Here is a 55,335-nt window from a genome sequence, read left to right as displayed (position 1 = left end):
TCGGTCAGTTTGAACAGCAGCGTGTCCGGCTCGGCGACGTCGGCCGTGTGCTCGAGATGGTCGCGGGCGCTGTTCGACAGCTTGCGGTGATCGATGAACACGGTGGGGCGGCCGGTTTTCGGCACCAGTGCATAGGACAGGGGCAGCGGCGTATGCGAGACGTCGCCGCCGCGGATGTTGAAGGTCCATGCCACCGCGTGCGAATCCGACAGCACCAGCGCATCGACGCCGAGCTTGTCGATCTCCAGCCCGATCCGCTTCAGCTTTTCGGTTTCGACCTCGCCGGAAAATTGCGGGCCGTGAACCGTGACGGGCGCCAGCGGCGGGGCAGGACGCTCGGTCCACACGGCGTCCAGCGGATTGCCGTCGACCGCGATCAGCTCCGCGCCGGCCTTGGCGCAGGCCGCGGCCAGCCGCTCCGCCGCCGCCGTGGTATGCAGCCAGGGATCGAATCCGAGGCGGTCGCCGGCGACCAGATGCTTCGCCAGCCAGGTCTCGGGCGGCGGATCCACCAACGGTTCGACGCTCCAGGCCTTGGCATCGACCTGCTTTGCCGCCTGCAGCGTATAGCGGCCGTCGACGAACAAGGCGGCCTCCCGGCTCAATATCACGGCGAGGCCGGCGGATCCGGTAAAGCCGGTCAGCCAGGCCAGCCGCTCTTCCGACGGCGCGACATACTCGTTTTGCTGCTGGTCGGCGCGGGGAACCACGAATCCGGTCAAATGGCGCTGCGCCAGCTCCTCGCGAAAGGCGGACAGCCGGGCGGTCAGCGCTATGCCGGTTTCGGGCTCCTCGAATGTCTGGAAAAGGGCTTCGTACATTGTTTATCTGCCTTGACGCGTTTTCTTCACGCGAACCGGTACCACCCCGGATCAAGTCCGAGGGCATGCTTCGCTCGAAAACGCTCTGGCTCGGCTACTTTAGGATCAGGTGGAGAACTCCGCAATCGACGCAAATTGCTTCCGATTTGGCTTTTATTGTGCTTCAATTGCTGCACCTGCGTTAGACGGGTTTGAACGGTTCGCTGGCTAAGGCTGTCGTCAAACAAGATCCGGGGGAAGTCCAGGGGTGTTTCAACTCAGCGACGAGGGGAATCACAATGCCTGCCTTTACGTTTGAGAAGATCTCGCCGCCTAAGCGCCGCGGGCCGATTCCGCCTATCGTCAAGAAGCAGCGCGGCGTCATTGTTCAGATTCTGGATCGCTTCGTCGAGGCGCGCGTCAGGCGCGCGGTGCGCGAGGAAGACGGCGTCGTCGCCCGCCGCAAGCAGAAGCCCTAATTGCCGTCATTCCGGGGCGATGCGAAGCATCGAACCCGGAATCTCGAGATTCTCCGATGTGCAATTGCACATCGTAGTTCGCTCGTTTCACTCGCGCCCCGGAATGACGAGCCAAACTTTCATCCGATGTAGTGAAGCAACAGGCTGCTCCAGCCTTCGATCCGGATGTGCCGTTTCAAAACCAGCCCGCGGGCGCGATAGGCTGATATGACCGCGCTGGCCTGAGGCGGCAACAGCCCCGACAGAATGACCAGCGCGCCAGGCGCCAGATGCCGGGACATCGGCGTTGCCATCTGGCGCAGCGGATTAGCCAGGATATTCGCCAGCACCAGATCGAAAGGCCCGCGGCGCTGGAATTGCGGCGCTGAAAATCCGATGGCCCGGATCGTCTCGACGAGGTCGCCGGTGCCGTTGAGCCGCGCATTCTCGGCCGCGACCCGCACCGAGAGCGGATCGATATCGCTCGCCAGTACCTTGCCGTGCAGCGCCTTCGCCGCCGCGATCGCCAGCACGCCGGTGCCGGTGCCGAGGTCGAGCACCCGCCGAGGGCAGTAGGCCTTCAGCACCTCGTCGAGCAGGATCAGGCAGCCGCGGGTGGTGCCGTGGTGGCCGGTGCCGAACGCCAGCGCCGCCTCGATCTCGATGCCGAGCTTGTTGGGTGGCACTTTTTCGCGGTCGTGGCGGCCATGGACGATGAAGCGCCCGGCGCAGACCGGGACCAGCTGCTCCAGCGTCGCCTTGACCCAGTCCTTGGCTTCCACCTTGTCGAAACTGACGGCCAACGCGATCTCGTCGCCCGCCGCGATGCCGACCAACTCGCGGATCGAGGTCTGGTCGGGCGGGTCGGCAAAATGCACGGTGATGTCCCAGCGCCCGCCCGGACCCTCGGACGCGGCGATCGCGGCCTGGCCCTCGAAAAAGCTCTCGGTCAACAGATCGACCACGCGTTTTGCGGTCTGTTCATTGCCGATGGCAAAACTGGCGCGGTGGGTGCTTGGCGTGAGGGTGGTAGTCATCGGGATTTTGGGGAGACCAGCGGCAGGGGTTGTTCGCTACCGTGTCAGTTCTACCGGTCGTCCACCGCCTGTCCACATCGAACGCACCGCTTGTTCACAGGCTTATCCACCGAAACATACCGGGTCGATTCAAGGGTTTGCCGGCCGATTTCCACGGGCCGCGCGGGCAATCGCGTTGCTCGACGCGCGTCGCCGCCCGCTGTATGGTCTGCTCCGAAGGGGAGGCGTCCATGCGGAACGGGCTTTATTCCCTCCACATGCACATGCTTGATGGCGTCAAGGGCCGCGACAGCGGGGTGCTGATCCTTCGCGACGGCCGGTTTCTCGGCGGCGGCCCGTATTTCTGGTCGGTCGGCACCTACACCGCGGGCGACGGGACCTGGAAGGGCGAGTTCACCACCAATCAGCACACGCCGCTCGCCGATCCCTTCCAGCGCCCGCTGTCCGGTGGGCAGGAAGCCACCAGCGGGTTTTCGGGAACGTTCGCGGGCGACGAGGCCGAGGCATTCGGCACCACGCTGGTGGGAACACGAAGCCTGAGCTTTCGCGCCACGCTGAAGCGGATTGCGGACGATTGAGCGCGGGGGCTGGGGCCGGCTTACGAAGCCGCAAAGCCGGTCCGGACCACTATGAAGGCGGCTGGACAGGGAGCTCTACATCCGGAGCCCGCGGGCTCTTGTCCGGCGGGTTCGCCTGATCGAGCTGAGATTGGAGGTCGGCGGCTTTCTCGACCAAGGCGCCTGCAACCTGCGGGTCGCTGATCGATTTAGCCATTTTGAGAAGAGTTGCGGCCCGCCACGTGAAAGAGTTTCTGCCCAGCACGATGCGCTTCCCCTTGATGCTGCCCGGTGCATGACGCGCAGACCCGGGGGATCGTTCCGGGGAACTAAATAAAAACCTGTGTCAGGGGCCTGGTTCCGATCAATTCAGATGTGATCGCCGGAGCTACCGTGTTCGCTGGATTCTGTTGGAGCCACGTCAGGAGACGCTGACGCTCATTTGAATTTTCTTAACTTCCCTCTTGTAGGTTCAGCGGACCATACGACCACGTCCGATCTTGTGGACACGGCGAAAGTTTTGAGAAAGAAAATACGATGCAAGGGTTTGGCACCGGATCTCAATCTTCTTGCTGAGGCTGTTCGCCCGTCGTATGAAGTTCTTATTGCCACCTCGCATCGTGATGCCGCTGTTTCTCGGCAAATGAAGTGTTGATTGCAGTTATCTCCAGAACGCTTTGAATTATCTGTTCAATCGTCCGATACATCGCGCGGGCTGCAGCGATCGGGCGTGATCCGTCGGCAATATTTTATTTTGGGTCTTCAGCAGCGTACATCCTTCACTGCGGCCGCCACCCAGTTATCCCAAGACTTTCCCTAGGGCTTCCCCAGATCGTCAACCGGTTTTCCACAGTCTGTCCACCGGGTTATGAACCGGTCCTACCTGTCATTGCCTGCGACAAACGTGAAGCGTTTGCGCAAGGGGCCAACGGGGTCGCCCGATGCGCCCGAAGACGGCTCCGCGACGACGCAATGCACGCTCTTAGGAGACCGGCCTATGGATTGCTTCGCAAGGACGATGGGGCGGGCCTCGGGGGGTCACCCGAACAGCGCCCGATGATCGCTGAGAATCGCGCGCGCGGCGTTGTGGCCGGGGGCGCCGGTGACGCCGCCGCCGGGGTGGGCGCCGCTGCCGCAGTGATAAAGGCCTTTCAGCGGCCCGCGATAATCGGCATGGCCCAGCATCGGCCGCGCCGAGAACAATTGATTGAGGCTCAAGGCGCCGTGGAAGATGTCGCCGCCCAGCAGGCCGAACTGCCGCTCGAGGTCGAGCGGCGACAGGCTCTGCCGCCCGATCACGCTTGCCGCAAAACCCGGTGCGTATTTGTCCACGGTCGCGATCATGAGATCGGCGACTTCCTCGCGATGGTCGTCCCACGACCGTCCATCGGATAATTCCGGCGCGACGTGCTGGCAGAACAGGCTCGCGACATGCTGGCCCGGCGGCGCCAGCGTGTCGTCCAGTGTCGAGGGGATCAGCACCTCGACCACCGGCGCGCGGCTCCAGCCATGGTCGCGCGCGTCCTGCCAGGCGCGGTCCAAATAGTTGAGATTGGGCGCGATGATGATGCCGGCGGTGAGATGATCGCCCGGCCCCGGCAGCGCCGTGAACGAGGGCAGGGCGCTGAGCGCGACGTTCATGCGGAAGGTGCCGGAGCCGTTGCGCCAATGCTTGATGCGTGTGAGGAAATCCGCCGGCAGCGCGTCGGATGGCAACAGCCGCGTGTACAGCAATTTCGGATTGACGCTTGAGGCGACGTAGCGGGCGCGAACGGTCGCGCCGGTGTCGAGCACCACGCCCACGGCGCGGCCGCGTTCGACGATCACCTCGCGGACGCCGGCATCGAGCGTGATCTCCACGCCATGACCAGCTGCGGCGCGCGCCATCGCCTGTGCGATCGCGCCCATGCCGCCGATGGCGTGGCCCCAGACGCCCTTCTTGCCGTTCACCTCGCCGAACGCATGATGCAGCATCACGTAGGCCGAACCCGCCGCATAAGGGCTCGCATAATTGCCGACGATCGCGTCGAACCCGAACAGCGCCTTCACCAGGTCGCTCTCGAACACCTCGTCCAGCATCTCGCCGGCCGACCGCGTGAACAGATCGAGCAGGCTGCGCTGCTGCTCCAGCGTCAGCCGGCGTAGGATGCCGGCGCTGCCGAGCGCATTGAGGGCCTCGCCGATTGCGCGCGTGCCAAAACCTTCCACGATGTTCGGCGGCGCGCGCAGCACGAAGGCGCGCAGCACGTCGGCGATCCTTTCGAGGTTAAGATTGAACGCATCGATCCCTTCGACGTCGCGTTCGCTGAGCCTTGCCACCGACGCGCGGGTTCGGCCTTCACCGGTCAGCAAATAGGTGCCATCGGGGGAAGGCAAAAAGTTCTGCGCGCGGCGCTCGACGATGCGCAATCCGTGCTCGGCCAGTTTGAGATCCGCCATGATTTGCGGGTTGAGCAGGCTGACGGTGTAGGCAGCGACCGAATTGCGGAAACCCGGGTGGAATTCCTCGGTGACCGCGGCGCCGCCCGCCACCTCGCGGCGCTCGACGACTCTGACGCGCAGGCCGGCCATCGCAAGGTAGGCCGCGCAGGTGAGGCCGTTATGCCCGGCGCCGATGATGACAACGTCTGTTTCGTTCATGCCTGCTTCAGTTTTCGTCTGTCATTCCGGGATGGTCCGCAAGGACCAGACCCGGAATCTCGAGATTCCGGATCGCCGCTTCGTGGCCTCCGGAATGACGTTGCGCTATTTCTCATACTCCTTAGCGAAGATGTGAACATTGGCACAGCATGAAGTGACCGCTTTGGCTCCTCGTCCCGCATTGCCCGCTGCATCGCCCTATGCTCCATTGCCGCTCCCGGCGCCCGCCGGCAGCTTTTTGTTTGAGGCGTTTTCGCCTGAAAGGGCCTTGCCGGAGTTTTCATGACGTCACCTGATCCGTCCGTGGTCGCGGACCGGCCTTCCGCAAGCCGAAACCGGCTGGTGCTGGTGGTCTATACGGCGGCCATCTTCGTCAGCGCGCTGCTGTTGTTCTCGGTGCAGCCGCTGTTCACGAAAATGGTGTTGCCGCGGCTCGGCGGTTCGCCGGCGGTGTGGTCGGTGGCAATGGTGTTCTTCCAGTCGCTGCTGCTCGCCGGCTACGCCTATGCGCATTATCTGATGCGGCTGCGCAACCGCATGATCCCGGTTGCCGTGCATCTGGTGCTGCTGGCAGTCGCGCTTGCGACACTGCCGCTATCGATCGCGGGCGGCTGGGGCGAACCGCCTGCATCAGGTTACGCCATCTGGCTGCTCGGCCTGTTCGCGGTTTCGATCGGGCTGCCGTTCTTTGCGCTGGCGGCGAACAACCCGCTGCTGCAGGCCTGGTTCGTTCGATCAGGTCATCCCAATGGCCCGGACCCGTATTTCCTCTATGCCTCCTCCAACATCGGCAGCTTCCTGGCGCTGTTGTCCTACCCGGTGCTGCTGGAGCCGATGTTTACGCTGCGCACGCAGAATCTGATCTGGACCGGCGGTTATGGCCTGCTGATCGTTCTGATCGCCGCGTGTGGCGTGCTGCTGTTGCGCTCGCCGATGTCGGCCGCGGTGGATACGTTGGCCACGGACACCGACGCGCCGGCGCCGGCCTGGAGCTTGCGCGCGCGCTGGATCTTTCTCGCAGCGGTGCCGTCGGGCCTGTTGATCGCGGTGACCGCGCATATTTCCACCGACGTCGCCGCCGCACCCTTGCTGTGGGTGCTGCCGCTGTCGCTTTATCTCTTGACCTGGGTACTGGTGTTCCAGTTGCGGCCGCTGTTGCCGCACCGATGGATGCTGATGATTCAGCCGGTGGCGATCGCGGGCATCATCGTGCTGCTGGCGGTCGGCGGCGAGCAGAACCTGCTGCTGACGCTGGGCGGCCATCAGCTCTGCTTCTTTGTCATCGCGATGGCTTGTCACGGCGAACTGGCGCGCACCCGGCCCGCCGCGAAATATCTCACCGGATTTTATGTCGCGCTGTCGTTCGGCGGCATGGTCGGCGGCCTGTTTGCCGGGCTGATCGCGCCATATGCGTTTTCGTGGATCGCGGAATACCCGATCCTGCTGGCGCTGGCGGCGTTGTGCCGCCCGCCCGGCGAGGAGCGATTTCCTCGGCTAAGCCGCTGGTACTGGCCGGCCCTCGCTATCCTCGCGGCGGGGCTGATCGCGCCATCGTTTGGCACCGGCAAGCTGTTCGACTGGCTCGAGGACCAGCGGGTGTATGTGGTCGGCGCGGTCGCGGTCGCCGGGATGCTGCTGGCGCTCGGGCTGAAGGCGGATCGCTGGAAGCTTGCCGCGATCGCCACGCTGGCGCTGGTGCTGATCCGGGTCTATCCGGCCGACGAGGGGCGGGTGGAAACCGTGCGCAGCTTTTTCGGCGTCCACAAGATCGTGGTGACACCGCACGGCCAGTATCACGTGCTGATGCACGGCACCACGATCCACGGCGCCGAGAAATTCCAGAACGACGACGGCACGCCCGTCGCCGGGCGGCCCGAGCCGATCACCTATTACCACAAGGACGGCGGCATCGGTCAGGCCATCACGGCGATCCGCGAGCGCAAGGGCGCTACCCTCCGCGTGGCGGTGATCGGCCTTGGCGCCGGCACGCTGACTTGCGCCTCCGAGCCAGGTGAGACCTGGAAGTTCTTCGAGATCGATCAATCGATGGTCGATACGGCGCGCGATCCCAGATATTTCACCTACATCAAGAACTGCGCGCCGGATCTGAAGCCGGTGATGGGCGACGCGCGGCTGACTTTCGCCCGCGAGCCCGACGGCCTCTACGATCTGATCATCGTCGACGCCTATTCCTCGGACGCGATTCCGATCCATCTCGCCACCCGGGAGGCGATGAAGATCTACAAGGACAAGCTCGCGCCGCAGGGCGCGGTGCTGATGCATGTCTCGAACCGGCACCTTGAATTGTCCAGCGTCGTGGTCGGCATCGCCGAGGCCAACGATCTCGAGAGCTGGGTCTACAGCGAGGATTCCGGGCGCGATGGCGAGTACATCTTCTCGACCTCGGTCGTCGTTTCCGCGCGCGAGGAGGCCGATATCGGCAAACTGGCCTCGTCGGAGCAGTGGACCGAGACCGAAGCCGACGAAAAGCAGCGGGTCTGGACCGACGATTACTCCAACGTGCTGGGCGCGGTGTACCGGCGGCTGCGCGACGGCGAGCAGTAGCCCCCCAAGCGCTAACACGGTGGGCCGAGTATAAATTCGCGTTAATGCCGGAACCTGGAGTTCCTCCGCAGCATTGTTCCGGCGGGGTTGTCCCGATTGCGCCGCTTCCTAAGGTCAAGGCCTGGAAGCAAGGCTTGGGCGCTGGAGGAGGATGCCGTGTCGAAGCTCAAATTCCTTTCCGTGATTGCTCTTTCGCTCGCGCTTTCCGGCGCGGTGTATGCGGCCGGCCGCGGCGGCGGCGGACATGGCGGGGGCGGCGGCCATTTCGGCGGCGGCGGTCATTTTGGTGGTGGTGGCCACTTCGGTGGTGGCGGCCATTTCGGTGGTGGACATTTCGGCGGCGCACGCATGGGCGGCTTCCGAGGCGGTGGCGCGCATGTTGGCGGCTTCCGCGGCGGCGGGGCGCGTTTTGCCGGAGGCGGGCGGCAGTTCGGCGGCCGGGCCGCGATCGCACGATCGGCCGGACGCTCCAGCTTCAGCGCCAATCGCTCGGCTTTCCGCAATTCCGCCGGCAATCTGGCCGGCCGGGTCGCAAGCGTCAGGTCGCGGGCGATTCACAATGCGCTCAGCTCGCATGGCGTCGCCGGCGCCTTGCATAACCGAACCGCCTTGCATAACCCCGGCACCCGCGCGCAAATCGCGGCGACCGCGGCAAGAGCCGGTTGGCATGGCCGGGGCCGGAACGGTGGATGGTGGCGGCACGGCAATGGCGGGTACGGCTGGGTCGGGCCGCTGTTCTGGCCGTTCGCCTATTACGACATGTATGACTACGCGCTGTGGGGGTATGATCCCTCGTTCTGGGGCTATGGCTATGGCGACATCTATGCCGGCCTGTTCGCGCCCTACGGCTATGACGACCTCACTGGCTACCTTCCGCTCGGCGGCGGGGCTTCCGGCGGCGCCACGCCGGCGTCGCCCGCGACGGCAGCGGCCAATCCGCCACCGGACGAGCTGTCGCAGATGTGCGGCGACGACAGCCGGGACATCGCGGGGCTGCCGATCGATCAAATCCAGCAGGCCATACGGCCCAATGACGCCCAGCGCACCGCGCTCGACGATCTCGCCAATGCTTCGGTAAAAGCGGCGCAGGGTATCAAAGCCGCCTGTCCAACACAGATCGTGTTGACCGCACCTGGCCGGCTCGCCGCCATGCAATCGCGGCTCGAGGCGATGATCGCTGGCGTCAATCTGGTGCAGCCGCCGCTGGATCATTTTTACGGCCTCCTCAATGACGAGCAGAAGGCGCGGCTGAATGCGCTCGGCCAGGATCAGCGTGAGGGTCGGGGCGAGGGCCAGCTCGCCCGGGTTTGCGGCAGCGCCCAGCCCGGCGTGCCGGATTGGCCGGCCGCAGCAATCGAGCAGCGCGTGCATCCGACCGAGGCGCAGCGCGCGAGCCTTGCCAACCTAAAGGATGCCAGCGCCAGGGCGGCGGACATGCTCAAGGCCTCCTGCGCGCCAGACGACGCCCTGTCACCGCCGGCGCGGCTCGCCGCCGTCGGAACGAAGCTCGATACGATGCTGCAAGCGGTCGGGATCGTGAAGTCAGCGCTTGACGATCTCTATGGAGAACTGACGGACGAACAGAAGGCACAGTTTGAAGCCATCGGGCCAGGCCGGGCCGCGTCGTCGGCGGACGAAACCACGTCAACGTCGAGGCATTACCGCCGGCACCACCATGCCAGCATTGGCGGAATCGTCCGCCGGCTGATCTCGTTCGGGTGGTAGGTCGGGAATGGGATTTTGCCGGATGCGTGGGTCCGGCTATTCTAGAGTTGACGCGTTTTCTTGACGCGAACCGGTCTCCACTTCGCTTGAAAACGCTTTAGCGCGCCCGCATGCGCGGCAGGTCGGCGGCGGTGCCGCTGATTACGTCCCTCCTGTCGACGACGGCGTGATGGAACTGCTCGAGCACGAGGCTGTAGGCGGACAGATCCCCTTCCTCGATCGCGCCGTCGTCAAAGTATTGCAGCGTTTCGCGAAGGATGTCGTCGGCCTCGCGCTGCAAGGCATCCAGTTGCTCCATCGATTCGATGTTGCGCACCTGCGCAATCGCGTCGAGCAGCTTGTCGCGGTGCAGGGTATTCAGCCTTCGTTCGTCCCGCTTGAGATAATGGCGCAACCACGCGCTGCCTGAGCCGAGCACGGAAAGCAGCAGGATGCCGCCCCAGATGTAGTCGCTGTATTTGTCGAGGAATGTCCGTTCGGTGCCGTCGATGTAGGCAGCCGCGCCGGGGTGGGCCAGGATCGCGGCGTCCTTGTCGGTATCCGGCTTCTCGATTTTCAACGCCCCTGGAACCTCCCTGGCAAGCGAGGGCCGAACCGAAAACAGCGCCCGGGTAAAGGCGCCAACCGCGCTGTCGGACAAGGATCTCGGCGCGACGATCAGGTGATTGACGCCGACCGTCTCGACCGTGTCATCCGGTCTGGCGGGAGAGGAGGTGAACGAACTGCCGGGAATTTCCTCCGCCTCATAAAGCGGATGCTTGTGGGCGAGGGCTTCCGATACGTCGATTGCGAGAAATGTCGGCTCGCCCCTGACACGCGCGGTCGAGGTGATGGCCTCGGTGGTGATCCTGCTGTCGAGCGGTCCGACCGTCATGAATGCATCGATCAGGGGATCGCGCAGCATCTCGGCGATCTGGGAGATGGAGAATTGGGAGACCGCGACCTTGTCGGGATTGACGCCGGATTCCGTCAGGATCACGCGGAGCAGGGTGACGTTGACCGGGGTTCGGCCGACGACACCGACGCGGTGGCCTGCGAGATCACCGATCTCCTTGATTTTCGATTTGGAGGCTTTCTTCCCGTCCTTGCGCGCAGCGCCGGAAGGCGCCCAGAGAACCACGACGTTCTTGCGCAGGATCGCGACAGCCCCGGTTCCCTTGGGCATTTCCTCATCGGCACGAACCACCGCCATGTCGGTTTCGCCAGTACCGAGAAGCCCAACGCTCTCAACCGCGCCCGCGGTGGAGAGCACGGTAAGCCGAACCGGGCTGCCCTCATTGGCAAAGGATTGCGCCAGTTCCTGAATCAGTTTCTGGTCGTCGCTGCCCGGCGGACCAACGGCAATGCGCAAGGTCGTTGGCCTCCACAGCAGAAGGGCCGTGCCGGCGATGGCTGCGAAGATCATCAAGGCGGCGGCCAGCAGCAGAAACGGCGAGCCCCGGTTCCCGCCCCGGGGAGACGAGCCTGCGTTCAAACCGTCTGATGGTGACATGTTGCCGCCAAGCCAGGGATGATCCAACGGATCCGCTCCACATCGTAGCACGTTTCGCGGTGGATGTTTTCCGTCGCCGGTCCCACGCGCTCATTTTGACCACGATTTGGCAGAAATTATAGGACTGGCTGATTGAGATGAGTTGGGCGGCTTGGCCCGATGCAGGCGCGTTCAGCAACGAGCGATGGGAGGGCTTGCCGTGCATTTGCAAAGCCTCGTTCTCCTGATGGCACTGGCCGCTGGCCTCACGTCGTGCTCTCGGGAAGTGGAGTACACCGACCAGCAGCGGACGTGCATTGCCGAGCGTTACACCAACTACGATGCAAGGCAGATCAACCAGTGCGTTGACGTGTGCAGAGCCTGCATGAGGGGCAACGTGGTTACCTGCAACACCTCGTGCAGGCTCAGAGGCGCAAGCTAGGCGTGGCGCGAACCAGATCGCCGATTTTTCCCTATCGCCGCGAGCGGGAGAGCGCCGTCCAGTGGCGGGCGGCCAAATCGGGCGCGGCTGCGCTCCATCCGTTCATGATTTATCGCAAGGCGGCGGGCCGCCGCTTCTGCCAGAATCGTCCGACGCTGACGGGGGGAAATAGATGACAAAACCGATTCCGGACAAGGCGGAGGTTGCACTCGAATATCCCGACAAATTCTATGTCGGCACGTTCGAAGGCTCGTCGCGGTTTGAGGCGCACCTGGATCCGGCCGGCTTCACGCTGGTTCTTGAGCGGCCAGGCGCCGACGACGTTCGCAAGTCGGTTCACATGCACATCAACTTCGGCCTGTTTGCCGGCATCCTGGGCGAGCTCGCCGCGACCGTCGGTTCCATACCGAAAGACGACATGTTGCATCGCGATCAACTCGCGCGCGCCGTCGATGCGTTGCAAAGGGCGCTGGCGCGGGATTAGCAGGGTCGCGCCCGGCGTGACCCAAAGGTCACAATGGCGGCCAAATGGCCCGGAAGCGGCCTGCGCCGGACTTGACCGGCACCTGAAGAGATTGAATCATCGAAGCCATTTCAGGTGTCCAAGATGTTTGAGATCAGTATTTTTTGCGTGATTGTGCTGGCGATCGGTTATTGGGTGGCGCTCTGGCTCATGGGCCGCCACGATGACGTTTTGCATGGCGATTTCGTCCAGACGGAGCTGGGGCCCGAGCCCGTCGCCACGCCATCGCAGCCCGCGTCATCCCAGCGCAGGTTATCGCAGTCCACCTCGCAACCCATGCGTCCGGACCGTGCGGAATCCCTGCGAGCGCTGTTGGCTGCCATCAAACGGGATTTGAAGGACGCGGCCCAGATCTAGGGCCGGCTCTCAGTTCTGAGAGCCGAACAATCCGCGCTGATAGGACGGCCGCGGCGCGTAGACCTCCGGCGCGGATTGGGGATCGTAACCGCGGTTGTCGTAATATTGCTGCTGCGGCTGATAGGCCTGCCCATCGTAGACGCGCCGGCTGCTGCGCGGCGCCGGGTAGCGCGTGTCGCCCGGGGAGCCGTCGGCCGGATAGATGTAACCATCGTCGACGCGGACTTGCGGCACGATCTGGCGGGGCGCGGCCTGCGGCGCCAGCGCCACGGGATCGCCGGCGCCATCATAGGCCGGAGCGTATTGCTGAGCCGGATCGCGGCGTGCGAGGGCATTGTTCGGCCGGGCCCGCGGATTGCGCGCCAGCGCGACCTGGGAAGAGCCGGTGAGCGTCACGGTGGTGTTGAGCACGCCGTCCTTTTCCACCAGTGCATACAGCGTCGAGGCGTTGGCGCGCGACAGCCGCACGCAGCCATGGGAAACCGGAATGCCCAGCCGGCCTTCGGAATCGGTGCCGTGGATGGCGTGACCGATCTTGGTGAAGAAGATCGAGTGCGGCATCGGCGCGTCGTCGAATTCCTTGGAGTAGTGGTCTTCCTCCATCCGGAAGGTGCGGAACGTGCCGCTCGGCGTCTCGTGCGATGGATTGCCGGTCGAGACCGGCCACTGGTAGCGCGCGATGCCGTCGACCGCGACGGTCATCATCTGCGCATCCTTGTCGACGGTGATGGCGATTTTGGCCTGTGCGGCAGTGGCGGCGAACAGCGCGAGGCCCGTGACAGCGATGAGAAAGGAACGCATTTTACCCTTTGGCCTCCAAGCCTCGACCTTTAAGTCCGACTGCGCCGCCGCTCACCGTCCCCGCCGTCAATATGCCCGAAACCGGTCCCTGGTTCCAGTGGCGCGTCGGGCGATCGTTAACGCCCAGGCGGGCGCGATCATGGCGCAAGCGGGGCTGAATCCGGCAGGCGGCGCAATCTTTCGCGCGGCCGCTGCTTGGGCTTGATGAACGTGGAACCCATTGGTCATGCGGGCGTTAAACGAGCCGATCCCGTCGGGGCGATGGGACCGACCATAAGGAAATGAGAATAATGACGAGGACGACGAAGATCGCGGTTTTGAAGCTACCGACAATTTCGCCAGCAGCGCGCCTGCTTGCCGGCGCGGCATTGGTTCTCGCGGTGTTCGCGATCCCTCATGCCGGGCAAGCCCAAGGCATCGTGCGCGGCGCGCAGGAAGGTGCCTACGAAGGCAATCGGGCTGCGGGTCCGGTGGGAGGGGTGGTCGGCGGCGCGATCGGTGCCGGCGTTGGCGGGGCGGTGGGCGCCGTCGAGGGCGTGTTCGGCATTCCCTATCGGGGTCACTACCGCTGTCGCGGCTACTATAACCGCTACGGCCATTTCCACTGTTATCGGTAGATTTTCTGGTTCCGGTCGCGATGCGAAAGCATCGAACTCCGATGCGCAATTGCACATCGGAGAATTTCGAGATTACGGGTTCGCGCTAAGGCGCGCCCCGGCGACAAGCGCTATGCGCTTGCGTGGGGAATGCCGCGCTTTCGCGCGTCAATTCTTCAGCCGATAACCGGTCTTGAAGATCCACCACACCACGACCATGCAGATGGCGAGAAACATCAGCGTGATGCCGACGCTGAGGCCCACGCTGACGTCGGAGATTTCGTAGAAGCTCCAGCGGAAGCCGCTGATCAGATAGACCACCGGATTGAGCAGCGTGATCGTGCGCCAACCCGAGGGCAGCATGTTGACCGAATAAAAGCTGCCGCCGAGGAAAGTCAGCGGCGTCACCACCAGCATCGGGATCATCTGAAGCTTTTCAAAACCGTCGGCCCAGATGCCAATGATGAATCCGAACAGGCTGAAGGTCACCGCCGTCAGCACCAGGAAGGTCAGCATCCACCACGGATGTTGAATGTGCAGCGGCACGAACAGGCCGGCAGTGGCGAGGATGATCAGGCCGAGGACGATGGATTTGGTCGCGGCCGCGCCGACATAGCCGAGCACGATCTCGAAATAGGAGATCGGCGCCGACAGGATCTCGTAGATCGTGCCGACGAATTTCGGGAAATAGATTCCGAACGAGGCGTTGGCGATGCTCTGGGTCAGGACCGACAGCATCACCAGTCCCGGCACGATGAAGGTGCCGTAGCTGACGCCTTCCACCGAGGTGATGCGCGAGCCGATCGCCGCGCCGAACACCACGAAATACAGCGAAGTCGAAACCACCGGCGAAACGATGCTCTGCACCAGGGTGCGCGCGGTGCGCGCCATTTCGAACTTGTAAATCGCGCGGACGGCCGTGAAGTTCATGGCGCCCTCACCAGGCTGACGAAGATATCTTCCAGTGAACTCTGGGTGGTGTCGAGATCGTAGAATCGGATACCGGCGGCCCTGAGGTCACCGAGCAGGCTGGTGATCCCGGTGCGCTCGCCCTTGGTGTCGTAATGGTAGGTCAATTGGCAGCCCTGATCCGATAGTTCGAGATTGTAGGCCGCAAGATCAGGCGGAATCGTTGCAATGCTGCCCTGCAGATGCAGCTTCAGCTGCTTCTTGCCGAGCTTCTGCATCAGGTTCGCCTTGTCCTCGACCAGGACGATCTCGCCCTTGTTGATGACACCGACCCGGTCGGCCATCTCCTCCGCCTCGTCGATGTAGTGCGTGGTGAGGATGATGGTGACGCCCGAGGCCTGAAGCCGCCGCACCACTTCCCACATGCCCTTGCGCAATTCGACATCGACGCCCGCGGTCGGCTCGTCGAGAAACAGGATCTGCGGCTCGTGCGACAGCGCCTTCGCGATCATGACCCGGCGTTTCATGCCGCCGGATAAAGTGACGATCTTGGCGTCCTTCTTTTCCCACAGCGACAGGTCCTTCAGCACCTTTTCGATATGATCCGGATTTTTCGGCTTGCCGAACAGGCCACGGCTGAAGCTGACCGTCCCCCACACCGATTCGAAGGCATCGGTGTGCAGTTCCTGCGGTACCAGCCCGATCAGCGAGCGCGCGGCGCGGTAGCCGTCGACGATATCGTGGCCGTCGACGGTGACGCGGCCTTCGCTCAATCTCGCGATCCCGCAGATGATGCTGATCAGCGTCGTCTTGCCGGCGCCGTTCGGCCCCAGCAGCGCAAAAATCTCGCCGCGCTGGATTTCCAGATTGACGTTGTTCAGCGCCTTGAAGCCGGAGCCATAGGTCTTGGAAAGATTGGAAATGGATATAATAGGCGGCATGGGCGGGTTTGCGGGTCTGAACGGGAAATGCGTGAAAGGAGTTGGGCACGCGGGGCGGGGCGAGGTGGGACAGATAGGGGCCTGAGCCCCGTTGCGCAATCAGTTAGCTCTCTCCTTTTCGAAAGATATGCCGGCAAGGAAGACCTGCCAGTAGGGCGGCTTGCGCTTTCAGCGATTGCCCGGGGTGAACCAATCAAAATATGTTGCGTCAACCAGAGCAAAATCACACGGCCGCCAGGGGAGGGCACGGGACCTTGTTTTTTTACGGAAGATTTTTCGCTGGATCGCTGCTCGCCACGACGCTGGCGATGCTGCCGGCCGGCGATTGCAGCGCGGCCGAGGCTGCCATCAAACTCGGAAACACCGCGCCCTACAGTGGGCCCGCCTCTGCCTACGGCACCATCGCGCGTGCCGAGGCGGCCTATTTTCAGATGCTCAACGACGCAGGCGGCATCAGGGGACGCAGCATCGATTTTCTGACCCTGGATGACGCCTACTCGCCCGCCAAGACGGTCGAACAGACCCGCAAGCTGGTCGAGCAGGACGACGTGCTCGCGATGTTCAGTTCGGTCGGCACCGCGCCCAATATCTCCGTGCAGAAATACCTCAACGCCAAGCGCAATCCCGCAACTCTTCGTTTCGTCGGGAGCGACGAGGTGGAACGATCCCGAACACTTCCCATGGACGGTCGGTTTCAATCCGACCTACGAACTGGAGGGCCGCCTCTACGCGCAATATATTTTGCAGACCAGGCCGAACGCGAAGATCGCGGTGATCGCACCGAACGAGGACGCGGGAAAGGACTACGTCAGGGGGTTCAAGGCGGGACTGGGCCACCATGTCGACCAGCTCGTCTCCGAGACGACCTACCTGACCGCCGATCCCACGATCGATTCCCAGATGGTCACCATGCGGGAATCCGGCGCGGATGTCTTCTTTGCCGAGGCGACGCCGAAATTTGCCGCGCAGGCCATCAAGAAGGCCGCGAGCATGGGCTGGAAGCCGCTGATCATCCTGCCGTCGGTTTCGAACTCGTTCGCCGCGGTGCTGGAGCCGGCCGGCATCGAGAACGCGATCGGCGTGGTGACCGGGCTTTACCTGAAAGACCCCAACGATGCGCGCTGGGCCGACGATCCCGCGCTCAAGGACTGGCTCGCATGGATGAAGAAATACCAGCCGAACGCCTCTACCGGGGATCTATACAATGTGCAGGGCTATACCGCGGCGCAGATCATGGCCCTGGTGCTGCAACTTTGCGGAGACGATCTTTCCCGCGACAACATCATCAAGCAGGCGACGTCGCTCGACGGCGTTGCGATGCCGATGCTGCTTCCAGGTATCAGGATTCATACCGATCCGCATAACGTCACGCCGATCCGGCAGATTCAGATGGCGCGGTTTGACGGAAGGTCCTGGGTGCTGTTCGGAGATGTTCTCGGCGAGAAATAATCTTGTTAGGGCAATTGGGTTCAGCGACGCAGGCCCGGCGTTCGGGTTCGGCTACTGGAAATACTTGCCGATGATGAGCAGATCGGACGTGGAGGGCTGCCTTCCATTCAAGCTCGCTGCGATGACCCGCCGGCAGACTTCGGCCGTCGCTTCGTCCCGAAGATCGGTCGCGGCTTCGAGAACGGTCCGGGCCGCATCCAGCGCGCCATCCTGCTTGGGTGCGTCGTCGTCCCGTTTCGCAGTGTCACCTTTCGTGCCGAAGCCTCCGGCAGCGGCCTTGCCAAACACGGGTACGCCTTTGCCAAATGTGATCGCGTTCATGCCGTTGATCCCCGCTTATGGCGCCGCGAGCACGGGTTGGCGCTTCACGCCGGAATCCGCGGCCCCGGCCGTTTTGCGCGACTGATAGAAAGCCAGAACGCTGCGCGATGTCTCGATGTTGAGGCGGCTGTACTCGTTCTCAAGGTCCTTCAAATCCAGCGCGGTGATGCGGTGATCCTTGGCGCCGAGAAACAGCAACGACATTGTCGTCTGCCACGAGAAGTTGAGGGCCTTGGCCAGGATCAGCAGCATTTCCCGGTTCTTGTCGAACAACGCGCGTTCGATCACGTCGCCCGGCAACGCGCATAGCAAGGACAGGCCGATCGTCACCTCGTCGAGCCTGTGCGATTGGGCATAGGTGGCGATGCTGTTCTCGTTCAGATTGCCCAGCCGATGTTGGGTCGTCACCACCCGTTTTGCGACGAAATGGCATCTCGATACCGGACCGAATTTGGACTGCAGCTCGCCCGTCACATCGGTCACCGACGACTGAATCTGTCCGGCCATGTCGGGACGTTCGCGTTCGAGCCGGTTCTTCACGTCCTTCGACGCCTTTGCGATCAGCTGCTGGAAAATGTGCCTGGGGATGTCCTTGCGCAGACCGAGCTGCTCGGCGAGAATGGAATCGCCCTCGGCCCGCTGGATCATGTGTAGAAAGCCGAAGTCGGAAAGGCGCGCGCCGTTGTTCTGTGCAACCGAGTTCACCACTTCCTGGTTGCCGCGCGTCACCAGCACGTCGGTGACCCTCTCCTCGATCGATTCCCGTTTCGAGATCGCGAGCATATGGCTCTGGCCCTTGGTGCAGGCGTTGGCGACCAGCGCGTAAGGTTCGAGCCGCGTCGACTCGCGCAGGACCGGGCCCGCGACGTCGATCGAGTCGTCGAAGGCAAGCTTGTGAATGATATTGACGGGGGCACGGTCGAAGTCGGCCAGCCGCTGGGCGAGCTGCACGCGGGCCGCAACTTCGATCTCATCGGCCAGGCGCCCGATCACCTCGCCAAACGTCCAGATTTCGTCCTCGCTATAGCCGCCGGTGATCATCAGATCGGTGGTATGCCAGAGTGCCCGGGCGCGGCTCTCGGGTGTCCCGCGGGAAACCGCCTCGTCGAGATCCCGGAGGAATGATTTTTCCTCGGTTTTCTTGGCAGTCCTGAATTGCAAAGTCATTTTGGCAGCCCTGAGTGGCGTCTACATGCCGGCAAGCGGTATCCGCGAGGGATGTTACAGGGCACGCGCAAGTTTTCGGTAAATGCGGCGGAGAAGTATTGTCGATCAAGATTCGCTCAAATGCGATGGATTCGGTTAGTTTCTGGGTAACTGCCGGAATTGGTGCAACGCACCACGCCAAGCGAGGGCCCAGGCGATCGGAGTGTCTCCCACCGGACATAATGTGGGCCCGCGCCGTGGCTCACGCCCGCTCGACGAAGCTATCGACCACCTTCTTTTCGCCGGCCTTCTCGAACGCGATGGTGAGCTTGTTGCCGTCGATTTTCACGATGTTGCCGTAACCGAATTTTTGGTGAAACACCCGGTCGTCCAGCGAAAATTCCGAGGTGGTGCCGGTGGATTTCGCGATCAATTCGCCCTCGATCACCATCGGGCCGCGTTTGCTGCGCGAGGAGCCGCCGGCATCGCTCCGCGAGGAAAATGGCGACTGGCTCTCGTTAAAGCCGCCGCCGGCCTGTCCGTGCCGACCGCTTTGGCCGCGCGCGCGGTTGGCTTGCGCGCGCTGCCATCCCGGCGTCGCGTAGCTCGAGCCGAACGATTCCACATTGTCGAAGCGCGAGGGGCCGTAGCCGCTGGCGCCGCCCCAGCCCGAGCCGCCCTTGGATTCCGTGATCTCGACATTGTGCGCCGGCAGTTCATCGAGGAAGCGCGAGGGAATTGTGGTCGACCAGGTGCCGTGAATGCGCCGGTTGGTGGCGAAATAGAGTTTGGCGCGGCGGCGGGCGCGGGTCAGACCGACATGGGCCAGACGCCGTTCTTCCTCGAGGCCGGCGCGGCCCTGTTCGTCGAGCGTGCGCTGGCTCGGAAACAGGCCTTCCTCCCAGCCGGGCAGGAATACGTTATCGAACTCGAGTCCCTTGGCCGAATGCAGCGTCATCAGCGATACCGCGTCGTCTTCGGCGCTGCCTTCGCGGTCCATCACCAGCGAGATATGTTCGAGGAATCCTTGCAGGTTTTCGAACTCCTCCATCGAGCGGACCAGCTCTTTCAGGTTTTCCAGCCGTCCGGCGGCGTCGGCGGAACGGTCCTTCTGCCACATCTCGGTGTAGCCGCTCTCGTCGAGCACGATCTCGGCGAGTTCGGTGTGCGAGGTCACTTCGCGCTGCGCGCGCCAGCGGTCGAAACTGGCGAGCAGGTCGCGCAGGGAGCCGCGGGCTTTCGGCTTCAACTCGTCGGTCTCGACCACGGCGCGGGCGGCCTCGAACAGCGGAATGCGGCGCTTGCGGCCATGGTCGTGCAGCATCTGCACGGTGGCATCGCCGAGGCCGCGCTTGGGCACGTTGACGATGCGCTCGAAGGCGAGATCGTCGGCGGCGGAGTTGATCACGCGCAGGTAGGCAAGCGCGTCGCGGATTTCGGCGCGCTCGTAGAACCGGGGACCGCCGATCACCCGATAGGGCAGGCCGAGCGTGACAAAGCGATCTTCGAATTCGCGCATCTGGAACGAGGCCCGCACCAAAATGGCAATGTCGTTGAGCTTGTGGCCGCCGCGCTGCAGCTCCTCGATCTCCTCGCCGATGGCGCGGGCCTCCTCTTCGGAATCCCAGGCGCCGGTCACGGTGACCTTCTCGCCGTCGACGTCTTCGGTGCGCAGCGTCTTGCCGAGCCGGCCTTCATTGTGCGCGATCAGATGCGAGGCGGCGGCGAGGATGTGGCCGGTGGAGCGGTAATTGCGCTCGAGCCGGATGACTTTCGCGCCGGGAAAATCGTGCTCGAAGCGCAGGATGTTGTCGACCTCGGCCCCGCGCCAGCCATAGATCGACTGGTCGTCATCGCCGACGCAGCAGATGTTCTTGGGGGGCGCGGCGGGCGTCATTCCGGGGGGCGCGATCTGCTCCCTCGCCCCGCTTGCGGGGAGAGGGTCGGGGTGAGGGGGGGCCTCCACGAGCACGGTCTGTCGAGAGTCCCCCTCACCCGATGCACTTCGTGCATCGACCTCTCCCCGCAAGCGGGGCGAGGTAAGGGGAGGCGCGCACGCCTTCGACGGCGCCTGCGACAACAGCCGCAGCCAAAGGTACTGCGCGACGTTGGTGTCCTGATATTCGTCCACCAGAATGAACTTGAAGCGGTTCTGGTATTGCCGGAGCACGTCGGGATGTTCCCGGAACAGCCGGATGTTTTCCAACAGCAGATCGCCGAAATCGGCGGCATTGAGGATCTTCAGCCGTTCCTGATAGCTCGCATAAAGCTTGCCGCCCTTGCCGTTGCCGAACACCGCGGCTTCGCCCGGCGGCACCTGCGCAGGATTGAGCCCGCGATTCTTCCAGCCGTCGATCAGGCCGGCGAGCATCCGCGCCGGCCAGCGCTTGTCGTCGATGTTCTCGGCGGCCAACAGCTGCTTTAGGAGCCTGACCTGATCGTCGACGTCGAGCACGGTGAAATTGGACTTCAGCTGCACCAGTTCGGCATGGGTGCGCAGGATTCTGCCGCCGATGGAGTGAAAGGTGCCGAGCCACGGCATGCCTTCGACGGCTTGGCCGAGCATGTGGCCGAGCCGCAGTTTCATCTCGCGCGCCGCCTTGTTGGTGAAGGTGACGGAGAGGATTTCGCCCGGTCGTGCCCGGCCCTGGCTCAGGATATGGGCGATGCGGCAGGTCAGCACGCGGGTCTTGCCGGTGCCGGCGCCGGCCAGCACCAGTACCGGACCATCCAGCGTTTCAACCGCCTCGCGCTGCTCGGGATTGAGGCCTGCGAGATATTGCGGGGTTGCCGCCGCCCGGGCGCGCGCGGCGATGCCGCCCGAAGCGGGCTGGTGGTCGGGAACGCCGTGATGGGTCAGCTTGTTCGGCTCGGTCATTTGCGATTCGTGTTCCGCCCACGATGGCACCGCGGGGCGGTGAAGGGGAGCCTTCATAGCAGGATTGGGGGGCATATAGGGTTTTCCGGGCGGATTTGACAGGAGTTATCCCGGCTGGCTTTTTTGTCCGCTGGGGCGGCCGCGAGAGCGCCATTTTGTTCCTTGGATTGACGGGATTTTTCGAAAGGGCACGACGCCGAAGGGGCCGGAACATTTGTTCCAGTGCGGGAATTAGCTCTGCAGGCAAAGCGCAACGAGGCTTGTTGCGCTGAGTTGAAATTGCACAGGGAAAGCGGGAGTTATTGTGATGCTGAGCTGGGTCGTTACGTTCCTGATCATTGCCCTTATCGCCGGTATTCTGGGCTTCGGCGGCATCGCCGGGGTATCCATCGAAATCGCCAAGACCATCTTCTTTATCGCAGTCGTGCTGTTTCTGGTTTCGACCGTGGTCGGCCTCGCGCGCGGCCGCACGAGGGGCTAGCCCCGTCGACCCCTGCGTTTCGCGGCTAGTCAGCCCGGGTTGACTGTCGTGGTCGGCAGCAGGCGCCGCCAGTGACGCGCGAATGAGTGCGAAGCTCCGCTATAATTCTTGTTGGAATTCCCGTGGCCTCAAGGAGGCTGGGATTGGGGCACCGCGTCCTCCGATCGAGGGACGCAGGGCGCCAATTCGCTTGCTAGGCAACGGCGGCCGTGCGCGTGCGATCAACTTGCGGACCGGCAATAAACGAACTCGAAGGGGAGAGCGATGGTTCACATCGGAAGCTGCTTTTGTGGCGCAGTCAAACTGGAGGTCATTGGCTCACCGGAGGCCATGGGTTATTGTCATTGCAGGTCTTGTCGTTCGTGGTCCGGCGGACCCGTGAATGCCTTCAGCCTTTGGAAACCGGATGCTGTGCGGGTCACATCAGGAACTGAACATGTGGCGACGTTCCAGAAGACCAAACTCAGCCAGCGTCAATATTGCTCGAAATGCGGTGGGCACCTGATGACCGATCATCCGCCGCTCGGCCTCGTGGACGTGTTCGCCGCAACCATTCCGACACTTGCCTTCAGTCCCGGCGTTCACGTCAACTATGCTGAGACGGTGCTGCCGATGCGGGACGGCCTGCCAAAGCTGAAAGATTTTCCGGCCGAATTCGGCGGCTCAGGCGAGGTCATTGCGGAATAACGGCTGGGCGGAATAGCGGCCGGCTCGTCCGACGATGGCGACTACTGTCGTCGGCGCCGCGCTCGAGTCCGCTCGTCCCTTCGTGCTCGGCCCGCAGCGGGGGCTCCGGTATGTCGCGTCCTAGTCCGCCAGCGGATCGATCGCAGTTACCAGCCTCTTGCTCTGCATTGCTTCTATTTTTTGCAGGGCGAGCACATGCGAAAATGCAAAGACGATTATCAAGGCTGCCAACAGAAAATAAAGTCGCCACGACATCGAATAATTACTCCGTAATTGCGGCTTGTTGTGCCCTGGATCCCGTCTTGTCCGTGCGATGAAGATGGCCGACACATCGGCCGTCCTGGATGAGATGCCGGTGTTGGTCGATAAAACGGGCCGCCGCTAGCCTCCGTGATTCATGGAGCGCCTCGATCAGGCCGCTCCATGCGCGAACGATCGGCTCGAACAGCCGCGTCACCTCGTTCGTAAATGCAAACATCGAACCAGCCTTGCCAGGTTTTGATCCTTGCAAAACATAGAACGCGGGCAGGCTTACCCTCGTCATTCGTTCAGACGACGGCCGATTACGATTTCTTGAATATACCTTACGTGCTGTGATGACGCTGATTTTGGGCGGAGGCAACCGCACTTGGGACCGATGACGATCGCTGGCCGATCAGCGGAGTGGCAAATCCCGCAACGACCTTGACCAGATCGGCCTGGCGCTTCGTGCCGGTCTTTACGAACAAGCGGCCGAGATGCGTCTTGATCGTGGTTTCTGCAACGCCCAGGGCCACTGCTACTTCCGGAACACCGCCGACCTCAACGATGGCAAGCAGCACGCGCAACTCGGTCGGGGTCAATTTGTAACTCCGGGCGATGACTTCCGGAGGCGAGAGGGCTTCGAGCGCCACCCTGCGAATGAACACTGCCGCAGTCGCAGCGTAGGCGATGCCGGTGGCGCGCCGGGCGCCCGACGTGAGCGGCAGCACGTGGGCGACGTAGCACGCGCCGTCCTGCGCTTTCAGCGGCAAGGCGATACCTTGAGTTCCGATTGCAGCGTCGCCAATGCCCGCAAAGGCCAGCAGTTCCCGCAAGGCCTGATCGATCCTCGGATCGCGCGCGGCGAGGCGTCCCCCGATCGTCATCAGGAAATCGCTGGCGTCGAGAATGATGTGACAGGCGACGTTTGCGTGGACGATGCGCCCTGCCGCGTCGACGAGGCACATCCCCGCGCTGAGGCCGTCGAGCGTGTCGGCGAACGCCGCGGCCTCCGCGGATTTGAGCTCAATGAGCCTGCCGACGAGTACCGCCCGGCGGACATGCGGAACGATAAGGCGCATGCGCCGGCGTGTTTCTTCGTCGACAACGCCGTTGTGTTCGCTGCGGAATACTCCGAACATCGCCGCGCTGGTCGCCGACTTATCCAGCACTGCGGACACGAAATCCACTATGCCTTGTGGCCGCGCCCACTCCCGATAAAATCGGGTTTTCAAGAACTCGCGATAGGGCATGAAGTCCGCTACGGCGATAGGTTGTCCGATATCGGCGAAGTAATGACTGGTCGTCGAAGGGTCGAGTTTTACATATTTGTCGAAATAGAGTTGCCGGTAGTGCGGGTCGGTGCCGGACTCGTAATAGACGTGGCCGTTTCCGGCCGTCGGGCTCTTGGAAAAGATCGCCGCGGCGGACCCGCCGACGAAACGCGCGGTTTTGCCGATCACGCCACCCCACAGCGAGGAGTCCAGTGCTGCGTCATAGATGTCGCTGATGAGTTCGGAGAGCTGCTCTGCCTGATCCATGGTTATCCCTGAAGGCCGACTCCCACACCGATAACATGCCTACCCCTGAGACGCGCGCGAGACCGGGTGGTTGTTGCCACGCCGTTCACCGGCCGTGCCATAGTGGCCGGCCACCACCTCGGTATCCTCCGATCGGTGGATGATCCGTTCAACAGATCGTCAAGCCCCTCCGAACGGATGATGCCTGGCGCGCGGGCGCACCCGCGTCCGGTTAATGGCGGGTAGCCCGAAATCCTAGCGCGCGAGTTTGCCATCTACAAATGGTGGTTGCGCAAGGTTGTCGCCACTCGTTGTGCCGGGGTACCGGATGACTGGCATACCCCTGCAAAGTCGCTACGATAGCGGCACGCCGGCTGACGGGGGACACGCCATGAATTTTACCGAATATCTGAAGCGCGACGCCGTAGCGCTGGCGGAATGCGTCGCGCGTCGGGAGACGACGGCGGAGGAGTTGCTGGAGCTCGCGCTGCAACAGAGCCAGCGGGCGCAATCGAAGACAAATGCGATCTGCCGACCGATGGAGCGCGAAGCCCGCTCTCAACTGGCGAAGCCGCTTACCGGTCCTCTCGCGGGCGTTCCCTTCCTGATCAAGGATTGCGCGCAGGACTATGCCGGCCTGCCGACGACCTATGGCAGCCGGTCGATGCAGCGCGCCGTCGCCCCCGAACATTCCCATGTAGTGCGGCGCTATCTCGAGGCCGGGCTGGTGATTTTCGGCAAGACCAATTTACCGGAATTTGCGCTCAAGGCCGTGTCAGATTCGCAACTCTTCGGCCGTGCCTGCAATCCCTGGAATTTCGATCACACGCCCGGCGGCTCCAGCGGCGGCGCAGCCGCCGCGGTCGCGTCGGGCGTCGTGCCGATGGCGGCAGGCAATGACGGCGGCGGCTCCATTCGCATTCCCGCCGCCTGTTGCGGCCTGTTCGGGTTGCGTCCCTCGCGCGCACGCATTTCCTCGGGGCCGGTCTATGGCGAATATTGGTACGGCGCATCGAGCGAGGGCGTGATCTCCAGAAGCGTGCGCGACACCGCGGCGGCGCTCGACGTCTCGGCGGGCAACGAGCCCGGCGATCCCTTTGTGATTCCCAGGCCGAGCGAGCCCTACGTGGAGCTGATGCGGCGCGATCCCTGTCGGCTGCGCATCGGCTTTACTTCGGCCTCGCCGATCGGAACGGAAGTTCACCCCGAAGCCGTCGCGGCGGTGAACGAGGCGGCAAAATTGCTCGGAAGCCTTGGCCACGAGGTCGAGGAAGCCCAGCCCGAGATCGATGGAGCGTCGCTGGCGAAAGTTTACCTGCATGTCTATTTCGGACAGGTGCCGGCGATGGTGGCGCAGGCACGCGCGGCCGGCGCTCGCACTTCGGATTTCGAACTGCTCACACGGGTGCTGGCGACACTGGGCGGTGCGACCTCGGCCGGGACCCTGACGGCGCAATTGCTCAAATGGAACGAATTTGCGCGGGCGCTGGCGCGCTTTCATCAGCGTTACGACTTGCTGCTGACGCCGACACTCGCACATCCGCCGATCCGCCACGGCCAGGGCGACCCGACGGCGGCGGAGCAAGCGGTGCTGAATCTGCTCGATCGGGTCGGCCTGCTTGGGCTGCTGGCACGTCTTGGCCTGCTCGACAGCACGATCGACAAGATCGCGCGCGACAGCCTGCAATATGTGCCATTCACGCAGCTCGCCAATCTGACGGGCACGCCGGCGATGAGCGTGCCGTTGCATTGGACGGCGGACGGCCTGCCGTTAGGGGTGCAGTTCGTCGCGCGTTTCGGCGAGGAAGATCGGCTCTTGCAGCTCGCGCGCCAGCTCGAAACGGCGCAGCCGTGGTTCGACCGCCTGCCGGCATGGGTGGCGCAGGGCTAGCGTTTAACCGGGAGCCCGACACTTCGGCCGATGCCTTCCGGCCGCGGCACGGCGGCATGAGCGTCGGCCACCGCCTCGATGCGGGCACGGATGTCGGGCGGAAACGGCGCGGTCTTTCGCGCCGTCATGTCGATATGGATGGTCATGTTTTCCGAAGTTGCCGACAGCCAGCCTTCGCTGGCGTGGCGTAATTCCTCGAAGGTATGCAGCCGCTTCTCGTCCGCCCCCAGAAGCAGGATCGAAACCTGTACGGGATCGCCGAGTTGAATCTCGCGGAGGTAGCGCACATGGCATTCGGCAGTAAAGGTCGAGCCGTGGCGCGTCTTCATGTAGGCGGGCCCGATCCCCAGTTGCAGCCATAATTCGTCGATCGCGCGATCGAACATCACGTTGTAATAGGCCATGTTGAGATGGCCGTTGTAGTCGATCCATTGCGGCTCGATCTGCATCACCGACGACAGGAAGGGCGCAGGCCGGAGCAGCAGATCGTCGCCGGCAGAACGTGTCGTCATGGTGTCGATTCCGTCTGTTGAGGGTATGATCCCTTGACCCCCTATATATCCTTTGCCACGGTATTTTTGCGGGGAGGATTCTGCTTTGGGAACAATGATAACCAACAAATTGCAGCGGCCGGAGCCGAAAGCGCTGGCGAGCACCATCGAAGCGCTCGCCGCGCGGTTCGGCAACCGGCTGATCACTTCAAAGGCGGTGCGCGAGCAGCACGCGCATACCACGACCTGGCTGGAATCGCAGCCGCCGGACGCGGTGGTCATGGCGCAGGAGACCTCCGACATCCAGGACGTGGTGCGGATTTGTGCCAAGCACGGCGTCCCGGTGATCGCGTTCGGCACCGGCACCTCGCTGGAAGGGCAGGTCAATGCGCCGGCCGGCGGCGTCTGCATTGATCTTCGCGACATGAACAAGGTGCTGGAGGTCCACGCCGAGGATCTCGACTGCGTGATCCAGCCCGGCGTCACCCGCAAGGCGCTGAACGAGCATCTGCGCGACCAGGGCGTGTTCTTTCCGATTGATCCCGGGGCCGACGCCTCGCTGGGCGGTATGGCGTCGACGCGCGCCTCTGGCACCAATGCCGTGCGCTACGGCACGATGCGCGACAATGTGCTGGCGCTCAAGGTGGTGCGCGGCGACGGCGAGATCATCACCACCGGCACGCGGGCGAAGAAATCCTCGGCGGGTTACGACCTGACCCATCTGTTTGTCGGCGCCGAAGGCACGCTTGGGATCATCAGCGAACTCACCATCAAGCTGCGCGGCATTCCTGAAACTATCGCGGCCGCGGCGTGTTCGTTCGAGAGCGTGCGCGGCGCCTGCCAGGCGACGATTCTGGCGATCCAGACCGGCATCCCGGTGGCGCGCATCGAATTGCTCAACGCCGAACAGGTGCGCGCCTGCAACGCTTATTCGAAATTGTCGCTGCCGGCGACCCCGCTGCTGCTATTGGAATTTCACGGCAGCGACAACGACGTCGCCGAGCAGTCGAAGAATTTTGCCGAGATCGCCAAGGAATGCGGCGGCGGCGATTTTACCTGGACCACGCGGCCTGAAGATCGCACCAAATTGTGGCAGGCGCGGCACGACGCCTATTGGGCGGTGAAGGCGCTGCGTCCGGGCGCCGGCGTGGTGGCGACGGACGTGTGCGTGCCGATTTCGCGGCTTGCCGATTGCGTCACCGAGACCGAAGCCGATCTCAAGCGCCTCAATCTGCAGTCGCCGATCGTCGGTCATGTCGGCGACGGCAATTTTCACTGCTCGCTGCTATGTGACGTCGAGGATTCCGACGAAATGGCGCGCGGCGAGGACTTTATGCATCGGCTGGTCGAGCGGGCGCAATCGATGGGCGGCACCTGCACCGGCGAGCACGGCATCGGGCAGGGCAAGCAGAAATACCTCAAGACCGAGCTTGGCCAGGAGGCCATCGACGCCATGCGGGCGATCAAACAGGCGCTCGATCCGCAGAACATCTTCAACCCCGGAAAGATCATTCCGGCGGGGTAGGGACACGCCGGCTCAGGCGCTGTCCCCGGTCTCCGACGCGGCCACCCAGCAAGAACTCCCGCAAAATTTTCCCTGGGAGCGGGCAGGCCTCATTTGAGCCCAAAAAGGTCGGCTACCAAGACTGGCACAATGCCGGCGATTTCAGGTAACGTAGGATTCACCTGTTACGCGGCGCTTTTTCGATTCTTATCAACCGGGCATAATAATGCGCCTCCGCTGGCAAATTTTCGTCGCTGCCGTGACTCTCACTGCCACTTCGTCCATTGCCGAGCCGTACCATGGCAACCCTCTCCCGGAGTACGGCGGGAGCCCAGCCAACGCGAAGGCGCTTCATGCCGAGGATGTCGCGAACGAACTCACGCCGCAGGAGCCGGACACGGATCTGTTGGCGCTGATGTCGGGGAAGTGCAGCACGCTTAGAGTTGCGGGACGCGATTATTCGTGCAGGACGGTCGCATACGCCCACGGCATCCACGGCCGGGCCTATTTCACCATCGCGCTCGACGACCCGGCCGACCACAGCCACATCATCTCGTTCTCGGGTGAGAATGGCCGCAGGTCGCAGGATAATCTGTACGAGCTGACGGTCGACCGGATGCTGCTGAATTCCAAGAACCGGCCGAAGGTCGACGGCCTGCCGGTGCCGTTCGTCGAGTTATCGGCCGGGATGTGCACGCAGCTTGGAAACTTCGCGGCGGGCCAGGTCTCCAGTATCGCCTGTACCGCGACCGACAGAAATGGCAGGAAGTACGAATTGAAATTCGAATCCGATGGCTCGCCCATTACAATACGCAGGGTCAAGCCGTCTCCGCCGACCATCCGAGAGCGCAGCTAGATTGCGGAATAAGGGTTATTGTTGACTGGGCCGCAAATCTACACGGCCATCTGTGCTTTCAGGAATTCGGGGCATGGCGATGAGGTGGTTCGGAGGACAGAAGCCCAAGGAGATATGGGACGAGGATATCCAGTGGCCGATCGGAGATATTGAGGCCGCGCACAGAATCCGCGATATCTGCCGTTCCGCAGCCGATAGCGCCGAGAAGGTGGCCGGCTTTGCCGGCCGCCCGGATAACAACAAATACCACGCCGAGCGGTACGAACGCGCCGCCAAGATCGCGATGGAGATCGCCATGAAGATCGCCGACGATCTGTTGCGCGATTCCGCGGTGCGCCAGATCATCAGCCTGTGCGTGAAGGCCAGCGATCTGAGAACGGCGCGAATCCTGTTTCGCGCGATTCAGGCCGCTTCGATCAGGGAGGAGGTGCTGCAGGATCATCCGATCCTGCAGCAGTGAGTCACCTGTCCGGGTCCATGTTCACTTAAGGCTTTTCGATCGGACCGCCGCTTTCGGCCCAATCCTTGAAGCCGCCGGCATTGTAGACCTGACCATAGCCCATGTCCTTGAGCAGCTTGCCGGCGAGCGCGGCGCGACCGCCGGATCCGCAATAGAGGATCACGGTCTTGTCCTTGGCAAAATTCTTGTCGTGGGTGGGCAATTCGGGATCGGCGCGAAATTCCAGCATGCCGCGCGAGACATGCACGGCGCCGGCAACCTTGCCGCTGCTCTCGACTTCCGGTGCGTCGCGCACGTCGACCACCAGCGTATTGCCCTTCGCGATCATTTCGCGCGCCTCTGCCGGCGTGATCTTCGGCACCGCGGCGTTGGCGGCCTCCATCATCTGCTTGACACTCAGCGCCATCTGCAACTCCTCAACGGCTTGAAACCTTCGGCAACGCTTGACGGCCGCCACGATATAGAGTTTTTCCGTTCGGCGCCATGTCGTGGACCGCCATTCCGGGCGAAGACCTGATCACGAGCAAAGGCCCCTGATGCGGCTTCCCTTCTTTTACGGTTGGATCATCATCGCGGCGACGTTCGTCACCATGGCGATCGGCGTCAACGCCCGCACCGCGTTTTCGCTGTTCTTTCCGCCGATCATCGATGAGTTCGGCTGGGAGCGCGGCATCACCGCGGGCGCTTTCTCGTTCGGCTTCGTGGTTTCCGCCGGCGTAAGCCCGCTGATCGGCCGCTTGATGGACCGGCTCGGTCCCCGCGCCGTGATGGAACTGGGCGTCGCGCTGATGGCAGGCGGTCTGTTGCTGGCGCCGCTGACGACGCAGCCATGGCATCTTTATCTGACGATCGGCGTGCTGGTAGGCGCGGGAAGCATCTGTCTCGGCTATTCCGGCCAGTCGCTGTTTTTGCCGAACTGGTTCCATCGCCGTCGCGGCCTTGCCATAGGACTGGCGTTCGCCGGCGTCGGCGTTGGCTCCGTCACGCTGCTGCCGTGGGTGCAGCACATGATCGAACAAACCGGATGGCGGACGGCCTGCACGGCAATGGGTTTTCTGGTTCTGGCCGTGCTGGCGCCGATCAACCTGTTATTGCGCAAACGCCCGGAGGATATCGGCCTGCGGCCGGATGGCGACGCCGCACCCTCGGCGTCCGCTGCGAAGCCTTTATCCAACGTCGTCGATCCCGATTGGGCCGGTATCGACTGGACGTTGAAGCGCGCGCTCGCGACCGCGCGGTTCTGGTGGCTTGCGACCGGCTATTTCGGCGGCTTGTACATCTGGTACGCGGTGCAGGTGCACCAGACCAAATATCTTCTCGACATCGGCTTTGGCTCAGGCGTTGCGGTCTGGGCCTTGGGCGCGGTCAGCCTGCTCGGCATTCCCGGCCAGATCCTGCTCGGACACATCTCGGACCGGGTGGGCCGCGAATGGATCTGGTCCGCGAGCTGCGCCGGCTTTGCGATCTGCTTTGCGGCCCTGATCGCGCTGGCGCACTTTCCGACGTTGACGCTGGTCTACGTCATGGTCGTGGCGCAGGGCGCGCTTGGCTACGGCCTGACCTCGATCATGGGGGCGGTCGTGGTGGAGATATTTCAGGGCAGGCACTACGGCAGTATTTTCGGTACCATCATGGTAGCGGCACTCGCCGGAGGTGCCGCGGGCCCCTGGGTGACCGGCGTTCTGCACGACCTTTCCGGGAGTTATACGTTAGCCTTTGCAATCGGTATCGGAGTGAGCGCCTTGTCCGCGCTGGCGATCTGGCGGGCGTCGCCCGGCAAAGTTCGTGCGGTCGCGGGCCGGTTGCACCGAATACCGGCCTAGGATTACCAGCAGGAGCCCACCACCACCATCTACCGGCTTGCCGTGAGCGGCGGCGTGTGGACTAAATCCGTCTCCAGACCGCATCGAGGTGCCCATGAACGAGCATGTTCAGGCTGCGACGACCGAGCCGCTCTTCAACCCGCTGTCCCCGGAGTTCATCCGCGATCCCTATCCGCACTATGCGCGGCTGCGCAGCACCGATCCCATGCATCTCGCGCCGCATGGCTTGTATCTCGCGAGCCGGTATGCCGAAGCAAGTCTGGTGCTGCGCGACAAGCGGTTCGGCAAGGATTTCGTCGAGCGCTCGACGCGGCGCTACGGACCGAAAATCATGGAGGAGCCGATCTTTCGCAGCATGAGCCACTGGATGCTGCAGAAGGACCCGCCCGACCACGCCCGCTTGCGCGGCCTGGTGGTGAAGGCGTTCACGGCGCGCCGGGTCGAGGACATGCGGCCGCGCATCCAGCAGGTCGTCGACGAAACGCTCGATCGCTTGGCCGAGCGCGGGCATATGGACCTGATCGAGGATTTTGCCTTCCGCCTGCCGGTGACCATCATCTGCGACATGCTCGGAATCCCCGAGGACCATCGCGAGGTTTTCTATACCAGTTCGCGCAACGGTGGACGGCTGCTCGATCCGGTGCCGCTGTCGACGGCGGAGATTGCGGAAGCCAATGCAGGCAATGCGATGGCGCAGATGTATTTCCAGCAACTATTCGAGCTGCGGCGGAAGAACCCCGGCGATGACCTGACCACCCAACTGGTGCAGGCCGAGGAGGATGGCAGCAAGCTCTCCAACGAGGAACTGACCGCCAACATCATTCTGTTGTTCGGCGCCGGGCACGAGACCACCGTCAATCTGATCGGAAACGGGCTGTTGGCGCTGCACCGCCATCCGGATCAGCTCGCCCTGCTCAAGGCCAATCCCGGCCTCATCACCAACGCGATCGAGGAATTCCTGCGTTACGACTCCTCGGTGCAGATGAGCGGTCGGGTGACGCTGGAGGACATCGACGACCTCGGCGGCAGGAAAATCGCGAAAGGCGAAACCGTGCTCTGCCTTCTGGGCTCGGCCAATCGGGATCCTGCGGTCTATCCCGACCGGCCGGATCGCCTCGATATTACCCGTCCCAATGTGCGTCCGCTCTCGTTCGGCGGGGGCATTCACTTCTGCCTCGGCGCCCAGCTGGCGCGCATCGAGGCCGAGGTCGCGATCGCGACGCTGTTGCGCCGCCTGCCGGATCTGCGGCTCGACGACGCCGAGAATCCGGAGTGGCGGCCGACCTTTGTCCTGCGCGGCCTCAAAAGGCTGCCCGCAAGCTGGTGACGGCGGCGGCATGACGCAGTCACGGCACGTTGCTGTGACTTCGCCACAGTTATCTCTATATATGGCGTTGCTCCGGCACTGATCTCAGCGCGGCGGCGGGGGTCGCTTTCGGATCGTCGTCGTAATGGGGTGCAAGGCCAAAGCCCAAGCGACGCGCCATGCCGCGCAAGCCGAGTGAGCCGGAGCGTGCTCAAGGGGAGACACCGTGCAGACGACGCTGCTCGGATTGGCGATTGCCTTCATCATTGCGCTGATTGCCGCGCTGATCGGGCCGTATTTCATCGACTGGAATCAGTTCCGGCCGCAATTCGAAGCCGAAGCCACGCAGGTGATCGGTGCCCCCGTGCGGGTGGCGGGTGCGCTGGAAGCCCGGCTGTTGCCGTCGCCGTCGCTGCGGCTGCGCTCGGTGGTGGTCGGCGGCGCCAACGATCTCGGCAAGGTTCGCGCCGACAAGCTCGACGTCGAGTTCAGCCTGGGTTCGCTGATGCGGGGCGAATGGCGGGCCACCGAACTGACCATTGGCGGGATGGCGGTCGATCTCGGGCTTGATCCGCTGGGACGGATCGATTGGCCGACGGCGACCGGCAAGTTCAATTTGGGGACGCTTTCGATCGACCGGCTGAACCTGACCGGCCGGATCGCGCTGCATGATGCCTCGAGCCGCGGAACGCTCGAGCTGAATGACATTGCCTTTTCCGGCGACGTGCGTTCGCTGGCGGGTTCGGTGCGGGGCGACGGCAGCTTCGTGCTGTCGGGCACCCGCTATCCGTTTCGCGTCTCATCCGGGCAGAGCGCCGACGGCAGCGGCACCCGCGTTCACCTCAACATCGATCCCGGCGCACGCGCCCTGTCTGCGGATATCGATGGCGTGCTGAGCTTCGAGACCCGTGCTCCGCGCTTTGAAGGCGCGGTGGTGCTGGCCACCTCCGCTGAACCCAGGTCGAAGGGTGGCACCGGGGCCTCACCGACCCCGTGGCGGGTTTCGGCCAAGGTCAAGGCCGATCATGCCGCCGCAAAGCTCGAGCAGATCGAAGCGAGCTATGGCACCGAGGACACGGCGCTGAAATTTGTGGGCCTTGGGGACCTTCGCTTTGGCGCCTCGCCGCTCATTCACGCCGTGCTGTCCGCGCGCCAGCTGGACGCCGACAAGTTTGCCGCCCGGGACAATGGCGGCTCCGAGCCGATGCGGGTGTTGCCGAGCTTGCGCGCGCTGATCGCGGCGGCGCCGGAGCCGCCGATTCCGGCGCAAATCGAGCTGGCCGCCGAGCAGATCATGCTGGGTGGCCGTCCGCTGCAGAGCCTTGCCGCCGATTTGCGTACCGATGCCAAATCCTGGAGCATCGACCGGCTGGATTTTCGCGCGCCGGGCGCAACCCGCGTATCCCTGAGCGGCACCCGCGCGCAACCCGGTGCATCCGGCAGTTTCAAGGGCGCGCTCAGCGTCGAGTCATCCGATCCCGATGCGCTGGTGATGTGGTTGCAGGGCCGCAGCGAGTTGACCTATCGCAGTCAGAAGCCGATGCGGCTGCGCGGCGACGTCGATGTTGCCCCGCACCGCGTGGCGATCGAAGCCATCAAGGCGGAGATCGACGGCGGTGCCGTCGAAGGACGGATTGCGATCTCGCATGATCCTGTGGGCGGCGGCGCCGCGTTAGATGCCGAGTTGAAGGCCGAACGGCTCGATCTCGATGCCGCGATGGCGTTCGCGCGCGCACTCGCGGGTCCGCAGGCGGAGTGGCCGGAACAGGCGCGGATATCGCTGGATATCGGCCACGCCATTTCGGCCGGCCAGGAACTGCATCCGTTCATGGCGAAGCTCGGCTACGGTCCGAAGACGGTCTCGCTCGATCAACTGAAGGTCGGCGAGGCCAGCGGCGTCATGGTGGAGGGCGCAGGTGCGTTCGACCGGGTCAACGCGACCGGAAAACTGGCGCTCAATTCGAGCGCCGCCTCGCTGGGGCAGATCAGCGGATTTATCGCCCCATTCGCGCCGGCGGTTGCCTCGCGGCTGAATTCGATGGCGCTCGGTCAGGGCCCGGCGCGCCTCAAGCTGACGCTCGCCGTCGACAAGGACGCCGACCATGCCGATCGCGCCAGTGCCCACGCCACCCTCGACCTCGACGCGCCGCAGTTCAAGGGTTCGGCCTCGATCACGGCGAAGCCTGTGACCGCGGCGCTGCGCGGGATCGATCTCGACAAGCTCCGGCGCGGCGAAATCAGCTTCGAATCGAAACTGTCGTCGGAGCAGGGCGGTTCCCTGCTCGTGCTGCTGGGGCTGGATGGCGCGATCCTGGCGGGGAACGGGCCGGGGCAATTCCAGGGATCGGTCAACGGCGCCTGGGGCGAGCCGTTGCGGCTGAAGGTCAGCCTGTCGGGAGCCGGCCTTGACGCCGAAGCGCAGGGCACGGTCGAACCCTGGGCGGCGCAGCCCAAGGGCAGCGTCGCGTTGAAGGCCCGCAGCGTCAATCTCGCGCCGCTGTTCGATCTCAAACCATCCGACAGGCTCGCGCAAAACATCAGCCTGTCGTCGCGGGTATCGCTGCTGGCCGGCAAGCTGACCTTCCACGATCTGGACGGCGCGATGGCGGGCTCGCGGCTGCGCGGGCGCGTGGCGCTGACGCTTGACGGCGAACGGAACGTCGAGGGCGAGGTCGGCCTCGACGCGCTGGACCTTGCGCCGGCCTTCGCGCTGGCCATCGGTGCCGCGGGGCGCGACGCGACCGAGCCGCTCGGTGCCGGATTGTTGAAGGGCTGGCGCGGCCAGATCGCATTTCAGGCGCTGCGCGGTCTGCTTCCGGGCGGCAGCGAGTTGCGTCCCGTCAGCGGTACGGTGAAAAGTGACGGTCAATCGCTGGCGTTCGACGCCCTCAAGGGGGGCATCGGCGGCGGCGAGGCAAGTGCCAGTATCGACGCCAGACCGACCGCGAATGGCCTTGCGCTGAATGCGCGCCTGCAGTTCAAGGCCGTCGATGGCGGCGCTCTGCACTATCGCGCGCTGGCGATGCCCGCCGGTCGTGCGTCGATGCAGATGACGCTGGCAAGCCAAGGCCGCAGCGCGTCGGCACTGACCGGCGCGCTCTCCGGCAGCGGAACCATAACGCTGGAATCCGCAGGTGTCGCCGGCCTCGATCCGCGCGCCTTCGATGTCGCGATCCGCGCCAGCGATGTTGGCCAGGCGACCGACGACAGCCGGCTGCGCAAGATCGTCGAGCCGGTGTTGTCCGGTGGTGCGTTGCTGGTCGCGTCGGCGCAAATTCCGTTCACTGTCAGGGACGGCCGGCTTCGCGTCGGCGCCACCACGCTCGACAGCGACGTCGCCCGCGCGATCGTTTCCGGTGGATACGATATTCCGGCGGATCAAGTCGATATTCGCGTGACGGTTGCTTTGGCGGCGGTCGAACAGGCGACCGGCCGTCCGGAAATTCAGGTGTTTATCGCGGGTTCGCCCGACGCACTCGACCGCACGGTCGACGTCACGGCGCTGTCGTCATGGCTGGCGGTGAGGGCGATCGATCGCGAGACCCGCAGGCTGGATTCGATCGAGCGCGGAGAACCACCGCCAGCGGTAGTGCCGGCATCGATTCCGCCGGCGATCGGCGAGCCCCCGGTTGTCGCGCCCGACGCGGCTCTGCCCGGTCTGCCTTCCGATCCGCGCCGGTTTCAGCCGAAGCCGAAAGTCGCCGGGCCACGCCCGCCGGTCATGCCGCCAGTCACCAATCCTCCTGTCGTGAGTCAGCAGGTCGCGCCATTGCCACCGCCGATCGACGTGCGCCCCGCGCCCAGCCTCATTGCCCGTCCGCCGAAGCCGAAACCGCCGCTTGTGCTGACGCCGCCGGTCGCAAATCCCTAGCGATCGGCACTCCGCGACCGGGTACGGCCGAGAACATCGAGGCTTTCCGCGATGACGACGCTGCGATCGTCAGGGTTCCTGGCCCAAGGAGGTGCGGACCTTGGTCGCGGCGTCATAGATCTGGATCTGAAGCATTGGATAAGCCGCCTTTAGCTTTCGACCCGATGCTTCAGCCGCGGTCGCGGTGTCAAACACCGACTTGAAATGGCCATCGACAATTAACACAAACCCTTCGGCAGGAAGGCGGTCGGCGCGTGGTGCTTTCTTTTGTTCGGGTTCTTCAACCGAGAGAACGGGCTTTTTCATCGGACCTCTCATTTCGTTTGGTATCTGGCGCGCTTCGCAATCAACTCGTGTTCTCGCTGTCGTTGTGCGCGGCAGCTCGCGTGGCGGTTTCGAGGTCTTGTCAATGATGATCCCGAAAGCGTACAGTGTATTTGACTTAGCTCAACCTAGGCGTACTCCGATCGGGTGGCTTTCTGCGGTTGTACGCCTCGCCGTCTCGTCAATCGAAGCTCACGCACGCGCATCGAGCTCTTTCCTTTTTTGTCCGGGATCGCGCGCAGATGTGTCGTCACCGCAGCAGCAGAGGGGTTGCCATGCTTTCAGTTTTGATTGGGGTTTTGATTATCTGCGTCGTCGGCGCAATTTGCTTTTGGGCCATTGACAAGTTTGTCAGAGAGTCCCGCCTGGCAAACCTTCTCAAGATATTGGTGGTGTTGATCTGCTTGGCGTCGATCCTCCAGCGGGTGCTGCCGCTCGCGGGCATTAACGGAATTTAGCGGCGCGGGCGGGTCGGTGGCTTTGCAAGTCGAACCGATAGACCCGCCCCTGTATTAGCGTCGTCACTTCAGCATTGACCCGGAGCAGTCGGCCACGGCTTTTGGGTGTCCTGCTCGAATTTAATGGTCGAGATCGGCCACTTTCCGTCATGTCCATCGATAGAGATTCGCATGCCGTGAAGTTCGTCCAGCCAGACATTCGAAACTGTTCCGGCTTTTCCATCGGTAAGAACGACAGCTTTCCCGACAAGTGCAGATTGCACGTCCCCCAGCGCGTTGAGGATCGTCGACGCGAGGAGCTTCACAGCCGTCATAGTGTCCCCGAAGTCAGTCCGGCGAGCGAGTCAACGGGGCCGTGTTGCCTTTGAAAGATGTGCAAGTCGTGACCGGGACGGGGCCATCGAGTGACCGGAAGAATCCTGCAGATTCCTCGATCTCCGAGGGGCAGCCTCCGATCTCCTTAGAAATGAGCGGCAACCAGATCGTAAGAACCTCTGCTTCCGCGGACGTAGACCTTCGCTGCGGCGGCGCATATCAAATCACGGTTGCAGTCGAACGCACTCAGAAAGCCCGACTCATCGGGGCAGGCGTCCGGTTGAATTCGTCTCAGCGCGTCTTCGCCTATGAAGAATGATGCTTCCATAGCGCTGTCGTGTCCCCAAAATCGCACGGCGCGCCGGGTCTGGTCATACGAGCGACTGTGATTCGGAAAATCAATCACGAGATCGAGACCGATCAAACCGTCGCGGGTTAACGACTCTGACCGGAACCGGAATCAGCAAGCGGTCATTGTTGAACAGGCGTTGCAACGCCTGCCTGGCCGCAACCACCATTTGACGATGGATGTGCCCGAGCGACTGAATCTGTACAGCCGATCGCCATTCGATGTGGCGGCGAAATTTCAACAATGCCTTCATTAGGTCAACCTCGCTGACGCGTTCCTGCCCGTAAATCCCCTGCGTCAATACTTAGGTGTTCATTTCACTTTTACGAGTCGTGCGCTGGTATCAGCCGGTCGCTCACTCTGCGCATCCGCGCCAAGGCCGTCTGTTTGGCAGTCTGGCCGAACGCCCGAGGACCGGCAGCGTCAGGCGCGGCGGTCATCGCAACTCCAAGCCTCGGCCGGCTGTTTACTCGAAAGCCGCAGGAAGCTGGCCATTCCGGAAGATGACCGTAGGCTCGTCGTCATAGTCGCCCATTTCGGGGTCACCGGTGGATGAGAACGCAATGACGCCGAGTTTGCTCAATGCCAATCGTTCTGCCGTCCGGAGCGCGCCCGTCGCCGATTTGCAGGCTATCGGAGCGTCGGCCTTTAGGCTTCCGCCTTTGCCGGCGTTGAAAGATTGAACGAAATAGCTGGTTTCCCTGGTCATCACACTTTCATCGCTTGCATCAGAGCCGAAATCTTGATGGTCGCAAAATTGGAGAAGGTGTCCGATACGGCGTAGGGCAAAATGATCTGGTCGTTGTGCCGCATCGCACCGCAGGTATAGACGACGTTGGGGACGTATCCTTCACGCTCGGATGGTTCAGGCCGCAACAGCGGCTCGCGCGAGCGCGCCAGCACCTTGGAGGGGTCGTTCTTGTCGAGCAGCGCCGCGCCGATCGAGTATTTGCGGACCGGGCCGACGCCGTGCGTCAGCAGCAACCAGCCTTCATCGAGTTCGATCGGCGATCCGCAATTGCCGATCTGAACGAACTCCCAGGGAAATTCCGGCTTCAGAATGGCCTGACCGCCGTCCCATGTGTAGAGGTCGTCCGAACGGATCAGATACAGGTTCTCGTTGTCCTGCCGCGCGATCATGGCGTATTTGCCGTCGATCTTGCGAGGAAATAGCGCCATGCCCTTGTTCTGTGCCGCGGCCCCTTTCAGGGGTGTCAGCCGGAACGACATGAAATCGCTGGTCTCGATCAATTCGGAACGGATCGCCCGGCCGCTATAGGCAGTATAGGTCGCGTAGTAGGTTTTCCGATTCTCGTCGCTGAATTGGACAAAGCGCGCATCCTCGATGCCGTTCGACTGGGAATCGGTGACGGGGAAGATCACGCGTTCGCTGAGCTCTTCTTCGGGATTGAAAGTCAGCTCGACATGGTCGCCGTCCGGTTTGGATATGCGGCGGCTGATCCGCGGGCTGGAAGCGAGCCGGGCCGTCGGATCGACGGTCAGGCCCCCATCGGCGGCGACGGTGCCGGCCCGAAATGTCAGTGACGACACATGCCCTTCGCCAATGGCCCGGAGACTGAGGATGAAGCGCAGGCCGCCTTTCGGCGCGTCGGACTGATCGGGATGGGGTACGATGCTGGGGTTGAACAAGGCCGAGGCTTCGAACGAATATTCGTTGAGAAAATAGGCGCCGATCAGTTGGCGCTGGGCCTGGGAGAAGGTGCCATGAGCTGTCAGCGCCTGTTCCATCACATCGGCGCGTGATTCGAACGTCTCCAGCAGGTTGCGGTGGCGGCCGTCGAAATTGTCCAGGACGTCTTCGAGCTGGCTGGCAACGGCTTCGGGGTCGAGCGCGAGAACCCGGTCGACGATGTGGTTGGCCCGCGTCTTGTCGGTGGGGTTGAGATCGCGCGGTTCCGTCGCCGGCTTGAACGGGCGCACGATCACCCGCGCCGGGTCGGGACGCAGATAAAGCGCCTGACGGTTGAGGAAGGTGGCTCGCGACGACAAGATGCCTCGGCTCGTTGGAGTGAAATGGGCGGTCAAATTCAGGTACCGACGGCGCGAAGCGCCGCGGGCGGGGTCTGGCTGGTGTTGACGCGGGCGAGCTGTCTGATTTCCGCGAGACTGAGAAGATAGGATAAGACCGACTCACCGCCGCGATTTTCATTAGCACGATCCGGGTGCAGCCCATCGCGACAACTTCCGGTGTATGGGTCGACCAGCACCACGGACAGGTCGTTGCTGCCGAAAAACCACGCGAAGACGCGGGTTGCGGTGGTCTTCCACTCGGCATCGCCGTCCGCCCGCCAGGCCGTGAGGCAGGCAGCGATCGTCGCCGTTGCTTCCACGGGTTGCTGATCGAAGGTGCGGGGACGTTGCCGCTGTTCGCCGAAACCGGCGGTGCCGACCGGGCGGAAATGACCCGCCGGTGCGGTTTGCTGGGTCATCAGCCAATGCAGCGACCTCAGCCCGGCATCGACATAATCACGCCTTTGCGTCGCCATGCCCGCTATCATCAAAGCCTGCGGCAGGCGCGCGTTGTCATAGGCCAGTCCTTCCTCGAACCAGACCCATTCCGGGGTCTCGACCGACGCCAGAATCGACATCAACCTGCCGGCAAGAGAATGCCGGACTTCCAGGGCGTGGAGATCATCCGGCGCCATGGCGCAATAGGCGTCCAGACCCAGCAGCGTGAATGCCCACGCGCGGGGGGAACGGAAGCCCTCCGCGGTCGGCAATGCTTCGGCGAACAAGGCTTGAGCCCAGCGCCGCCGCGACGGGCTTGCGTCTTTGCGCGCGCACTCGCCCAGGGCCCAGAGCGTTCGCCCATGGCTGTCTTCGGAACCGCTGCCCTCAAGCCAGGTCCGATTGAAGCCCATGAAGTTGCGAAATCGCCTGGTGTCGGGGTTCCATGCATGCTGCACGAAAGCCGCAAAACGGGCGGTCAGGATATCCGGCAGCCGCTGCTCGCCCGGGTCGTTGAGGGCGCAGGCCAGCAGCAATGCGCGGGCGTTGTCATCGACGCAATAGCCGTGCGAGCGATCGGGCACCGAATGCACGGCATGCTGGAACAGCCCGGTATCGTCGCACATCGCAAGGAAATGACCGATTTGCATGTCGGGCGCCGCCGGGCTGCGCGGTTCGGGCGAGGTCGCGTCGGAGCGGGCGACGACCTTGAGCCAGTGACCCTGCCGCGCCTGCTCGAAGACGGACACGTAACGCTCGGCGGCGCGTTGCCATGTCATGGTGCGGCTGAACGTGTAGGCCCGGCGACACATCGCTTCCCGGCGGGCGTCGTCGGTGAGCAATTCCGCGATCTCGTGCCCGGTCGCTGCCGCATTGCCAAAGGGCACCAGAACGCCGCGGCCATCGGCCAGCAGTTCGTGCGCGTGCCAGTAGGGCGTCGAGACCACCGGCCTGCCCATTCCGAAGCTGTAGGCCAATGTACCTGACGTCATCTGCGCTTCGTTGAGATAGGGCGTAGCATAGACATCGCACATCGAAATGAATTCGAGCAGCGTCGCCTGATCGACGAAGCGGTCGAGGAACACGACGTGGTCTTCGACGCCAAGTTCACGGACCCGCGCGATCAGGCTTTCGCGATAGGCCTCGCCCTGGTCGCGGACCAGATTCGGATGCGTCGCGCCGAGCACGACATAGACCGCATCCGGGCGCCGCTTCAGAATCAGCGGCATGGCGTCGATCATGACTTCGATGCCCTTGTTGGGAGACAACAGGCCGAATGTCAGAATGACCGGCCTCCCGGCAAAGCCGAGCCTGGCCTTCGCGGCATCGGGTCCGGAAAATGCGACCTCGGGAATACCGTGGGCGATGACTTCGATCTTGTCGTCGGGCACGTGATAGACGCTTCGGAGCAGCTCACGGCCCTTCTCGGCCATCACCACGATCTTCGAAGACGCCTCGACGATGCCGTTCAGCACCGCGCGCTGGACCGCAGTCGGCCTGGCCAACACGGTGTGCAGCGTCGTGACCACAGGCACGGTGAGGCGCGACAACAGCACGAGAAGGTGGGCGCCGGCTTCGCCGCCGAAAATCCCGAATTCATGCTGCAGACAGACGACGTCGAACCGGCCGGCGTTCAGGAAGTCTGCAGCGCGTGCATATTCCTCGATGTTGCCGTCGTTGATCTGGAAAGCGACCGAAGCAGGATAGTCATAGGCTTGACCATGGTCGGTCATTGCCACGATGCGGGTCTCGAGGTCCTGGCGTGACGTCGTGATCGCCTGCTGCAGGTCCGTGGTGAAGGTGGCGATCCCGCAATGGCGGGGAAGTGAATTACCGATGAAGGCGATGCGACGGAGCGGCGTCATCTCTGGACCCCGACGATCTCTTCCGGTTTCGACGGGCGCGCAACCGATGTAGAGGCGGATTTGGTCATGTGTTCTCCACTGTCTTCCAGCAACGCAACAACCGGATCTGGTCCCGGATAGGCTAGCAAAGCGCTCATTCCATCGGGCCCGACGTCGATCCCGGCGCGGTCGGCCTCGGCAAAGACAGCGTCGCCGACCTTCAGGCTCGTCCGTCCGACCCGAGCTTGACCTTCGATCACGAGGGTCCAGGTTTCCCGCGTCGCATTGAGGGCCCAGCTCGAATTTGCCGGAAGATCGATCCGCTCCAGGACAAAATGCGGGCTTGCGACCAGCGCGGTTCGGACCGCGGTGAGGCGGCGAGCGCCAGCTTGGGTCTGAAGCGGCCCGGCGTCGGAAACGGCGACGGCGCTGTCTTCGTGTAGCTCGCGCGTCCGGCCATAGTCGAACAGACGGAAAGTCGCGTCGCTGTGTTGCTGAATCTCGGCGAGCACGATCCCGGCGCCTATGGCGTGGATGGTGCCGGCAGGGATGAAGATGACGTCGCCTTGCTTGACTGAACGCCAATCAACCAGACTGGAAATCGAGCCGTTCTTGATCGCCGTGCGCAGTTCCCCTGGCGCGAGGCGCCGTTTCAATCCAAGGCCGATCCGCGCATCCGGCGTTGCCGAGAGGATGTACCATGCTTCGGTCTTGCCGTTCGGCAGCCCGACGGTGCGGGCGAATGCATCGTCCGGATGAACCTGAATCGACAAAGGCTCGCTGGTGAACAGCAGCTTGAGCAGTAACGCCGGGAGCCGTGCGCTTCGATCGGTGCGCTCAAACCACAGCTCCCCAACTCGATCGCCGGAACCTTCGATGCTGCTCCAGGGATGCAGATCCGCGACCCCCCACGGCTTGCGCACAACCTGCACGGCGGCATGTTCGATGGCCATAGGTGTCCTGACCCCTCACGCGCATATCGAAGCGATATGCCGTTGGTCGAAATCGTCTATCGGATTTGGCGAAGCGTTGCGTTCCGGGACAGGAGCTGTTGCAGCGGCCCAATTACGCTAATGGATCAAGTGGCTACTCCGGGACCCGATAACAAGCCGCAGCGCGCGTAAAACGCACCGTCCAGTCCTTGCGCCGGGCACGAAGAGGGCACCTGAAAGCGCGATCTGCCCGGCTGGATCAGGGGGGGCCGGGGTTGTTCCTGCTCCGCCGGCTCAAAACCAAGATGCAGGGGGGCCGGCCTGTCACCGCGGTACCTGCGTCCATGTGAAATTACATGCGTCCATGTGAAAACATGCCTTCTCCCCCCGGGGCGCCGCATGTACGCTGCCGCCTCATTCGCCGTGATTGGGGCTCTTCCTTGGTTCTAATTGGGTTCTAGCTGGCTGACATGGCTCTTACGCTTAACGAGATATGCCATTGGATCGACCAGACGGCGTTGAGCCAGGCGATTCAGGTCACGAAATGGGCCGTGCCGACGGTGCAGACGATTCACATCCTCGCGATTGCGGTCGTCGCCAGCTCGGCGCTGATGATCGATCTTCGCCTGATCGGCGTGTTCTGGGCAGACCGGCCGATGAAGGAAGTAACGTCGCGGTTCTTGCCGCTGGTGTGGTGGCCCCTGCTAATCCTGCTCGCCACGGGCATCCTCATGATTATCGCTGAACCGGCGCGGTCCCTGAAGAATCCGGCCTTCCAGATCAAGATGCTGCTGTTGATCGGGGCGTTGATCGTCACCGGGCTGTTTCAGTTTCTGCAGCGGCGCAATGCCAGCTTCGGCGATCTGCGCTCCGGACCGCGCGCCGCCGCCGCGACGGTTGCCATTGTCTCGATGCTGCTGTGGTCCTCGATCATTTTCGCAGGCCGGTGGATCGCCTATTTCGCGTGACCGGATCGAATGGCCCAGCCACCATGCCGAACACAAGGGATTTTCTCAGTGGAGATTGACCGCGCTCTGGGATGGCTCCAGGCAACCCCCATCGCCAGTGCGATTGCCGAAAATGAAATCCTGTTTCCGTGGATCGAATCCGTTCACGTTTTGGCGATCGTGCTGGTGGTCGGCACCATCTCGATCGTCGACCTGCGGCTCCTCGGTGTTGCTTCGCTCGATCTCAGGGTTCGCAGGCTGATGCGCGACGTGATCCCCTATACCTGGGGCGCGTTCGCCGTCGCCGCGGTCACCGGTTCGCTGATGTTCTCGTCGGACGCCGTGCATTATGCCCACAATTTCCTGTTCCGGGGCAAGCTCGTGCTGCTCGCGCTGGCCGGTCTCAACATGGCGGTGTTTCATTTCATCGGCACTGGCGACGTCCAGCGCTGGGACACGGGAACCGGCCGCGCGCCGATCGCCGCCAAGGCCGCCGCGACCATCTCGCTGCTGCTATGGATCGCCGTGGTCGCGTTCGGTCGCGGGATCGGCTTCACGATGCACTGACTTCACAATGAAACGGGTTGTCGCTACGCTGCATGGGTTTATCGGGCCACCTCATATTTCGGAGAACTGCGCGTGAAATCTGGTCCACTGGGTATTATCGTTGTTGGTCTGCTTGCCTCGCTGGCGGCGCCTTCGATGGCTTCCGCGCAAGCCCCCAAGAAGGCGCCAACCGTCATCAACCCGCCGCCATCAGCCCAGGATTGGGCCGATCTTGGCAAATTGCCGGACTGGAGCGGCGTCTGGAATCCGAAAATCAGCGACCAGGACGCCCAGGTCAAAACCAATCCGCCACCGTGGAACGAGACCGCCGCCAGGAAAATCCAGCAGATGTTCGCCGAGGAAAAGGCCGGCCGGCCGCGCCTGATCTTTTCCAACTGCCTGCCCGAGGCGCATCCGTCCTGGATGCTGGTCACCCACAACGCCATGGAAGTCCTGTTCACGCCCGGCCGGGTCACCATGCTCGGCGAGTCGGATGGCAACCGGATCCGCCGCATCTACGCCGATGGCCGTGGTCACCCGGAAGTTTCCGATCCGACCTTTCATGGCCACTCGATCGGGCATTGGGAGGGCGACACGCTTGTCGTCGATACCGTCGATATTATTCCGCAAGCGCCGCTTGCCATCAGCGAAGCCGCCGGCCTGCCCAACAATGGCGACATGCACGTGATCGAACGCATCCACCTTGCCGACAAGGACATCCTGCATGATGAACTGGAAATCATCGCGCCGAAGATTCTGACCAAGCCGTGGAAGACGACGCGCATCTTCTTCCGCCAGCGCGCGCGCAAGTTCGACATCGTGGAAGGCGTCTGCGCCACCGGCGATCTGGTGGAGCGGGTCAATGCGGAAGGCGATCACATCTTCGTACCCGTCGAAAAATCCGAATGGGGCCACACGACAGCTGTTCCGGCGAAATAGCCGCAAAGGCAAAACAGGAGATATCGATGCGACAACTCATGAAGGCGATCGGCGCGCTTGCCGCCGTTGCGGCACTCGCCGCGGGAATATCCCAGGTCGCCGCGCACCATTCGGCATCCATGTTCGATTTTTCCAAGACGATGACGCTGAAGGGTACCGTGGTGGAACTGCGCTGGGTCAACCCGCATGTCACCTTGACCCTAAACGGTTCGCTGAGAGCGGACGAAGCGCCTGCTGAATGGCTGATGGAAACGACCAGCCCCGGAAATCTGGTGCGGGTCGGCGGATGGCGCCGCGATGTGGTCAAGCCGGGCGATCAGGTCGAGGTCGAGTTCCATCCGTTGCGTGACGCCGACAAAAAGAGTGGCCTCATGAGACAGCTCACCGTGCTTGCGACCGGCGAAGTGTTCGCAGCCAATATCCGCGATCAGGAAAAGCCGGGCCTCGAATAAAGCAAGCTGTTGCGCCCTTTCTCCCGATCGATTCCGACCACGTAGCGGCAAGAAAAACCCCAGGAGATGACCATGCGATTCTTCATGAAATCAATTGGCGTGTTTGCTGTCTTGGCGGTCGTTGCCGCGGGAATTTCGCAAGTGGTTGCCCACCATTCCGCGTCGATGTTCGATGTCTTGCGGAGCGAGGTGCTCAAGGGCAAGTTGGTGGAGCTGCGTTGGGTCAACCCGCACGTCACGCTGACCGTCAAAGGCACGCTCAAGTCCGGCGAAGCGCCGGCCGAATGGCTGATCGAAACGACGAGCCCCGGGAACCTGACGCGCGTCGGCGGCTGGCAGCGTGACGCCGTGAAGCCTGGCGAACTGGTCGAGGTCGTGTTCCATCCGCTGCGGGAGCCCGGCAAGAGGCTGGGTCTCTTGCGTCAGCTGACGACGCTTTCCAACGGCGAGGTATACGCTACCAATATCCGCGACCACGAAAGGGCCGATCTCGAATAGAGCCAGCGCGTGCGCACTTTTCCCAAACAAAGCCGCATCGCGGTCGGTGTCCTCGCGGCAGCGCTCAGCATTGCGGCCGTGCCGGCCGTCGCGGAGGATCAGCCGGCACCCAAGGACACGATCTTTGCCCGCAAGATCCTCATGGGCGCCATCGACATGAACATGGATGAGGTCGAGACCATGCTGGCGCCGGAAGGCAAGCTCGTGCTGTCGGATGCCCAGGAGCATGCCGAAACGATCTCGACCATGCTGATGGCGTTCCCGCATCTGTTCCCGCCGGCCACCAATCAGTGGAAGCCAGGAGCCGAGCGCGATCCGGCCACGGATACGTTCGCCAATCCCGGTCTGTGGTTGAACTTTGCAGACTTCTACCAGCGCGCCACCGAGGCCTCGAAGATCGCCTGGAGCGCCAGCCGCGCCAAGCGGGCCGACGAATTCAGGCCGCTGATCGGACAGTTGCGCCAGCGCTGCAACGCCTGTCATGCCTTGAACATGAAGACGGATTGATGTTTGGGGGGCAATGCCCCCTTCTGGGCCAGGCCTATGCCTGCGGTTTTGAATCCGCCGCCGCCGTCGCAGCGCCGGCGCGCGACCGGAAATAATCCAGCACGAACAGGCGAATGGCGGAGGACAGATTGCCTTGCTGGCGGTTGTTGTCGATCTCGCCCACCAGTTCGGACAGGGTCATGTTCCGAAGTCCCGAAATCTCCTTCATGCCGTTCCAGAATGCCTCCTCGAGGCTGACGCTGGTTTTGTGACCCGCGACCACGATCGACCGTTTCACGACAGGCGATTTCATGACGCGTCCTCGCCGTCGATCCGATGTTGATCCAGCATGTCATCGGCGCGGCTGGCGCGCCGTTCGTCCAGGATGCGTTCGGATTTGGTTCGGCCAAACCGCGTACGATTGGCTGCGGCCTCTTTCTCCGATCGATCCCGCGCGGCGCGCTTCTTGAATTGCTTCAGATTGACCACATCCCCCATGCCGGTCCCCATTATGCGATCAGCCGGCATGCGTCACGTCGACGAAGACCGGAGTGTGCACCGCCGCGGTCAGAGCCCGTGCCGGCGGTATGGAGCAATCCGGCTGGCTCTGCGAAAATGCGCTCGATTGATAACCGCGCGCGGCGTGCGGATGCAAAGCCCGCATCCAATCTTGCAGGACGCGCGCTAGCCAGCTCGGTCGCCATCCAGGAAAATCCCCATTATGCCCTTTGATAGCATCAAAAAAGTGCTTCGCTCTGCGAAAATATTTTTTTGCTCTACCACGCCCCGGCGCCGTGGCGATAGCCGGACAGCCTAATTCTTTAGACGGTACGATCCAGAACTATTTTCCGCCCGCGCATTCTTTCGGAACACCGCGATGCGCCGATCAGCCGGGGCGTGTCATCTTCTCCGGTTTCACCAGCCGGTCGAATTCATCAGTGGAAACAAAGCCCAGCCGCACCGCCTCTTCTTTCAAGGTGGTTCCGCGGGCATGCGCCGATTTGGCGACCTTGGCGGCGTTGTCGTAGCCGATCCTGGGCGCGAGCGCGGTCACCAGCATCAGCGAACGTTCCATCAGTTCCCGGATACGCTTTTCGTCGGCGAGTATTCCCTCGACGCAGTGTTCGGTGAAGGAACGGGCGACATCGGCCATCAGTTGGATGGAATGTATCATACAATATGCCAGTACGGGCTTGTAGACGTTGAGCTCGAAATGGCCCTGGCTGCCGGCGGCGGTGATGGCCGCCTGATTGCCGAACACCTGGCAGCAAACCATGGTGACGGCCTCGCACTGGGTCGGGTTGACCTTGCCGGGCATGATCGAGGAACCCGGCTCGTTCTCGGGCAGGATCAGTTCCCCCAGGCCGGACCGGGGCCCCGACCCGAGCAAACGGATATCGTTGGCGATCTTGAACAGGCCGGTGGCCATCGCGTTGATGGCGCCATGCATGAATACATAGGCGTCGTTGGAGGCCAGCGCCTCGAACTTGTTGGCGGCGCTGGTGAAAGGAAGCTTGGTGATTTTGGCAACCTGCCTGGCAAACGCCCTGGCAAATTTCGGCTTTGAGTTGAGGCCGGTGCCGACCGCGGTGCCGCCTTGCGCCAGAGGGTAGAGATCCCTGATCGCCACGCGCAATCGGGCGATGCCGCTCTCGATCTGCGCGGCGTAGCCGGAAAATTCCTGGCCAAGCGTCAGCGGCGTCGCATCCTGGGTATGGGTGCGGCCGATCTTGACGATATGGGCGAACGCCTTTTCCTTCCTCCGCAGCGCGCGGTGGAGCATCTCGAGCGCCGGAACGAGATCGTCGGTGATGCGTATCGCGGCGGCGATGTGCATCGCGGTCGGGAACGAGTCGTTCGACGACTGGCTCATATTGACGTGGTCGTTGGGATGTACCGGCGCTTTGGCGCCCAGCTTGCCGCCAAGCAGTTCATTGGCGCGATTGGCGATCACCTCGTTGAGGTTCATGTTGGTCTGCGTGCCGGATCCGGTCTGCCAGACCACCAGCGGGAAATGATCGTCGAGCTTGCCGTCGATCACCTCACGTGCGGCACGGGTGATGGCGCGACTGCGACGCTGATCAAGCAGCCCGAGTTCACGATTGGTTTGTGCTGCCGCCAGCTTGACGATTCCTAGCGCACGAATGATGGCGATCGGCATCCGGTCATGGCCGATGCGGAAATTCTGCAGGGAGCGCTCTGTCTGCGCCCCCCAATAACGATCGGCGGGAACCTGGATCGGACCGAAACTGTCGGTCTCGGTGCGGGTGGAAGGGGAACCGGGGGAGAGTGTCGATCGTGCCATGGATCACGTCTGCTGCGCGCGAGCCACGCGTCTCGCGCGGGCCCCGCTACGCCTATTCTACAGGGAGAACGCTTTCGCGCGGATTATTTCTTGCGGAAACGATCCAGCCGAACGACTTCAGCCCCTTCGCCAGGCTTTGCCGCCTGGTCCTGATTTTCGGCGGCAGGTGCGGGAACCGGCAGGCCGGAGGGCGTCGGCACCGCCGGAAGATTGGTCGCGGCAGCCTCTGTCGCAGCATCGGACGGCTCGAATTGCAGGCCGAACTGTACCGAGGGGTCGAAGAAGCTCTTGATGGAATTGAAGGGAACCACGAGGCGCTCCGGGATCCCGCCGAACGACAGGCCGACCTCGAAACGATCCTCCGTCACCACCAGATCCCAGAACTGGTGCTGGAGAATGACCGTCATCTCTTCCGGATATTGCGCAAGCAGTCGCGGCGACAATTTCACGCCCTCCGCGGTGGACAAAAAGGTGATGAAGAAATGATGCTCGCCGGGCAGGCCGTGCTCGGCGGCGTCAGCCAATACGCGACGAAGCACCCCGCGCAGCGCGTCGCGCGCCAGCACGTCGTATCGGATATGATCGGTCGCCATTATCGGTCCTGTCGCGTTCAAATGCTGCCGCGGAGCTGCGGCGATGCCGGTGGTCCGACTCGCCCATTCCCCCATGCTACCCCGCCGGCGGCTTAAGGTCAGCAGGCGTTGCCGCCGCTGCTGAAAATTCCGGCAAAACCGTGGAATGGTGAGCAAATTGAAGTGGAGGCTTCTGTTGCCAGGTGCCTCCGAACCCCGCCCAGCGGAGCTTAACCCACTAGGACTTTAGACTTGGTTTTTCAAACCGCTTACGCGGCCTGAGCAACCGGAGCATAGTTGTCGTTTGCAACTATTGCATAGCCCGATAACGGCGGAACCATACCGAGAAAAAACACGCCCTTTACGCCCTCGTCGATCCTGTTTCGCCCCCGCCGAAGCCCGCCGCTCTCAGGCGAGGCGGGCTTGGGTGGAGGCGCCGGGTGCTGCCCCCGGGTCCGAATGGTTTATTGCGACGGCAATTTATTTCCATAGCCGGCGAACCGGCTCCCCCAATATAGGGCGCACAGGTTGAGAAAAACAGAGCCCGCAGGGCCGGTCCGGGTCCGGAACTGGCCACCCGGGGGTGGAATAAGCGGAATACCGGTTGGCGCCGGCGTGGCCGCCGTTCTAGGTTTTCAGCCATGCCCCCGGATTCGCCGCCGGCCGCCGTTCCGGCGCCGAGCCCCCCGACATCATCTCCGCCCAGCCTGATCGCGCTGTTTGTTGCGTTCGCCAAGATGTCGCTGGCGGGTTTCGGCGGCGTGCTGGTTTGGGCGCGGCGCGGCATCGTCGATCAGCACAAGTGGATGACTGCGGACGAGTTCAACGAGACCTTCGCGCTGTGCCACTTTCTGCCGGGCCCGAACATCGTCAACTTGACCTTTGTGTTCGGATCGCGCTTTCGCGGTATTGCCGGCGCCATTGCCGCGTTCGCAGGCCTGGTCGGTCCTCCCGTCGTGATCGTGACGGTGCTGGCGGCGCTGTATCAGCGCTACGGTGAAATCGATGCGTTGCGGCGCATCCTGGCTGGAGTGTCCTGCGCGGCGGTCGGCCTTTTGATCGCCGTCGTCTTCCGGATGATGTGGCCGCTGATCAAGCGGCGCGATTGGATCGGCCTGGTCGTCCTGGCCGCGGTGTTTGTGGCGATCGGGCTGTTGCGGCTGCCGCTGGCGGCGGTGTTGCTGGTGGCTATCCCGATCAGCCTCGCCATCACCTTCGCCATGCGGCGGCGAGGTGCGGCATGAATTCGGACGCCAACCCGCTCCTGACGCTGGCATGGACCTTCGCCCTGATGTCGCTGTTCGCGGTCGGTGGCGCGAATTCCGCCATTCCGGAAATGCACCGGGTCGCGGTCGACGTTCAGCACTGGCTGACCGACAAGCAGTTCGCCGATGTCTACGCGATATCGCAACTGTCGCCGGGGCCGAACGTGCTGATCGTCACCCTAATCGGCTATTCCGTCGCCGGCATCGCCGGCGCGCTGGTCGCCACGCTTTCGATGTGCGTGCCGACGGCGGTGCTGGCGCTGTGTGTGAGCCGCTTCCTCGCGCGATCCAGCCATGCGCGCTGGCCCGCCATCGTCCAGGCGGCGCTGGTTCCGCTGTCGATCGGATTGATGGGCGCCAGCGGCTTCGTTCTGGCGCGGGCCTCCGACCGGACCTTGGCCGCAGCCCTCGTCACCGCCGGCGCCGCGGTGCTGGCTTCCGTGACGCGGCTCAATCCACTCTGGATGCTGCTCGCCGGGGGATGCCTCGGTTTTGCCGGCCTTATCGGGTAAGAATCCCTGCCTGGCCAAGGCGATCCGGTGAGATGAGGGCACGATCTGCCGTTGCCGGGCCGGATCCTCATTTTTCCGGGTATAATCGCCGCGGCCGGCCGAATCGCCTGTCGAACCGCCGGGCCGGCCGCTAAAACGCGGCTTCCCCGGCTTCCTTGAGGCCCCAGACGCAACGCCATGAATCAGTATCACGACCTGCTCGAACGGATCTTGAGTGACGGCGCGGAAAAGGCTGACCGCACCGGCACCGGGACGTTGTCGATCTTCGGCCACCAGATGCGCTTCAATCTCGCGGCCGGATTTCCGATGCTGACCACCAAGAAGCTGCCGCTGAAAGCGATCATTTACGAATTGCTGTGGTTTCTCAAAGGCGACACCAACGTCAAATACCTCCGGGATCACGGCGTGACGATCTGGGACGAATGGGCTGACGCCAATGGCGACCTCGGCCCGGTCTATGGCTCGCAGTGGCGCTCCTGGCCGGCGCCGGATGGACGGAGCATCGACCAGATCGCCAACGTCATCGACATGATCCGGCGTAATCCGGATTCGCGGCGCCTGATCGTGAGCGCGTGGAATCCGGCCGACGTCGACAAGATGGCGCTGCCGCCCTGTCACTGCCTGTTCCAGTTCTACGTCGCGGGCGGCAAATTATCGTGCCAGCTCTATCAGCGCTCGGCGGACGTATTTCTCGGCGTGCCCTTCAACATCGCCTCCTATGCGCTCTTGACCATGATGGTCGCGCAGGTAACGGGTCTGAAGCCCGGCGACTTCATTCACTCCTTCGGCGACGTGCACCTTTATTCGAACCATCTCGAGCAGGCGCGTCTGCAGCTGACGCGCCCGACGCGGCCGCTGCCGACGATGAAGATCAATCCCGAGGTGAAGGATATCTTCGCATTCCGCTACGAAGACTTTGTGCTCGAGGGCTACGACCCGCACCCGCATATCCGGGCCGAGGTCGCGGTGTGAGCGATTGAATGTCCCTGATCATCCGTCGCGCGCGTCCCGATGAAGCGGGACTGGTGCTGTCGCTAGTCCGCGAGCTCGCCGAATACGAGAAGCTGCTGCACGAGGTCGACGCCACCGAGGCTGGCATCGGGGAGGCATTGTTCGGCAGCGATCCCAGGCTGTTCTGCGACATCGCGGAATGGAACGGCGAGGTGGCCGGCTTCGCGGTCTGGTTCATCAATTTTTCGACCTTCAGCGGCCGCTCCGGGATCTATCTGGAGGACCTGTTCGTGCGCCCGGCGCAACGCGGCAAGGGCATCGGCAAGGCGTTGCTGTCGCATCTTGCGAAGGAGTGCGTGGCGAATGGCTGGTCGCGGTTGCAATGGGCGGTGCTGGACTGGAACACGCCCTCGATCGAATTTTACAAATCGCTCGGCGCGGAGATGCTGGACGAGTGGACCGTGTGCAAGGTTGCCGGTCCAGCGCTGACCGCGCTCGCAGGAGGAAAGCGGTGATGGAAATCGCCCTCATCGTGGCCGTCGCCGACAATGGTGTGATCGGCGCGGGCGGCGCGATACCCTGGCGGCTGAAGACCGATCTGCAACGCTTCAAGACGATGACGCTTGGCAGGCCGGTGGTGATGGGCCGCAAGACCTTCTTCTCGCTGCGCCGCCCGCTGCCTGGGCGAACCAACATCGTGCTCACCCGCGACGGCGATCTTCGCGCTGCCGGCGCCGTCGTCACAACCACACTCGCGGACGCCCGCGCGGTCGCGACCGGCGATGCGCTGCGGCGTTTCGTCTCTGAAATCGCCGTGATCGGCGGCGCGGAAATTTACGCGCAGTGGATGGCGCTGGCCGACCGGCTGGAAATCACCGAAGTTCACGCCCGGCCCGAGGGCGACACCTATTTCGCGGCCATCGATGCGACTGTCTGGGAAGAGGTTGCGCGGGTGAGGAATTCGGCCGGTCCGGACGACAGCGCCGACTTTTCCTTTGTCACCTATCGCCGGCGGGGGTCACATTAACCCCATCCCGTAATGTTTGCATTGACAATTACCGGCTCAGGCATAGCTGCTGCGAGCACCAAGCTTGCGTTGTAAGGGGCGGGCCCGTCCCCTATAAAGCCTGCGGAAGTAGCAGGGCGGGGCATCTTGGCCCTTCAGCCCGCGAAGGAGATTGTTGATGCCGTGGAAGAATCAAGGCGGAGGCCCATGGGGTTCGGGTCCGAAAGGGCCATGGGGCTCCGGCCCGCAGCCGGTCGGGCCGAGACCGCCCGATCTTGAAGACCTTCTGCGCCGCGCCCAGGACCGGCTCCAGCAACTCCTGCCGGGCGGCTATTTCAGCGGCCTCGGCATCGCGCTGATCCTGATCGGCGCACTGGCGATTTGGGGACTGTCCGGCTTCTTCCGCGTCCAGTCCGAAGAACTCGGCGTCGTGCTGCGCTTCGGCAAGCATGTGCGCACGGTGCAGCCGGGCCTCAACTATCATCTGCCGTATCCGATCGAGACCGTGCTGCTGCCGAAGGCGCTGCGCGTCTCCACCATCTCGATCGGCATGACGCTGATCGACGATCCGGCGCGGCGCGGCCGGACCATGCGCGACGTGCCCGAAGAAAGCCTGATGCTGACCGGCGACGAGAATATCGTCGACGTCGATTTCACCGTGCTGTGGCGGATCAAGCCGGATGGTGTCGGCAATTATCTGTTCAACATCCAGAATCCGGAAGGCACCGTGAAGGCGGTGGCCGAAAGCGCGATGCGCGAAGCCGTCGGCAAAGCCAACATCCAGCCGATCCTCACCGGCGCGCGTACCACCACGGAGGCCAATGTACAGGAGCTGATGCAAAAGACGCTCGACAACTACGGTGCGGGCATCCTGGTGCAGCAGGTGCAGATGCAGAAGGTCGACCCGCCGGCGCAGGTGATCGATTCATTCCGCGACGTGCAGGCGGCGCGCGCCGACCTCGAGCGCTTGCAGAACGAAGCGCAAACCTATGCCAACCGCGTCGTTCCCGACGCCAAGGGACGCGCCGCGCAGATCCTGCAGGTCGCCGAAGGCTACAAGCAGCAAGCGGTCGCCGAAGCCAAGGGCCAGAGCGCGCGCTTTCTGAAAGTGTACGACGAATACAGGAAGGCGCCCGACGTGACCCGGCAGCGCATCTATCTGGAAACCATTGAGCGCATCCTCGGCGGTTCCGAGAAGCTGATCTATGACGGCGGCGGTTCGGCGTCGGCGCCGGGCATCGTCCCCTATCTGCCCTTGAGTGAACTGACGGCACGTCGTCCCCCTGCGGCGACATCGGTCCAGCCGCAACAGCCGAGCGGAGCCGCCAGATGAGATCCCCAGTAGCAGGTATTGTCACGCTGTTCGCGCTGTTTGTGCTCGCCATCATCGGCTACAGCTCGGTCTTCACCGTGGATATG

At 63.1% G+C, this 55,335-nt stretch carries 57 protein-coding genes, 1 other RNA gene and 1 pseudogene (2 of these 59 running past the window's edge); 32 read left to right on the top strand and 27 right to left on the bottom strand.

The window, feature by feature from the left end:
* Window positions 1-821 carry the 5' portion of an aminopeptidase P family protein gene (locus tag E8A46_RS22715; RefSeq protein WP_291566050.1) on the bottom strand. It extends 1,009 nt beyond the left edge of the window, so 821 of the gene's 1,830 nt are visible here — the first part of the coding sequence; its start codon is at window positions 819-821; its stop codon lies beyond the left edge, outside the window.
* Window positions 822-1,099: 278 nt separating this feature from the next.
* On the opposite strand from E8A46_RS22715, the gene E8A46_RS22710 reads away from it, so the two are divergent.
* Entirely contained in the window at window positions 1,100-1,279 is a 180-nt protein-coding gene (locus tag E8A46_RS22710) for a hypothetical protein (protein WP_291566048.1), read from the top strand.
* A gap of 119 nt (window positions 1,280-1,398) precedes the next feature.
* Here E8A46_RS22710 and E8A46_RS22705 read toward each other — a convergent pair whose 3' ends face one another.
* Window positions 1,399-2,295: a 50S ribosomal protein L11 methyltransferase gene (locus E8A46_RS22705; protein ID WP_291566047.1), complete on the bottom strand. Its 897-nt coding sequence runs from the start codon at window positions 2,293-2,295 to the stop codon at window positions 1,399-1,401.
* A gap of 230 nt (window positions 2,296-2,525) precedes the next feature.
* Here E8A46_RS22705 and E8A46_RS22700 point away from each other — a divergent pair, with 230 nt between their 5' ends.
* Window positions 2,526-2,873 carry a GrlR family regulatory protein gene (locus E8A46_RS22700; protein WP_291566045.1) on the top strand — a complete coding sequence of 116 codons (348 nt, stop codon included), beginning with the start codon at window positions 2,526-2,528 and terminating at the stop codon, window positions 2,871-2,873.
* 1,017 nt (window positions 2,874-3,890) lie between these two features.
* Here the strand turns inward: E8A46_RS22700 and E8A46_RS22695 are convergent.
* Entirely contained in the window at window positions 3,891-5,492 is a 1,602-nt protein-coding gene (locus E8A46_RS22695; protein ID WP_291566043.1) for an NAD(P)/FAD-dependent oxidoreductase, read from the bottom strand.
* 282 nt (window positions 5,493-5,774) lie between these two features.
* Between E8A46_RS22695 and E8A46_RS22690 the strand changes: the two genes are divergently transcribed.
* Together E8A46_RS22690 and E8A46_RS22685 are read left to right on the top strand one after the other, a co-directional pair.
* Window positions 5,775-8,057, top strand: coding sequence for a fused MFS/spermidine synthase (locus E8A46_RS22690; protein ID WP_291566041.1), 2,283 nt, complete (start codon window positions 5,775-5,777; stop codon window positions 8,055-8,057).
* 156 nt (window positions 8,058-8,213) lie between these two features.
* Complete coding sequence (locus E8A46_RS22685; protein ID WP_291566039.1) at window positions 8,214-9,782, top strand: Spy/CpxP family protein refolding chaperone; 1,569 nt, start codon at window positions 8,214-8,216, stop codon at window positions 9,780-9,782.
* 97 nt (window positions 9,783-9,879) lie between these two features.
* Here E8A46_RS22685 and E8A46_RS22680 read toward each other — a convergent pair whose 3' ends face one another.
* Complete coding sequence (locus E8A46_RS22680; protein WP_291566037.1) at window positions 9,880-11,187, bottom strand: TAXI family TRAP transporter solute-binding subunit; 1,308 nt, start codon at window positions 11,185-11,187, stop codon at window positions 9,880-9,882.
* Between the two features lie 680 nt (window positions 11,188-11,867).
* On the opposite strand from E8A46_RS22680, the gene E8A46_RS22675 reads away from it, so the two are divergent.
* Both E8A46_RS22675 and E8A46_RS22670 read left to right on the top strand, forming a co-directional pair.
* A complete protein-coding gene (locus tag E8A46_RS22675) occupies window positions 11,868-12,179 on the top strand; it encodes a hypothetical protein (RefSeq protein WP_291566035.1) in 312 nt (103 codons plus the stop codon).
* A 123-nt stretch (window positions 12,180-12,302) separates the two neighbouring features.
* Complete coding sequence (locus E8A46_RS22670; RefSeq protein WP_291566033.1) at window positions 12,303-12,575, top strand: hypothetical protein; 273 nt, start codon at window positions 12,303-12,305, stop codon at window positions 12,573-12,575.
* 9 nt (window positions 12,576-12,584) lie between these two features.
* Here E8A46_RS22670 and E8A46_RS22665 read toward each other — a convergent pair whose 3' ends face one another.
* Complete coding sequence (locus E8A46_RS22665) at window positions 12,585-13,376, bottom strand: L,D-transpeptidase (protein ID WP_291566031.1); 792 nt, start codon at window positions 13,374-13,376, stop codon at window positions 12,585-12,587.
* A 290-nt stretch (window positions 13,377-13,666) separates the two neighbouring features.
* On the opposite strand from E8A46_RS22665, the gene E8A46_RS22660 reads away from it, so the two are divergent.
* Window positions 13,667-13,993 (top strand): hypothetical protein, encoded by a 327-nt coding sequence (locus tag E8A46_RS22660; protein WP_291566029.1) that lies wholly within the window; start codon window positions 13,667-13,669, stop codon window positions 13,991-13,993.
* Window positions 13,994-14,140: 147 nt separating this feature from the next.
* Here the strand turns inward: E8A46_RS22660 and E8A46_RS22655 are convergent, their stop codons facing one another.
* Both E8A46_RS22655 and E8A46_RS22650 read right to left on the bottom strand, forming a co-directional pair.
* Window positions 14,141-14,902 (bottom strand): ABC transporter permease, encoded by a 762-nt coding sequence (locus E8A46_RS22655; protein WP_291566027.1) that lies wholly within the window; start codon window positions 14,900-14,902, stop codon window positions 14,141-14,143.
* Window positions 14,899-15,822, bottom strand: a complete 924-nt coding sequence (locus tag E8A46_RS22650) for an ABC transporter ATP-binding protein (RefSeq protein ID WP_291566024.1) — start codon at window positions 15,820-15,822, stop codon at window positions 14,899-14,901. Before E8A46_RS22650 ends, E8A46_RS22655 begins: the two co-directional genes overlap by 4 nt.
* A 200-nt stretch (window positions 15,823-16,022) precedes the next feature.
* On the opposite strand from E8A46_RS22650, the pseudogene E8A46_RS22645 reads away from it, so the two are divergent.
* Together E8A46_RS22645 and E8A46_RS22640 are read left to right on the top strand one after the other, a co-directional pair.
* A pseudogene (locus E8A46_RS22645) lies at window positions 16,023-16,397 on the top strand (ABC transporter substrate-binding protein); the annotation flags it as partial.
* A complete protein-coding gene (locus E8A46_RS22640) occupies window positions 16,309-17,271 on the top strand; it encodes an ABC transporter substrate-binding protein (protein ID WP_363252348.1) in 963 nt (320 codons plus the stop codon). The pseudogene E8A46_RS22645 and the gene E8A46_RS22640, both read left to right, overlap by 89 nt.
* Before the next feature lie 51 nt (window positions 17,272-17,322).
* Here the strand turns inward: E8A46_RS22640 and E8A46_RS22635 are convergent, their stop codons facing one another.
* From E8A46_RS22635 to E8A46_RS22625, 3 genes are all read right to left on the bottom strand, one after another.
* Complete coding sequence (locus E8A46_RS22635; protein WP_291566023.1) at window positions 17,323-17,592, bottom strand: hypothetical protein; 270 nt, start codon at window positions 17,590-17,592, stop codon at window positions 17,323-17,325.
* 15 nt (window positions 17,593-17,607) lie between these two features.
* A complete protein-coding gene (locus E8A46_RS22630; protein WP_291566021.1) occupies window positions 17,608-18,759 on the bottom strand; it encodes a DUF2336 domain-containing protein in 1,152 nt (383 codons plus the stop codon).
* A 241-nt stretch (window positions 18,760-19,000) separates the two neighbouring features.
* Window positions 19,001-21,616 (bottom strand): UvrD-helicase domain-containing protein, encoded by a 2,616-nt coding sequence (locus E8A46_RS22625; protein ID WP_291566019.1) that lies wholly within the window; start codon window positions 21,614-21,616, stop codon window positions 19,001-19,003.
* A gap of 307 nt (window positions 21,617-21,923) precedes the next feature.
* Between E8A46_RS22625 and E8A46_RS22620 the strand changes: the two genes are divergently transcribed.
* Both E8A46_RS22620 and E8A46_RS22615 read left to right on the top strand, forming a co-directional pair.
* Window positions 21,924-22,097 carry a DUF1328 domain-containing protein gene (locus E8A46_RS22620; RefSeq protein WP_291566017.1) on the top strand — a complete coding sequence of 58 codons (174 nt, stop codon included), beginning with the start codon at window positions 21,924-21,926 and terminating at the stop codon, window positions 22,095-22,097.
* Between the two features lie 264 nt (window positions 22,098-22,361).
* Entirely contained in the window at window positions 22,362-22,784 is a 423-nt protein-coding gene (locus tag E8A46_RS22615; protein WP_291566015.1) for a GFA family protein, read from the top strand.
* 120 nt (window positions 22,785-22,904) lie between these two features.
* On the opposite strand, the gene E8A46_RS22610 is transcribed toward E8A46_RS22615, so the two are convergent.
* Both E8A46_RS22610 and E8A46_RS22605 read right to left on the bottom strand, forming a co-directional pair.
* Entirely contained in the window at window positions 22,905-23,114 is a 210-nt protein-coding gene (locus tag E8A46_RS22610; RefSeq protein ID WP_291566013.1) for a hypothetical protein, read from the bottom strand.
* Between the two features lie 254 nt (window positions 23,115-23,368).
* Entirely contained in the window at window positions 23,369-24,565 is a 1,197-nt protein-coding gene (locus E8A46_RS22605) for a helix-turn-helix transcriptional regulator (RefSeq protein ID WP_291566011.1), read from the bottom strand.
* 370 nt (window positions 24,566-24,935) lie between these two features.
* On the opposite strand from E8A46_RS22605, the gene E8A46_RS22600 reads away from it, so the two are divergent.
* Entirely contained in the window at window positions 24,936-26,435 is a 1,500-nt protein-coding gene (locus E8A46_RS22600) for an amidase (protein ID WP_291566009.1), read from the top strand.
* Here E8A46_RS22600 and E8A46_RS22595 read toward each other — a convergent pair.
* Window positions 26,432-26,947, bottom strand: a complete 516-nt coding sequence (locus E8A46_RS22595) for a thioesterase family protein (protein ID WP_291566007.1) — start codon at window positions 26,945-26,947, stop codon at window positions 26,432-26,434. The two genes, E8A46_RS22600 and E8A46_RS22595, sit on opposite strands and share 4 nt — an antisense overlap.
* Window positions 26,948-27,032: 85 nt before the next feature.
* Between E8A46_RS22595 and E8A46_RS22590 the strand changes: the two genes are divergently transcribed.
* From E8A46_RS22590 to E8A46_RS22580, 3 genes are all read left to right on the top strand, one after another.
* On the top strand, window positions 27,033-28,451 hold the full coding sequence (locus tag E8A46_RS22590; RefSeq protein WP_291566005.1) for an FAD-linked oxidase C-terminal domain-containing protein: 1,419 nt from the start codon (window positions 27,033-27,035) through the stop codon (window positions 28,449-28,451).
* Window positions 28,452-28,689: 238 nt separating this feature from the next.
* A complete protein-coding gene (locus E8A46_RS22585) occupies window positions 28,690-29,286 on the top strand; it encodes a hypothetical protein (protein WP_291566003.1) in 597 nt (198 codons plus the stop codon).
* Window positions 29,287-29,365: 79 nt separating this feature from the next.
* Window positions 29,366-29,746, top strand: coding sequence for a hypothetical protein (locus E8A46_RS22580; protein ID WP_291566001.1), 381 nt, complete (start codon window positions 29,366-29,368; stop codon window positions 29,744-29,746).
* 25 nt (window positions 29,747-29,771) lie between these two features.
* Here the strand turns inward: E8A46_RS22580 and E8A46_RS22575 are convergent, their stop codons facing one another.
* Entirely contained in the window at window positions 29,772-30,152 is a 381-nt protein-coding gene (locus E8A46_RS22575) for a rhodanese-like domain-containing protein (RefSeq protein WP_291565999.1), read from the bottom strand.
* 130 nt (window positions 30,153-30,282) lie between these two features.
* Here E8A46_RS22575 and E8A46_RS22570 point away from each other — a divergent pair, with 130 nt between their 5' ends.
* The 3 genes from E8A46_RS22570 to E8A46_RS22560 all read left to right on the top strand — a co-directional run bounded on the left by E8A46_RS22570 (window position 30,283) and on the right by E8A46_RS22560 (window position 36,746).
* The gene (locus E8A46_RS22570) at window positions 30,283-31,569 is read left to right on the top strand and encodes an MFS transporter (protein WP_291565998.1); all 1,287 of its coding nucleotides are present in this window, start codon (window positions 30,283-30,285) and stop codon (window positions 31,567-31,569) included.
* Between the two features lie 94 nt (window positions 31,570-31,663).
* A complete protein-coding gene (locus E8A46_RS22565; RefSeq protein WP_291565995.1) occupies window positions 31,664-32,896 on the top strand; it encodes a cytochrome P450 in 1,233 nt (410 codons plus the stop codon).
* A 205-nt stretch (window positions 32,897-33,101) separates the two neighbouring features.
* Window positions 33,102-36,746, top strand: coding sequence for an AsmA-like C-terminal region-containing protein (locus tag E8A46_RS22560; RefSeq protein ID WP_291565993.1), 3,645 nt, complete (start codon window positions 33,102-33,104; stop codon window positions 36,744-36,746).
* Window positions 36,747-36,815: 69 nt separating this feature from the next.
* Here E8A46_RS22560 and E8A46_RS22555 read toward each other — a convergent pair whose 3' ends face one another.
* Window positions 36,816-37,052, bottom strand: coding sequence for a hypothetical protein (locus E8A46_RS22555; RefSeq protein WP_291565991.1), 237 nt, complete (start codon window positions 37,050-37,052; stop codon window positions 36,816-36,818).
* Window positions 37,053-37,345: 293 nt separating this feature from the next.
* Between E8A46_RS22555 and E8A46_RS22550 the strand changes: the two genes are divergently transcribed.
* Window positions 37,346-37,528, top strand: a complete 183-nt coding sequence (locus E8A46_RS22550; RefSeq protein ID WP_291565990.1) for a hypothetical protein — start codon at window positions 37,346-37,348, stop codon at window positions 37,526-37,528.
* 68 nt (window positions 37,529-37,596) lie between these two features.
* Here the strand turns inward: E8A46_RS22550 and E8A46_RS22545 are convergent, their stop codons facing one another.
* The 7 genes from E8A46_RS22545 to E8A46_RS22515 all read right to left on the bottom strand — a co-directional run bounded on the left by E8A46_RS22545 (window position 37,597) and on the right by E8A46_RS22515 (window position 43,458).
* Window positions 37,597-37,842 (bottom strand): PRC-barrel domain-containing protein, encoded by a 246-nt coding sequence (locus E8A46_RS22545; RefSeq protein ID WP_291565988.1) that lies wholly within the window; start codon window positions 37,840-37,842, stop codon window positions 37,597-37,599.
* A gap of 146 nt (window positions 37,843-37,988) precedes the next feature.
* Window positions 37,989-38,198, bottom strand: a complete 210-nt coding sequence (locus tag E8A46_RS22540) for a DUF1488 family protein (RefSeq protein ID WP_291566068.1) — start codon at window positions 38,196-38,198, stop codon at window positions 37,989-37,991.
* A gap of 43 nt (window positions 38,199-38,241) precedes the next feature.
* Window positions 38,242-38,445: a hypothetical protein gene (locus tag E8A46_RS22535; RefSeq protein ID WP_291565986.1), complete on the bottom strand. Its 204-nt coding sequence runs from the start codon at window positions 38,443-38,445 to the stop codon at window positions 38,242-38,244.
* Between the two features lie 213 nt (window positions 38,446-38,658).
* On the bottom strand, window positions 38,659-38,901 hold the full coding sequence (locus tag E8A46_RS22530; protein ID WP_291565984.1) for a hypothetical protein: 243 nt from the start codon (window positions 38,899-38,901) through the stop codon (window positions 38,659-38,661).
* Window positions 38,901-40,202: a glycoside hydrolase family 130 protein gene (locus tag E8A46_RS22525; protein WP_291565982.1), complete on the bottom strand. Its 1,302-nt coding sequence runs from the start codon at window positions 40,200-40,202 to the stop codon at window positions 38,901-38,903. The genes E8A46_RS22530 and E8A46_RS22525 overlap by 1 nt, the downstream gene beginning before the upstream one ends.
* Before the next feature lie 38 nt (window positions 40,203-40,240).
* On the bottom strand, window positions 40,241-42,526 hold the full coding sequence (locus E8A46_RS22520; RefSeq protein ID WP_291565979.1) for a glycosyltransferase family 4 protein: 2,286 nt from the start codon (window positions 42,524-42,526) through the stop codon (window positions 40,241-40,243).
* Window positions 42,523-43,458 carry a class I mannose-6-phosphate isomerase gene (locus E8A46_RS22515; RefSeq protein WP_291565977.1) on the bottom strand — a complete coding sequence of 312 codons (936 nt, stop codon included), beginning with the start codon at window positions 43,456-43,458 and terminating at the stop codon, window positions 42,523-42,525. The genes E8A46_RS22520 and E8A46_RS22515 overlap by 4 nt, the downstream gene beginning before the upstream one ends.
* Window positions 43,459-43,907: 449 nt before the next feature.
* Here E8A46_RS22515 and E8A46_RS22510 point away from each other — a divergent pair, with 449 nt between their 5' ends.
* From E8A46_RS22510 to E8A46_RS22485, 6 genes are all read left to right on the top strand, one after another.
* On the top strand, window positions 43,908-44,405 hold the full coding sequence (locus tag E8A46_RS22510) for a DUF6644 family protein (RefSeq protein ID WP_291565975.1): 498 nt from the start codon (window positions 43,908-43,910) through the stop codon (window positions 44,403-44,405).
* Window positions 44,406-44,453: 48 nt separating this feature from the next.
* Window positions 44,454-44,951: a DUF6644 family protein gene (locus E8A46_RS22505; protein ID WP_291565973.1), complete on the top strand. Its 498-nt coding sequence runs from the start codon at window positions 44,454-44,456 to the stop codon at window positions 44,949-44,951.
* Between the two features lie 72 nt (window positions 44,952-45,023).
* Window positions 45,024-45,869: a hypothetical protein gene (locus E8A46_RS22500; protein ID WP_291565971.1), complete on the top strand. Its 846-nt coding sequence runs from the start codon at window positions 45,024-45,026 to the stop codon at window positions 45,867-45,869.
* Between the two features lie 26 nt (window positions 45,870-45,895).
* A complete protein-coding gene (locus E8A46_RS22495) occupies window positions 45,896-46,321 on the top strand; it encodes a DUF6152 family protein (protein ID WP_291565970.1) in 426 nt (141 codons plus the stop codon).
* A 72-nt stretch (window positions 46,322-46,393) separates the two neighbouring features.
* Window positions 46,394-46,819: a DUF6152 family protein gene (locus tag E8A46_RS22490; RefSeq protein ID WP_291565968.1), complete on the top strand. Its 426-nt coding sequence runs from the start codon at window positions 46,394-46,396 to the stop codon at window positions 46,817-46,819.
* A 9-nt stretch (window positions 46,820-46,828) separates the two neighbouring features.
* Entirely contained in the window at window positions 46,829-47,326 is a 498-nt protein-coding gene (locus tag E8A46_RS22485; RefSeq protein ID WP_291565965.1) for a cytochrome c, read from the top strand.
* A gap of 34 nt (window positions 47,327-47,360) precedes the next feature.
* Here E8A46_RS22485 and E8A46_RS22480 read toward each other — a convergent pair whose 3' ends face one another.
* From E8A46_RS22480 to ssrA, 5 genes are all read right to left on the bottom strand, one after another.
* Complete coding sequence (locus E8A46_RS22480; protein ID WP_291565964.1) at window positions 47,361-47,618, bottom strand: ribbon-helix-helix domain-containing protein; 258 nt, start codon at window positions 47,616-47,618, stop codon at window positions 47,361-47,363.
* Window positions 47,615-47,803, bottom strand: a complete 189-nt coding sequence (locus E8A46_RS22475) for a DUF4169 family protein (RefSeq protein WP_291565962.1) — start codon at window positions 47,801-47,803, stop codon at window positions 47,615-47,617. The genes E8A46_RS22480 and E8A46_RS22475 overlap by 4 nt, the downstream gene beginning before the upstream one ends.
* Before the next feature lie 388 nt (window positions 47,804-48,191).
* A complete protein-coding gene (gene fumC, locus E8A46_RS22470) occupies window positions 48,192-49,610 on the bottom strand; it encodes a class II fumarate hydratase (protein ID WP_291565960.1) in 1,419 nt (472 codons plus the stop codon).
* 83 nt (window positions 49,611-49,693) lie between these two features.
* Complete coding sequence (locus tag E8A46_RS22465) at window positions 49,694-50,203, bottom strand: ClpXP protease specificity-enhancing factor SspB (RefSeq protein WP_291565958.1); 510 nt, start codon at window positions 50,201-50,203, stop codon at window positions 49,694-49,696.
* Window positions 50,204-50,364: 161 nt separating this feature from the next.
* Window positions 50,365-50,726: a transfer-messenger RNA gene (gene ssrA, locus E8A46_RS22460) on the bottom strand.
* Between the two features lie 97 nt (window positions 50,727-50,823).
* Between ssrA and E8A46_RS22455 the strand changes: the two genes are divergently transcribed.
* From E8A46_RS22455 to hflC, 7 genes are all read left to right on the top strand, one after another.
* Window positions 50,824-51,426 carry a chromate transporter gene (locus E8A46_RS22455; RefSeq protein ID WP_291565956.1) on the top strand — a complete coding sequence of 201 codons (603 nt, stop codon included), beginning with the start codon at window positions 50,824-50,826 and terminating at the stop codon, window positions 51,424-51,426.
* Window positions 51,423-51,959, top strand: a complete 537-nt coding sequence (locus E8A46_RS22450; protein ID WP_291565954.1) for a chromate transporter — start codon at window positions 51,423-51,425, stop codon at window positions 51,957-51,959. The genes E8A46_RS22455 and E8A46_RS22450 overlap by 4 nt, the downstream gene beginning before the upstream one ends.
* A gap of 177 nt (window positions 51,960-52,136) precedes the next feature.
* Window positions 52,137-52,931, top strand: coding sequence for a thymidylate synthase (locus tag E8A46_RS22445; RefSeq protein WP_291565952.1), 795 nt, complete (start codon window positions 52,137-52,139; stop codon window positions 52,929-52,931).
* 8 nt (window positions 52,932-52,939) lie between these two features.
* Complete coding sequence (locus E8A46_RS22440; RefSeq protein ID WP_291565950.1) at window positions 52,940-53,425, top strand: GNAT family N-acetyltransferase; 486 nt, start codon at window positions 52,940-52,942, stop codon at window positions 53,423-53,425.
* Window positions 53,425-53,937: a dihydrofolate reductase gene (locus tag E8A46_RS22435; RefSeq protein WP_291565948.1), complete on the top strand. Its 513-nt coding sequence runs from the start codon at window positions 53,425-53,427 to the stop codon at window positions 53,935-53,937. The genes E8A46_RS22440 and E8A46_RS22435 overlap by 1 nt, the downstream gene beginning before the upstream one ends.
* Window positions 53,938-54,094: 157 nt before the next feature.
* Window positions 54,095-55,249: an FtsH protease activity modulator HflK gene (gene hflK, locus E8A46_RS22430; protein ID WP_291565946.1), complete on the top strand. Its 1,155-nt coding sequence runs from the start codon at window positions 54,095-54,097 to the stop codon at window positions 55,247-55,249.
* On the top strand, window positions 55,246-55,335 hold the beginning of the coding sequence (gene hflC, locus E8A46_RS22425) for a protease modulator HflC (protein ID WP_291565944.1). The gene runs 825 nt beyond the window's last position; the window shows 90 of its 915 coding nt (coding positions 1-90); its start codon is at window positions 55,246-55,248; the stop codon falls past the right edge of the window. Before hflK ends, hflC begins: the two co-directional genes overlap by 4 nt.

Origin of the sequence: Bradyrhizobium sp., from assembly GCF_004799445.1 — a bacterium.
GTDB lineage: Bacteria > Pseudomonadota > Alphaproteobacteria > Rhizobiales > Xanthobacteraceae > Bradyrhizobium.
Note: the sequence above shows the minus strand (reverse complement) of the source record. Positions and strands in the feature narration are given on the sequence as shown.

Excerpts from the sequence above, each read along its gene's own strand:
- E8A46_RS22495 (WP_291565970.1), top strand. The coding sequence starts at position 45,896 with ATGCGACAACTCATGAAGGCGATCGGCGCGCTTGCCGCCGTTGCGGCA.
- E8A46_RS22655 (WP_291566027.1), bottom strand. The coding sequence starts at position 14,902 with ATGAACTTCACGGCCGTCCGCGCGATTTACAAGTTCGAAATGGCGCGC.
- E8A46_RS22700 (WP_291566045.1), top strand. The coding sequence starts at position 2,526 with ATGCGGAACGGGCTTTATTCCCTCCACATGCACATGCTTGATGGCGTC.
- E8A46_RS22480 (WP_291565964.1), bottom strand. The coding sequence starts at position 47,618 with ATGAAATCGCCTGTCGTGAAACGGTCGATCGTGGTCGCGGGTCACAAA.
- E8A46_RS22695 (WP_291566043.1), bottom strand. The coding sequence starts at position 5,492 with ATGAACGAAACAGACGTTGTCATCATCGGCGCCGGGCATAACGGCCTC.
- E8A46_RS22600 (WP_291566009.1), top strand. The coding sequence starts at position 24,936 with ATGAATTTTACCGAATATCTGAAGCGCGACGCCGTAGCGCTGGCGGAA.
- E8A46_RS22625 (WP_291566019.1), bottom strand. The coding sequence starts at position 21,616 with ATGACCGAGCCGAACAAGCTGACCCATCACGGCGTTCCCGACCACCAG.
- E8A46_RS22580 (WP_291566001.1), top strand. The coding sequence starts at position 29,366 with ATGAGGTGGTTCGGAGGACAGAAGCCCAAGGAGATATGGGACGAGGAT.
- E8A46_RS22565 (WP_291565995.1), top strand. The coding sequence starts at position 31,664 with ATGAACGAGCATGTTCAGGCTGCGACGACCGAGCCGCTCTTCAACCCG.
- E8A46_RS22630 (WP_291566021.1), bottom strand. The coding sequence starts at position 18,759 with ATGACTTTGCAATTCAGGACTGCCAAGAAAACCGAGGAAAAATCATTC.
- E8A46_RS22475 (WP_291565962.1), bottom strand. The coding sequence starts at position 47,803 with ATGGGGGATGTGGTCAATCTGAAGCAATTCAAGAAGCGCGCCGCGCGG.
- E8A46_RS22510 (WP_291565975.1), top strand. The coding sequence starts at position 43,908 with ATGGCTCTTACGCTTAACGAGATATGCCATTGGATCGACCAGACGGCG.
- E8A46_RS22490 (WP_291565968.1), top strand. The coding sequence starts at position 46,394 with ATGCGATTCTTCATGAAATCAATTGGCGTGTTTGCTGTCTTGGCGGTC.
- E8A46_RS22620 (WP_291566017.1), top strand. The coding sequence starts at position 21,924 with ATGCTGAGCTGGGTCGTTACGTTCCTGATCATTGCCCTTATCGCCGGT.
- E8A46_RS22690 (WP_291566041.1), top strand. The coding sequence starts at position 5,775 with ATGACGTCACCTGATCCGTCCGTGGTCGCGGACCGGCCTTCCGCAAGC.
- E8A46_RS22520 (WP_291565979.1), bottom strand. The coding sequence starts at position 42,526 with ATGACGCCGCTCCGTCGCATCGCCTTCATCGGTAATTCACTTCCCCGC.
- E8A46_RS22545 (WP_291565988.1), bottom strand. The coding sequence starts at position 37,842 with ATGACGGCTGTGAAGCTCCTCGCGTCGACGATCCTCAACGCGCTGGGG.
- E8A46_RS22535 (WP_291565986.1), bottom strand. The coding sequence starts at position 38,445 with ATGAAGGCATTGTTGAAATTTCGCCGCCACATCGAATGGCGATCGGCT.
- E8A46_RS22435 (WP_291565948.1), top strand. The coding sequence starts at position 53,425 with ATGGAAATCGCCCTCATCGTGGCCGTCGCCGACAATGGTGTGATCGGC.
- E8A46_RS22650 (WP_291566024.1), bottom strand. The coding sequence starts at position 15,822 with ATGCCGCCTATTATATCCATTTCCAATCTTTCCAAGACCTATGGCTCC.
- hflK (WP_291565946.1), top strand. The coding sequence starts at position 54,095 with ATGCCGTGGAAGAATCAAGGCGGAGGCCCATGGGGTTCGGGTCCGAAA.
- E8A46_RS22635 (WP_291566023.1), bottom strand. The coding sequence starts at position 17,592 with ATGAACGCGATCACATTTGGCAAAGGCGTACCCGTGTTTGGCAAGGCC.
- E8A46_RS22705 (WP_291566047.1), bottom strand. The coding sequence starts at position 2,295 with ATGACTACCACCCTCACGCCAAGCACCCACCGCGCCAGTTTTGCCATC.
- E8A46_RS22550 (WP_291565990.1), top strand. The coding sequence starts at position 37,346 with ATGCTTTCAGTTTTGATTGGGGTTTTGATTATCTGCGTCGTCGGCGCA.
- E8A46_RS22640 (WP_363252348.1), top strand. The coding sequence starts at position 16,309 with ATGACGCCTACTCGCCCGCCAAGACGGTCGAACAGACCCGCAAGCTGG.
- E8A46_RS22680 (WP_291566037.1), bottom strand. The coding sequence starts at position 11,187 with ATGATCTTCGCAGCCATCGCCGGCACGGCCCTTCTGCTGTGGAGGCCA.
- E8A46_RS22465 (WP_291565958.1), bottom strand. The coding sequence starts at position 50,203 with ATGGCGACCGATCATATCCGATACGACGTGCTGGCGCGCGACGCGCTG.
- E8A46_RS22555 (WP_291565991.1), bottom strand. The coding sequence starts at position 37,052 with ATGAAAAAGCCCGTTCTCTCGGTTGAAGAACCCGAACAAAAGAAAGCA.
- E8A46_RS22615 (WP_291566015.1), top strand. The coding sequence starts at position 22,362 with ATGGTTCACATCGGAAGCTGCTTTTGTGGCGCAGTCAAACTGGAGGTC.
- E8A46_RS22660 (WP_291566029.1), top strand. The coding sequence starts at position 13,667 with ATGACGAGGACGACGAAGATCGCGGTTTTGAAGCTACCGACAATTTCG.
- E8A46_RS22710 (WP_291566048.1), top strand. The coding sequence starts at position 1,100 with ATGCCTGCCTTTACGTTTGAGAAGATCTCGCCGCCTAAGCGCCGCGGG.
- E8A46_RS22445 (WP_291565952.1), top strand. The coding sequence starts at position 52,137 with ATGAATCAGTATCACGACCTGCTCGAACGGATCTTGAGTGACGGCGCG.
- E8A46_RS22570 (WP_291565998.1), top strand. The coding sequence starts at position 30,283 with ATGCGGCTTCCCTTCTTTTACGGTTGGATCATCATCGCGGCGACGTTC.
- E8A46_RS22670 (WP_291566033.1), top strand. The coding sequence starts at position 12,303 with ATGTTTGAGATCAGTATTTTTTGCGTGATTGTGCTGGCGATCGGTTAT.
- E8A46_RS22530 (WP_291565984.1), bottom strand. The coding sequence starts at position 38,901 with ATGACCAGGGAAACCAGCTATTTCGTTCAATCTTTCAACGCCGGCAAA.
- E8A46_RS22575 (WP_291565999.1), bottom strand. The coding sequence starts at position 30,152 with ATGGCGCTGAGTGTCAAGCAGATGATGGAGGCCGCCAACGCCGCGGTG.
- E8A46_RS22595 (WP_291566007.1), bottom strand. The coding sequence starts at position 26,947 with ATGACGACACGTTCTGCCGGCGACGATCTGCTGCTCCGGCCTGCGCCC.
- E8A46_RS22675 (WP_291566035.1), top strand. The coding sequence starts at position 11,868 with ATGACAAAACCGATTCCGGACAAGGCGGAGGTTGCACTCGAATATCCC.
- E8A46_RS22515 (WP_291565977.1), bottom strand. The coding sequence starts at position 43,458 with ATGGCCATCGAACATGCCGCCGTGCAGGTTGTGCGCAAGCCGTGGGGG.
- E8A46_RS22455 (WP_291565956.1), top strand. The coding sequence starts at position 50,824 with ATGCCCCCGGATTCGCCGCCGGCCGCCGTTCCGGCGCCGAGCCCCCCG.
- fumC (WP_291565960.1), bottom strand. The coding sequence starts at position 49,610 with ATGGCACGATCGACACTCTCCCCCGGTTCCCCTTCCACCCGCACCGAG.
- E8A46_RS22605 (WP_291566011.1), bottom strand. The coding sequence starts at position 24,565 with ATGGATCAGGCAGAGCAGCTCTCCGAACTCATCAGCGACATCTATGAC.
- E8A46_RS22665 (WP_291566031.1), bottom strand. The coding sequence starts at position 13,376 with ATGCGTTCCTTTCTCATCGCTGTCACGGGCCTCGCGCTGTTCGCCGCC.
- E8A46_RS22450 (WP_291565954.1), top strand. The coding sequence starts at position 51,423 with ATGAATTCGGACGCCAACCCGCTCCTGACGCTGGCATGGACCTTCGCC.
- E8A46_RS22440 (WP_291565950.1), top strand. The coding sequence starts at position 52,940 with ATGTCCCTGATCATCCGTCGCGCGCGTCCCGATGAAGCGGGACTGGTG.